This window comes from Caulobacter sp. ALps2 (assembly GCF_058681635.1).
The window spans coordinates 2,127,662-2,182,824 of the sequence record NZ_CM178743.1 but is presented as its reverse complement, the minus strand read 5'-3'; the positions used below and the strand labels follow the sequence as shown (position 1 = coordinate 2,182,824).

The 55,163-nt window shown below is 67.7% G+C and carries 53 protein-coding genes (2 of these 53 running past the window's edge); 21 read left to right on the top strand and 32 right to left on the bottom strand.

Features of this window, described 5'->3' with window-relative positions:
* From ACW173_RS10425 to ACW173_RS10400, 6 genes are all read right to left on the bottom strand, one after another.
* Nucleotides 1-576: the 5' portion of a CheR family methyltransferase gene (locus ACW173_RS10425; RefSeq protein ID WP_492085154.1), read on the bottom strand. Its footprint begins 303 nt before the window's first position; 576 of the gene's 879 nt are visible here — the first part of the coding sequence; it begins with the start codon at nt 574-576; its stop codon lies off the left edge, out of view.
* On the bottom strand, nt 576-1,043 hold the full coding sequence (locus ACW173_RS10420; protein ID WP_492085152.1) for a chemotaxis protein CheW: 468 nt from the start codon (nt 1,041-1,043) through the stop codon (nt 576-578). Before ACW173_RS10420 ends, ACW173_RS10425 begins: the two co-directional genes overlap by 1 nt.
* Before the next feature lie 3 nt (nt 1,044-1,046).
* Nucleotides 1,047-3,314, bottom strand: a complete 2,268-nt coding sequence (locus ACW173_RS10415; RefSeq protein WP_492085151.1) for a chemotaxis protein CheA — start codon at nt 3,312-3,314, stop codon at nt 1,047-1,049.
* Nucleotides 3,315-3,384: 70 nt separating this feature from the next.
* On the bottom strand, nt 3,385-3,750 hold the full coding sequence (locus ACW173_RS10410) for a response regulator (protein WP_099581620.1): 366 nt from the start codon (nt 3,748-3,750) through the stop codon (nt 3,385-3,387).
* A complete protein-coding gene (locus ACW173_RS10405) occupies nt 3,747-4,034 on the bottom strand; it encodes an STAS domain-containing protein (RefSeq protein WP_492085150.1) in 288 nt (95 codons plus the stop codon). Before ACW173_RS10405 ends, ACW173_RS10410 begins: the two co-directional genes overlap by 4 nt.
* Complete coding sequence (locus ACW173_RS10400; RefSeq protein ID WP_492085149.1) at nt 4,034-6,055, bottom strand: methyl-accepting chemotaxis protein; 2,022 nt, start codon at nt 6,053-6,055, stop codon at nt 4,034-4,036. Before ACW173_RS10400 ends, ACW173_RS10405 begins: the two co-directional genes overlap by 1 nt.
* A 297-nt stretch (nt 6,056-6,352) precedes the next feature.
* Here ACW173_RS10400 and ACW173_RS10395 point away from each other — a divergent pair, with 297 nt between their 5' ends.
* Nucleotides 6,353-6,664, top strand: coding sequence for a hypothetical protein (locus ACW173_RS10395; protein WP_066686217.1), 312 nt, complete (start codon nt 6,353-6,355; stop codon nt 6,662-6,664).
* 100 nt (nt 6,665-6,764) lie between these two features.
* Here the strand turns inward: ACW173_RS10395 and ACW173_RS10390 are convergent, their stop codons facing one another.
* From ACW173_RS10390 to ACW173_RS10370, 5 genes are all read right to left on the bottom strand, one after another.
* Nucleotides 6,765-8,378: a methyl-accepting chemotaxis protein gene (locus ACW173_RS10390; protein WP_492085148.1), complete on the bottom strand. Its 1,614-nt coding sequence runs from the start codon at nt 8,376-8,378 to the stop codon at nt 6,765-6,767.
* A 220-nt stretch (nt 8,379-8,598) separates the two neighbouring features.
* Complete coding sequence (locus tag ACW173_RS10385; protein WP_492085146.1) at nt 8,599-9,747, bottom strand: acyl-CoA dehydrogenase family protein; 1,149 nt, start codon at nt 9,745-9,747, stop codon at nt 8,599-8,601.
* A gap of 66 nt (nt 9,748-9,813) precedes the next feature.
* The gene (locus ACW173_RS10380) at nt 9,814-11,301 is read right to left on the bottom strand and encodes an amino acid permease (RefSeq protein WP_492085145.1); all 1,488 of its coding nucleotides are present in this window, start codon (nt 11,299-11,301) and stop codon (nt 9,814-9,816) included.
* Nucleotides 11,302-11,334: 33 nt separating this feature from the next.
* The gene (locus tag ACW173_RS10375; protein ID WP_492085143.1) at nt 11,335-12,336 is read right to left on the bottom strand and encodes a putative sulfate exporter family transporter; all 1,002 of its coding nucleotides are present in this window, start codon (nt 12,334-12,336) and stop codon (nt 11,335-11,337) included.
* Nucleotides 12,333-12,593, bottom strand: a complete 261-nt coding sequence (locus tag ACW173_RS10370; RefSeq protein ID WP_492085141.1) for a DUF6356 family protein — start codon at nt 12,591-12,593, stop codon at nt 12,333-12,335. The genes ACW173_RS10375 and ACW173_RS10370 overlap by 4 nt, the downstream gene beginning before the upstream one ends.
* A gap of 121 nt (nt 12,594-12,714) precedes the next feature.
* Here ACW173_RS10370 and ACW173_RS10365 point away from each other — a divergent pair, with 121 nt between their 5' ends.
* The 3 genes from ACW173_RS10365 to ACW173_RS10355 all read left to right on the top strand — a co-directional run bounded on the left by ACW173_RS10365 (nt 12,715) and on the right by ACW173_RS10355 (nt 15,412).
* Nucleotides 12,715-13,182: an Lrp/AsnC family transcriptional regulator gene (locus ACW173_RS10365; protein WP_492085140.1), complete on the top strand. Its 468-nt coding sequence runs from the start codon at nt 12,715-12,717 to the stop codon at nt 13,180-13,182.
* A 64-nt stretch (nt 13,183-13,246) separates the two neighbouring features.
* The gene (locus ACW173_RS10360) at nt 13,247-14,359 is read left to right on the top strand and encodes a pyridoxal phosphate-dependent aminotransferase (protein WP_492085138.1); all 1,113 of its coding nucleotides are present in this window, start codon (nt 13,247-13,249) and stop codon (nt 14,357-14,359) included.
* A 54-nt stretch (nt 14,360-14,413) separates the two neighbouring features.
* A complete protein-coding gene (locus ACW173_RS10355) occupies nt 14,414-15,412 on the top strand; it encodes a cupin-like domain-containing protein (RefSeq protein ID WP_492085137.1) in 999 nt (332 codons plus the stop codon).
* A gap of 5 nt (nt 15,413-15,417) precedes the next feature.
* Here the strand turns inward: ACW173_RS10355 and ACW173_RS10350 are convergent, their stop codons facing one another.
* Nucleotides 15,418-16,047, bottom strand: coding sequence for a TetR/AcrR family transcriptional regulator (locus tag ACW173_RS10350; RefSeq protein WP_492085135.1), 630 nt, complete (start codon nt 16,045-16,047; stop codon nt 15,418-15,420).
* A 274-nt stretch (nt 16,048-16,321) separates the two neighbouring features.
* Here ACW173_RS10350 and ACW173_RS10345 point away from each other — a divergent pair, with 274 nt between their 5' ends.
* The 3 genes from ACW173_RS10345 to ACW173_RS10335 all read left to right on the top strand — a co-directional run bounded on the left by ACW173_RS10345 (nt 16,322) and on the right by ACW173_RS10335 (nt 19,792).
* Complete coding sequence (locus tag ACW173_RS10345) at nt 16,322-17,158, top strand: UDP-2,3-diacylglucosamine diphosphatase (protein ID WP_492085133.1); 837 nt, start codon at nt 16,322-16,324, stop codon at nt 17,156-17,158.
* Nucleotides 17,158-18,249 (top strand): glycosyltransferase family 4 protein, encoded by a 1,092-nt coding sequence (locus ACW173_RS10340; RefSeq protein ID WP_492085131.1) that lies wholly within the window; start codon nt 17,158-17,160, stop codon nt 18,247-18,249. Before ACW173_RS10345 ends, ACW173_RS10340 begins: the two co-directional genes overlap by 1 nt.
* Before the next feature lie 946 nt (nt 18,250-19,195).
* The gene (locus ACW173_RS10335; RefSeq protein WP_492085130.1) at nt 19,196-19,792 is read left to right on the top strand and encodes a hypothetical protein; all 597 of its coding nucleotides are present in this window, start codon (nt 19,196-19,198) and stop codon (nt 19,790-19,792) included.
* 204 nt (nt 19,793-19,996) lie between these two features.
* Here the strand turns inward: ACW173_RS10335 and ACW173_RS10330 are convergent, their stop codons facing one another.
* The 4 genes from ACW173_RS10330 to phnC all read right to left on the bottom strand — a co-directional run bounded on the left by ACW173_RS10330 (nt 19,997) and on the right by phnC (nt 24,207).
* The gene (locus tag ACW173_RS10330; protein WP_492085128.1) at nt 19,997-21,310 is read right to left on the bottom strand and encodes a hemolysin family protein; all 1,314 of its coding nucleotides are present in this window, start codon (nt 21,308-21,310) and stop codon (nt 19,997-19,999) included.
* A gap of 223 nt (nt 21,311-21,533) precedes the next feature.
* Entirely contained in the window at nt 21,534-22,349 is an 816-nt protein-coding gene (phnE, locus tag ACW173_RS10325; RefSeq protein ID WP_492085127.1) for a phosphonate ABC transporter, permease protein PhnE, read from the bottom strand.
* A gap of 8 nt (nt 22,350-22,357) precedes the next feature.
* Entirely contained in the window at nt 22,358-23,416 is a 1,059-nt protein-coding gene (phnD, locus tag ACW173_RS10320) for a phosphate/phosphite/phosphonate ABC transporter substrate-binding protein (protein WP_492085125.1), read from the bottom strand.
* A complete protein-coding gene (gene phnC, locus ACW173_RS10315; RefSeq protein WP_492085123.1) occupies nt 23,413-24,207 on the bottom strand; it encodes a phosphonate ABC transporter ATP-binding protein in 795 nt (264 codons plus the stop codon). Before phnC ends, phnD begins: the two co-directional genes overlap by 4 nt.
* A gap of 235 nt (nt 24,208-24,442) precedes the next feature.
* On the opposite strand from phnC, the gene ACW173_RS10310 reads away from it, so the two are divergent.
* The 5 genes from ACW173_RS10310 (at nt 24,443) to ACW173_RS10290 (ending at nt 29,380) form a co-directional block, all read left to right on the top strand.
* Nucleotides 24,443-25,702 (top strand): type III PLP-dependent enzyme, encoded by a 1,260-nt coding sequence (locus ACW173_RS10310; protein WP_492085122.1) that lies wholly within the window; start codon nt 24,443-24,445, stop codon nt 25,700-25,702.
* Nucleotides 25,703-25,869: 167 nt separating this feature from the next.
* Nucleotides 25,870-26,919: a 1,9-bis(guanidino)-5-aza-nonane synthase gene (locus tag ACW173_RS10305; RefSeq protein ID WP_492085120.1), complete on the top strand. Its 1,050-nt coding sequence runs from the start codon at nt 25,870-25,872 to the stop codon at nt 26,917-26,919.
* Between the two features lie 77 nt (nt 26,920-26,996).
* Nucleotides 26,997-27,770 carry an acid phosphatase gene (locus ACW173_RS10300; RefSeq protein ID WP_492085119.1) on the top strand — a complete coding sequence of 258 codons (774 nt, stop codon included), beginning with the start codon at nt 26,997-26,999 and terminating at the stop codon, nt 27,768-27,770.
* Nucleotides 27,771-27,812: 42 nt separating this feature from the next.
* Nucleotides 27,813-28,301, top strand: a complete 489-nt coding sequence (locus tag ACW173_RS10295) for a transcriptional repressor (RefSeq protein WP_492085118.1) — start codon at nt 27,813-27,815, stop codon at nt 28,299-28,301.
* A gap of 131 nt (nt 28,302-28,432) precedes the next feature.
* Entirely contained in the window at nt 28,433-29,380 is a 948-nt protein-coding gene (locus tag ACW173_RS10290; protein ID WP_492085117.1) for a thioesterase family protein, read from the top strand.
* Here ACW173_RS10290 and ACW173_RS10285 read toward each other — a convergent pair.
* The gene (locus ACW173_RS10285; protein ID WP_492085116.1) at nt 29,377-30,267 is read right to left on the bottom strand and encodes an alpha/beta fold hydrolase; all 891 of its coding nucleotides are present in this window, start codon (nt 30,265-30,267) and stop codon (nt 29,377-29,379) included. The genes ACW173_RS10290 and ACW173_RS10285 overlap by 4 nt on opposite strands.
* 87 nt (nt 30,268-30,354) lie before the next feature.
* On the opposite strand from ACW173_RS10285, the gene ACW173_RS10280 reads away from it, so the two are divergent.
* Nucleotides 30,355-30,789: a DUF488 domain-containing protein gene (locus ACW173_RS10280; RefSeq protein WP_492085114.1), complete on the top strand. Its 435-nt coding sequence runs from the start codon at nt 30,355-30,357 to the stop codon at nt 30,787-30,789.
* Between the two features lie 4 nt (nt 30,790-30,793).
* Here ACW173_RS10280 and ACW173_RS10275 read toward each other — a convergent pair whose 3' ends face one another.
* Nucleotides 30,794-31,582: an SH3 domain-containing protein gene (locus ACW173_RS10275; RefSeq protein WP_492085112.1), complete on the bottom strand. Its 789-nt coding sequence runs from the start codon at nt 31,580-31,582 to the stop codon at nt 30,794-30,796.
* An 86-nt stretch (nt 31,583-31,668) separates the two neighbouring features.
* On the opposite strand from ACW173_RS10275, the gene ACW173_RS10270 reads away from it, so the two are divergent.
* Nucleotides 31,669-32,529 carry a crotonase/enoyl-CoA hydratase family protein gene (locus ACW173_RS10270; protein WP_492085111.1) on the top strand — a complete coding sequence of 287 codons (861 nt, stop codon included), beginning with the start codon at nt 31,669-31,671 and terminating at the stop codon, nt 32,527-32,529.
* A gap of 13 nt (nt 32,530-32,542) precedes the next feature.
* Here the strand turns inward: ACW173_RS10270 and ACW173_RS10265 are convergent, their stop codons facing one another.
* The 6 genes from ACW173_RS10265 to ACW173_RS10240 form a co-directional block, all read right to left on the bottom strand.
* Complete coding sequence (locus ACW173_RS10265) at nt 32,543-33,985, bottom strand: alpha/beta hydrolase (RefSeq protein WP_492085109.1); 1,443 nt, start codon at nt 33,983-33,985, stop codon at nt 32,543-32,545.
* 92 nt (nt 33,986-34,077) lie between these two features.
* Complete coding sequence (locus ACW173_RS10260; RefSeq protein WP_492085107.1) at nt 34,078-34,839, bottom strand: MipA/OmpV family protein; 762 nt, start codon at nt 34,837-34,839, stop codon at nt 34,078-34,080.
* Nucleotides 34,840-34,906: 67 nt separating this feature from the next.
* Nucleotides 34,907-36,145, bottom strand: coding sequence for a pentapeptide repeat-containing protein (locus ACW173_RS10255; protein WP_492085106.1), 1,239 nt, complete (start codon nt 36,143-36,145; stop codon nt 34,907-34,909).
* Nucleotides 36,146-36,271: 126 nt separating this feature from the next.
* A complete protein-coding gene (locus ACW173_RS10250) occupies nt 36,272-37,231 on the bottom strand; it encodes a magnesium transporter CorA family protein (protein WP_492085104.1) in 960 nt (319 codons plus the stop codon).
* Between the two features lie 62 nt (nt 37,232-37,293).
* On the bottom strand, nt 37,294-37,995 hold the full coding sequence (locus tag ACW173_RS10245; protein ID WP_492085103.1) for a CHAP domain-containing protein: 702 nt from the start codon (nt 37,993-37,995) through the stop codon (nt 37,294-37,296).
* A 67-nt stretch (nt 37,996-38,062) separates the two neighbouring features.
* Complete coding sequence (locus ACW173_RS10240; protein WP_492085101.1) at nt 38,063-39,160, bottom strand: acyltransferase family protein; 1,098 nt, start codon at nt 39,158-39,160, stop codon at nt 38,063-38,065.
* Between the two features lie 131 nt (nt 39,161-39,291).
* On the opposite strand from ACW173_RS10240, the gene ACW173_RS10235 reads away from it, so the two are divergent.
* Both ACW173_RS10235 and ACW173_RS10230 read left to right on the top strand, forming a co-directional pair.
* Complete coding sequence (locus ACW173_RS10235) at nt 39,292-40,080, top strand: TerC family protein (protein WP_492085099.1); 789 nt, start codon at nt 39,292-39,294, stop codon at nt 40,078-40,080.
* 69 nt (nt 40,081-40,149) lie between these two features.
* The gene (locus tag ACW173_RS10230) at nt 40,150-41,757 is read left to right on the top strand and encodes an MDR family MFS transporter (protein ID WP_492085097.1); all 1,608 of its coding nucleotides are present in this window, start codon (nt 40,150-40,152) and stop codon (nt 41,755-41,757) included.
* A gap of 122 nt (nt 41,758-41,879) precedes the next feature.
* On the opposite strand, the gene ACW173_RS10225 is transcribed toward ACW173_RS10230, so the two are convergent.
* Nucleotides 41,880-44,039 carry a primosomal protein N' gene (locus tag ACW173_RS10225; RefSeq protein WP_492085095.1) on the bottom strand — a complete coding sequence of 720 codons (2,160 nt, stop codon included), beginning with the start codon at nt 44,037-44,039 and terminating at the stop codon, nt 41,880-41,882.
* Between the two features lie 125 nt (nt 44,040-44,164).
* On the opposite strand from ACW173_RS10225, the gene ACW173_RS10220 reads away from it, so the two are divergent.
* From ACW173_RS10220 to ACW173_RS10205, 4 genes are all read left to right on the top strand, one after another.
* Complete coding sequence (locus tag ACW173_RS10220; RefSeq protein WP_492085093.1) at nt 44,165-44,842, top strand: DUF484 family protein; 678 nt, start codon at nt 44,165-44,167, stop codon at nt 44,840-44,842.
* On the top strand, nt 44,839-45,783 hold the full coding sequence (locus ACW173_RS10215) for a tyrosine recombinase XerC (RefSeq protein ID WP_492085090.1): 945 nt from the start codon (nt 44,839-44,841) through the stop codon (nt 45,781-45,783). Before ACW173_RS10220 ends, ACW173_RS10215 begins: the two co-directional genes overlap by 4 nt.
* Before the next feature lie 162 nt (nt 45,784-45,945).
* A complete protein-coding gene (locus ACW173_RS10210) occupies nt 45,946-47,940 on the top strand; it encodes a methyl-accepting chemotaxis protein (protein ID WP_492085089.1) in 1,995 nt (664 codons plus the stop codon).
* A 163-nt stretch (nt 47,941-48,103) separates the two neighbouring features.
* Nucleotides 48,104-49,213 (top strand): YihY/virulence factor BrkB family protein, encoded by a 1,110-nt coding sequence (locus tag ACW173_RS10205; protein ID WP_492085087.1) that lies wholly within the window; start codon nt 48,104-48,106, stop codon nt 49,211-49,213.
* Between the two features lie 6 nt (nt 49,214-49,219).
* On the opposite strand, the gene ACW173_RS10200 is transcribed toward ACW173_RS10205, so the two are convergent.
* From ACW173_RS10200 to lpdA, 3 genes are all read right to left on the bottom strand, one after another.
* The gene (locus tag ACW173_RS10200) at nt 49,220-49,597 is read right to left on the bottom strand and encodes a hypothetical protein (protein WP_492085085.1); all 378 of its coding nucleotides are present in this window, start codon (nt 49,595-49,597) and stop codon (nt 49,220-49,222) included.
* Between the two features lie 75 nt (nt 49,598-49,672).
* The gene (locus ACW173_RS10195; RefSeq protein ID WP_492085083.1) at nt 49,673-49,951 is read right to left on the bottom strand and encodes a hypothetical protein; all 279 of its coding nucleotides are present in this window, start codon (nt 49,949-49,951) and stop codon (nt 49,673-49,675) included.
* Nucleotides 49,952-50,055: 104 nt separating this feature from the next.
* Nucleotides 50,056-51,456: a dihydrolipoyl dehydrogenase gene (gene lpdA / locus ACW173_RS10190; protein ID WP_492085082.1), complete on the bottom strand. Its 1,401-nt coding sequence runs from the start codon at nt 51,454-51,456 to the stop codon at nt 50,056-50,058.
* 264 nt (nt 51,457-51,720) lie between these two features.
* On the opposite strand from lpdA, the gene ACW173_RS10185 reads away from it, so the two are divergent.
* The gene (locus ACW173_RS10185; RefSeq protein ID WP_492085080.1) at nt 51,721-52,422 is read left to right on the top strand and encodes an AcvB/VirJ family lysyl-phosphatidylglycerol hydrolase; all 702 of its coding nucleotides are present in this window, start codon (nt 51,721-51,723) and stop codon (nt 52,420-52,422) included.
* Nucleotide 52,423: 1 nt separating this feature from the next.
* Here ACW173_RS10185 and ACW173_RS10180 read toward each other — a convergent pair whose 3' ends face one another.
* The 4 genes from ACW173_RS10180 to ACW173_RS10165 form a co-directional block, all read right to left on the bottom strand.
* On the bottom strand, nt 52,424-52,882 hold the full coding sequence (locus tag ACW173_RS10180) for a putative signal transducing protein (RefSeq protein ID WP_492085079.1): 459 nt from the start codon (nt 52,880-52,882) through the stop codon (nt 52,424-52,426).
* 264 nt (nt 52,883-53,146) lie between these two features.
* On the bottom strand, nt 53,147-53,491 hold the full coding sequence (locus ACW173_RS10175) for a DUF3088 family protein (protein ID WP_492085077.1): 345 nt from the start codon (nt 53,489-53,491) through the stop codon (nt 53,147-53,149).
* 56 nt (nt 53,492-53,547) lie between these two features.
* Nucleotides 53,548-54,771, bottom strand: a complete 1,224-nt coding sequence (odhB, locus tag ACW173_RS10170; RefSeq protein ID WP_492085076.1) for a 2-oxoglutarate dehydrogenase complex dihydrolipoyllysine-residue succinyltransferase — start codon at nt 54,769-54,771, stop codon at nt 53,548-53,550.
* Nucleotides 54,772-54,830: 59 nt separating this feature from the next.
* A protein-coding gene (locus ACW173_RS10165; protein WP_492085074.1) for a 2-oxoglutarate dehydrogenase E1 component crosses the window boundary here: on the bottom strand, nt 54,831-55,163 show its 3' end. The gene runs 2,631 nt beyond the window's last position; 333 of the gene's 2,964 nt are visible here — the last part of the coding sequence; the start codon falls outside the window, past its right edge; its stop codon occupies nt 54,831-54,833.

The following is a 55,163-nucleotide window of genomic DNA, read 5'->3' as shown; positions in this document are numbered from 1 at the left end:
GAAGTACTGGTTGCGCGCGGCGGCCGGGATACCTTCCAGCAGGCTCTCGTCGTACGAGGCGGCGCGGCCGGTGGCGAGCACGTTGGTGTCGATGTCCGTGCCCAGGATGCGGATGTCCAGATCGGCCGCGTTCGGCCAAACCGACAGCACCGTGAAGGCCATCGAATAGGGTTCCTGGCCCGACGAGCTGGCGGCCGACCACAGGCGCAGGCGGCCCCCGGCGCGCACCTTGTCGGCGACCGGCTCCAGGACGTTGGCGCGCAGATCGTCGAAGTGATGCGGCTCGCGGAAGAAGCGCGTGACGTTGGTCGTCAGAGCCCGGAGCATCTCCTGGCTCTCGTCATGACCTTTGTCGCTCGAGACGAAGGCGCAGTATTCGGTGAACGAGCGCAGGCCCAGGGTGCGCAGGCGCTTGGCCAAGCGCGAATAGACCAGCGTCGCCTTGCTGTCGGGCAGGCTGATGCCCGCCAGGTCGTACAGCAGCGCGGCGATACGTTTGAAGTCGGCGGTCGTGAACGCGAACTCGCCATCGACGAGGGCTTCACGGCGTTCGGTTGAGGCTGGGGCGATCGTCATCAGGCTGCCATGGCCTCGCGTTCGGGAAGGATGCGGTCCAGCGAGATCTCGCTGATCATGCGGCCTTCGATCGAGACGATGCCGCGCACGAAGTTGCGGACGGTGTCGCAGGCCATGTCCGGCGTCGGTTGCACCATGTCGTCATTGATCGACAGGATGTCCGACACCGCGTCGACCAGCAGGCCGACGGTGCGGTCGCCCGCCTTGACCACGATGAAGACGCTACGGACGGTGGGCTCGATCACCGGCATGCCCAGGCGGCAGGCCAGATCCATGATCGGCAGGACCGCGCCGCGCAGATTGATGACGCCGCGCATGAAGCCGGGCGATTGCGGGAGCACCGTGGCCGGGCTCCAGCCGCGGATCTCGCGGACGGCCATGATGTCCACGCAGTATTCTTGGTCCCCTACGCGGAAGGAGATCAGTTCCCGGCGGTCTATCCCTGTGGCGGTGGCATGGTCTGTCATGACTTACTCCGCGGCGATGAGGGTGGGTTCGGTGGGGCGAGGCGCGCCACCTTCGCGGCGGCGCATGGCGATCGTGGCGTCCACGTCGAGGATCAGCGCGACGCGGCCGTCGCCCAGGATGGTCGCGGCGGCGACGCCCTCGACCTGCTGGTAGTTCTGTTCCAGGGACTTGATCACGACCTGGCGCTGACCGTGGATGGCGTCGGCCACCAGGGCGGCGCGCGAGCCGTCCTCGCCTTCGACCAGCAGCACGACGCCGTCGGTCGGGTGGGGCGAGTGAGCGCGATAACCCAGGGCCTGGCCGACGTCGATCAGCGGCACGAAACTGTCGCGGACGGCCAGCACCGAGCCGACCGGGCCCAGCGGACGAACTTCTTCCGGCTTCGGACGCAGGCTTTCGACGATGGCGGCCAGCGGCACGACCAGGGTCTCGCCGGCGACGTCGACCACCATGCCGTCCAGGACGGCCAGGGTCAGCGGCAGGCTGAGCGTGAAGGTCGAGCCCAGACCGGGCCGCGAGGTGATCGAGATGCGGCCGCCCAGGGCCTGGACCGAGCGCTTGACCACGTCCATGCCGACGCCGCGGCCCGACACGTCCGAGATCTTGTCGGCGGTCGAGAAGCCCGGGAGGAAGATCAGGTTGTCGATCTCTTCGTCGGTCAGCGTCAGGTCGGGCGCGATCAGGCCCTTCTTGACCGCGATCGAGAAGACCCGCTCGCGGTTGATGCCCTTGCCGTCGTCCGAGACCTCGATGACGATCCGGCCGCTGCGGTGCAGCGCGGCCAGGCGCACGACGCCTTCGGGATTCTTGCCGGCCGCCTTGCGCTCATCGGGGCTTTCCAGCCCGTGGTCGATGGCGTTGCGCAGCATGTGGGTGATCGGGTCGGACAGACGCTCGATGACCGTCTTGTCGACTTCGGTGTTCTCGCCGTCCATCACCAGGCGGGCCTGCTTGCCCGTCATGTTGGCGACTTCGCGGACCAGGCGCGGCATGCGCTGGAACACCGACTTCACCGGCTGGGCGCGGATGGCCATGACGCTGTCCTGGATCTCGCGGGTGAGCTGTTCCAGCTCATCCAGACCCATGGCCAGGTTCGAGGACGGGGCGATGCCATACTCGCCGACGCGCTGCGCCAGCATGGCCTGGTTGATGACCAGTTCGCCGACCAGGTCGATCAGGCGATCGATGCGCTCGGGATCGACGCGGATGACCGACTGGCCGGGACCCGGGACTTCGACCTGGGTGGCCTTCGGCGCGGCGGCGGCCGGAGCGGCGGCGGGCTTGGCGGCCTCGACGACCGGCGCGGGCGCGGGAGCGACCTCGGCGACCAGCGCTGGGGCGGGAATTTCGATCGGCTCGGGGGCCGGGGCGGACTCGACGGCGTCCACGGCCGGCGTTTCGGCGATGGTCAGCAGCGCGGCCATGGCGTCATCGACGCCGCCTTCGCCGCGGGTGATTTCCAGGTCGCAATCGCCGTCGACAAATTCGAAGACCTCGCGGATCGCGGCCTCGTCCTCGTCGGTTTCCAGGCGGACGCTCCAGGTGACGAAGGCGGCTTCCGGGTCCAGGTCTTCCAGGGCCGGCAGGGCGCGATCGTCCAGGGTCGCCTTGATCGGACCCAGGCGGTTCAGCTCACGCAGCAGCAGCGCCGTCTCGTTGGCCTTGCGATACAGGTCCGACTTCGGACGGATCGACACCGTCCAGACGTTGGACTGGATCACGTCGGCGTCGGCGGCCTGCGCCTCGACCGAAATGGTCTGGGGCACGAACACGAAGCCGAGGTCGTCGTCGTCCATCGCATCGTCAACGACGGCGGGGATGCTGACGGGGGCGGCGGCGACATCCTCGACGACCGGAGCGTGCGCGGCGGCGGCGGGGGCGGCGTTGGGGTCGGTCCAGGTTTCCAGCTCGGCGGCCATGGCGGCCGAGGCTCCCATGTCGACATCGCCCAGGCCGCGAGCGGCGCTGACGTGGTCGGCCAGGATGTCCGAGGCGCGCAGCAGGACGGCGGCCAGCTCGACCGTGTTGGGCACGGCGCCCGAGCGCACGGCGTCCAGCAGGGTCTCGAACACGTGGGCGAAACGCACCAGCGGTTCCAGACCAAAGGCGCCGGCGCCCCCCTTGATCGAGTGGACGGCGCGGAACACGGCGTTGACCGTTTCCAGGTCGCCGGCCCCTTCTTCCATAGCCAGGAGACCGCCCTCGAGGTCGGCGAGAAGCTCCTCGCATTCCTGGAAGAAGGTGACCTTGATGGCCTCTAGCTCGTCCATATCCCGTACGTCCTAATTCGCGTCTAGCAACGGGTACTCAAAAAACGGGGTACTGAAGTCTTGGCCTGGATCAGGCGGCGACGCGCCGGATGGCGTCGACCAGCTTTTCCGGGTTGAACGGCTTGACGATCCAGCCCGTCGCGCCGGCTTCGCGAGCCCGCTGCTTCTTGGCCGGGTCGCTTTCCGTGGTCAGCACCAGGATCGGGATGGCGCGATAGTCGTCGTCGACCCGCACCGCCTCGATGAAGCCGAAGCCGTCCAGCTTGGGCATGTTGATGTCGGTGATGATGATGTCGGGGCGATGGGCGGAGAGAACCTCCAGACCGTGTTCGCCGTCGACAGCCTCGACCACATTGAACCCGGCGCCGACCAAGGCCATGCGCAGCATGTCCCTCATGGTGCGGGAATCATCGACCGTGAGAACCGTACGCGTCACGATTCAGCTCCTTGGAATTCCGCCGAGAGGAGCGCCCCTTCGGCGCCGAAAAGACGGGTGGTTTCAACGAAGGCCTCGGAAGGCCCCTTGATTGAGAAGGACTGACCGTCCCGGTCCCAGGCCTTGCGGGCGGCCAGCAGAACCTGCAGGCACAGACCGCCGAGGCGACGGACCTGATCGGCTTCCACGGTGATCGCCGCGCCGCGACGCTCCAGGAGGGCGGCCTTCAGAGGGGCCGCGGCCTTGAGATCCAGGGTTTCAGGCAGCGCGATCGCAGCGGCCATCAGAATTCCTCCCAACCTTCCGTGACGGGGGCCTGGGCGACCGCCGCCGAACCACTGCTCCGGCCCGGGCGGGCGAAGGTGTTCAGGCGAGCCTGTTGCTCGGCCACCGGGTTGCGCGCCGGAGCGTGCTGCGTCGCGTCGGCCATGGCCGGGCGGGCGTAGTTCGAAGCGCCGTTACCCACTTGGAAGCGGGCCATCAGGCGGACCAGCTCGCCGGTCTCACCCTTCAGCGAGTGCGTCGCGGCGGTCGACTGCTCGACCATGGCGGCGTTCTGCTGCGTGACCTGATCCATCTGGTTCACGGCGGTGTTCACTTCGTTCAGACCGGTCGCCTGTTCCGCGGCCGAAGCCGCGATTTCGGTGACCAGGGCGTCGATCTCGCCGACCTTCGCCACGATCCGTTGCAGGGCCTCGCCCGTCTGGCCGACCAGGCTGACGCCTTGGCTGACCTGCTGGGTCGAGCTGGAGATCAGAGCCTTGATCTCCTTGGCCGCTTCGGCCGAACGCTGAGCCAGGGCGCGAACTTCCTGGGCGACGACCGCGAAGCCGCGGCCCGCTTCGCCCGCACGCGCGGCTTCGACGCCGGCGTTCAGGGCCAGGAGGTTGGTCTGGAAGGCGATTTCGTCGATCACGCCGATAATCTGGCTGATCTGCTTGGACGAGTTTTCGATCTCGCCCATGGCCGACACTGCCTGATGAACGACCTGGCCGCTATGCGTCGCTTCGCCACGCGTCGTCGAGACCACGTCCGAGGCTTGGCGAGCGCCCGAGGCCGTGCGGCGCACGGTGGCGGTCAGCTCGTCCAGGGCGGCGGCGGTTTCTTCCAGGCTGGCGGCCTGTTGTTCGGTGCGGCGCGACAGGTCGTCCGAAGCGTGGGCGATTTCGTCGGCGCCGGTGCGCAGGCCGTCGGTCGAGGCGGCGATGACCTTCATCGTCTCCTGCAGCGAGCCCATGGCGCCGTTGAAGTCGTCCTTCAGCTTGCGGTAGTCGCCGGGGAAGTCGGCGGTCACGCGGAAGGTCAGGTCGCCCGAGGCCAGCTTTTCCAGGCCCTCGGCCAGGTTGCTGACGACGGTCGAGGCTTCCTGGGCGGCGGCGGCGGCGGCGGCTTCCTTGGCGCGGCGTTCATCGGCCGTGAGGGCGGCCGACTTTTCCTGCTCGGCGCGCAGCGCGTCCAGGTGCAGCTGATTGTCGCGGAAGACCTTGAGGGCCGAGACGATGGCGCCCAGCTCGTCGCCGCGGGTCATCTTCTCGAGGTCGATGGTGTTGTCGCCCTTCGACAGCTTGTCGGTGGCGCCGGCGATGTCGTTGATCGACTTGCGGGTCGTCATGACCGTGAACCAGGCCAGACCGCCGACGGCGGCCAGGGTGATCAGCGACATGACGATCGTGATGCTCATCGCGGCCGTGGCTTCCGCCTGGCGCTTGGTCGTCTCGGTTTCGATGCGCTTGTTGGCGACGGCGACGACCTGGTCGAGCAGACCGGTCATCTTCGTGTACTGCTCCTCGAACGGCGCGATGAAGCCGACGGCCATGCCGAAGTCGACGCCGATCATGCCGCTGACCGTATCGATCGCGCTGCGGCATTCCTCGAGCGACTTGATCAGCTCGGCGATCTTGGGCTGTTCGGCGGCGGGGAGCTTGGCCTTGAGCGCGGCCAGGTCCTTCTTCACCGAGTCAGTCTCTTTCAGGATCGCCGCCATCCGGGCGTCGTTCCCGCCCAAATCGATGTTGCCCGCCTTGTGGGTCAGCACCGTGTAGAGCTCGCCGTTGATGTTCGAGATGCGCTTGGAGATCTTCTGGATCTCCATGTTCTGGCGCATGTCGCTTTCAACGACCTGTTTCAGAGCGGCCGACTGGCTCTTCTGAACAACGATGGCGCCACCCGCCATCAGGGCCAGCATCAGCAAAGCGAATGCTGGCGCAAAGCCGATCTTGATAATCAACGGTAAATCGACGAGACGAATCCGTTTCATCGCGAGGTCCCCTCCAACCGGCGCGCCGTGCCCACGGATCGCCAACATGAGAGGGGATAATCCCCATAGAGTCCTAACAGACTCTGACTTGGTTAAAGCCAATTCGACATAATAGTTCGAGGTGGTGTCGAACGGGGCGTTTCGTCGCAGGCCTCCGCGCGCGGAATCTATAGAGGCGAGAGCCCGTCGCGAGAGTCTCACCTGGATCGAGCGATGGTTACCCAGAAGTAAACCTTCAATATTCTTCGCCGACTCAGAATCTCTTAACTTGAAGCTGCGACAAGGCTCCTGCGTCCGGTTGGCGCATCGTCCATCGGACGTGACACTTTTACTAGGAGCAGCGGGATGAAATATCCGATCGCTATTGCCGCGGGAATCGCTGGCAGCTTTTTCGTCGCTCAGGCCGCTTCGGCCGCTGGCGGTTTCGAAGACCAGATGGGCCGTTGCCTGCAACAGTTCGCGAACACCCGCGACGCCGCGCAAGTGATGCTCGAGTGCAACGCCGCCGACGGCAAGCTGTCGGACTGCAAGGTCGTTGACAACAGCGCCGCCGGCAAGGGCTTCGACAAGGCCGCGATGTGCATCGCCGAAAAGCTCCCCATGGGCGCCAAGACCGGCACCGTGAAGGTTCCGTTCCGCTTCCCGGGCGGCGCGTAAGCGTCGCTTCCTTTCGGGGGAAACAAAACGCCCTCGCCGACTCTGTCGGCGAGGGCGTTCTGCTGTCTGGAGACCGCCGAACACCGTCGCGCCCTATACTTTAGAACTCTTCCCAATCGTTTTTGATGGCCACGGCGGTATTGCCGCGCGAGCCCGGGCTCGAGGCGCCGGGACGCACGGGCGAATGGGCGGCGGGGCGAGCGGCCGGCGCGGCGCGCGCGGGCTTGGTCACGATATCGTCCTGGCGCCCGGCCGAGACTTGGCCTGAGACCTGGAAAGTGGCCACTTGCTTGATCAGTTCGGCGGCCTGACCCTTGAGGGAATGGGTCGCGGCCGTCGTCTGCTCCACCATGGCGGCGTTCTGCTGCGTGACCTGGTCCATCTGGTTGACGGCCGTGTTCACTTCGTTGAGGCCCTGGGCCTGCTCCTGGGCCGAGGACGAGATCTGGACGATCAGCTCGTCGATCTCGGCCACCTTGGCGACGATGCCGCGCAGGGCGTCGCCGGTCTGACCCACGAGCCCCACGCCGCGATCGACCTGGGCGGTCGAGTTGGCGATCAGGGCCTTGATCTCCTTGGCCGCGTCGGCCGAGCGCTGGGCGAGCGCGCGGACCTCCTGGGCGACCACCGCGAAGCCGCGCCCCGCCTCGCCGGCCCGAGCCGCTTCGACGCCGGCGTTGAGGGCCAGCAGGTTGGTCTGGAAGGCGATCTCGTCGATCACCCCGATGATGTTGCCGATCTCGCGCGAGCTGGTCTCGATCTCGCCCATGGCCGAGACGGCTTGGTCGACCACGGCGCCCGAGCGCTCGGCCTCGGCCTTGGCGCCGGCGACAACGTCCTGGGCCTGCTTGGCGCCGGAAGCCGTGCGGCGGACGGTCGAGGTGATCTCGTCCAGAGCGGCTGCGGTCTCTTCCAGGCTGGCGGCCTGCTGCTCGGTGCGACGCGACAGGTCGTCGGCGGCGACGCCGATCTCGTCAGTCCCCGACCGGATTCCGTTGGTGGCCTCGGACACCCGGCTCATCGCCTGCTCCAGGATGCCGACGGCGTTGTTGAAGTCGTCCTTCAGCTTCTGGAATTCGGACGTCACATCGGCGTTGAGGCGACCGACCAGATCGCCCTGGGCCAAGCGATCCAGGGCGTCGCCCAGGGCCTGGACGACGGCCTTCTGGTTGGCCTCGCTGGCCAGGCGCGTGGCTTCCAGGCGCTGCCGTTCGGCCTCGATGGTCTCCAGATAGATCGAGATGGCGAAGTCCATGTCCAGCATGACCGCCTTGATCAGGGCGCTGACCGCGTCGCCGGCCTTGCCGGAGTCGCCCCTGGCCATGAACCCCTTGGGCCATTGCTCGGCGATCACGGCGCGGATCAGGTGCTCGCTGACCACCGCGTAGCCGCCGATGTACCAGCGCGGCTCCAGGCCGATGCGGGCGTGGGTCTGGCCGATGGTGCGCACGGCCTTGACGTAGGTCTCGTCGAACTCGGCGCGCGAGATCACGTCCCAGTGCGTCCGCTGGCGGCCCGCGGCGGCCTGCATGTGCTTTTCGTCGCCGAAGAACTTGCGGGTTTCCGGCGTCGAGCGGACCTTGGCGTAGAAGGCGTCCAGCGCCGGGCCGATGGTCTCGCGGATGACGGGCTGCAGATCACGCAAGGCGTCGCGCGCCTTGGCGTCCAGACCCATGAACGCCACTCGGTCGTTGATCGCGTGATCCTGGCTCATCGCCCGTCCCCGTTTCGAAATGCGGGAGCAGGCTCGCCTTGCATACTTAACGCCAACTTAAATATTCGCGCGCGGCGGGCGACACAGTGACGCACACACCAAAAGGGCGAGTTGACGAGGCCGAATATCGATTTTCTTGAAAACCTTTGCGTGGACTACGAAAATCGCCCCCCACGCGACATTTCAACACAGCTATCCTCGCGACATACCGCCGCGGCTTTTAACCGCCCCGTTTCAAGGTTTCCCGGGCGATGACCAGTTGCTGGATCTGGCTGGTGCCCTCGTAAATCCGGAAGATCCGAACGTCGCGATACAGACGCTCGATCCCATAGTCGGCGACATAGCCGGCGCCGCCGAACACCTGCACGGCGCGGTCCGCGACCCGGCCCACCATTTCCGAGGCGAACAGCTTGGACGCCGCCGCCTCCAGCGTGACGCCCACGCCGGCGTCGCGCTTGCGGGCGGTTTCCAGGACCAGCGCCCGGGCCGCCAGGGCCTCGGTCTTGCTGTCGGCGATCATCGCCTGGATCAGCTGGAAGCTGGCGATCGGCTGGCCGAACTGCTTGCGCTCACTGGCATAGGCCACGCAGTCGGCGATCAGCCGCTCGGCCACGCCCACGCAGACGGCGGCGATGTGCAGGCGGCCACGATCCAGCACCTGCATGGCGACCTTGAAGCCCTCGCCCTCTTCGCCCAGGCGGTTCTCGACCGGCACGCGGACATTGTCGAAGGTGACGTCGTGGATATGGGCGCCCTGCTGGCCCATCTTCTTCTCGGGCTTGCTGACCGAGAGGCCAGGAAGATCGCGCTCCACCAGGAAGGCCGAGACCCCGCCCCCGCCCTTCACGTCGGGATTGGTGCGGGCCATGACGGTGAAGAGCGAGGCCTTGCCGGCGTTGGTGATGAAACGCTTGCCGCCGTTCAGGACATAGTGGTCGCCATCCAGCGTGGCGCGGGTCTGCACCGCGGCGCTGTCGGAGCCGGCCTCCGGCTCGGTCAAGGCGAAGGAGGTGATGGTTTCGCCCGACGCGATGCCTTCCAGCCACTTGGCCTTCTGAGCATCATTGCCGAACATGACGAGGCCCTGGCTGCCGATGCCGACATTGGTGCCGAACACCGAGCGGAAGGCCGGCGAAGCGCGGCCCAGCTCGATGGCCACCAGCGCCTCCTCCTCCATGTCGAGGCCCAGACCACCATACTCTTCGGGGATGGAGAGGCCGAAGAGGCCGAGGGCCTTCATCTCCTCGATCACGTCGGCCGGGACGGCGTCGTCCTCGGCGACCTTGGCTTCGATGGGGCGCAGGCGCTCGGCCACGAAGCGCGCCACCGTCTCGAGCAGTTGCTCGCGGGTTTCCAGATCGAGGGCCATGCGCTTCTCCCGGTCAAACACTTGTTTTGACCGGGACTGTAGCGACGGCTTCGAAGAATGGAAGCCTTACCCTTGGGCCTTCTCGGCTTGGGCCAGCACGCTCTTGCGAACGCCATAGGCGAAGTAGACCGCCGCGCCGATGATGTGGGCGAGCAGGAAGTAGATCTGGGTCTTGGCCGGCAGGCTGTAGAACAGATACAGGCAGCCCAGGATGCCCGCCGGGGCCACGATCCGCCACATCGGGGTCGAGAACACCCGCGGACGATTCGGCTCGCGACGGCGCAGCACGATCACCGAGGCGCCGACCGCGATGAAGGCCGCCAGGGTGCCGGCATTGGCCAGCTCGGCGATGTCCTTCAGCGACAGGAAGCCCGACAGCACCGCCGACAGGGCGCCGGTCAGCAGGGTCATCAGCACCGGCGTGCCGGTCTTGGCGTTCACCCGCGACAGGGCGCGCGGCAGCAGGCCGTCGCGGGCCATGACGAAGAAGATCCGGCTCTGGCCATACATGAAGGCCAGGATCACGGTCGGCAGGGCGACGACGGCGGCCAGGGCCACCAGCTGGGCGGTCTTGGGATGGTTCAGGGCCTCCAGGATGAAGACCAGCGGCGCCTCGCTCTTGGAGAACACCTCGGCGCGCGAGGCCCCGATCGCGACGGCGGCGACGATCATGTAGATGGCCGTGCAGGCGGCCATCGAGCCGACGATGCCGATGGTCAGGTCGCGCTTGGGGTTCTTGGTCTCTTCGGCGGCGGTCGACACGGCGTCGAAGCCGTAGAAGGCGAAGAAGATCAGGCTGGCGGCGGCCATCACCCCGACCTTGGCGGCGTCGGGCCCGGCGCCCTCGGGGATATGGGCCGAGAAGCCGTTGGGCATGAACGGCGTGAAATGGCCGGCGTCGAAGGCCGGCAGACACAGGGCCACGAAGATCGCCAGGGCGATGATCTTCACGAACACCAGGATCATGTTGACCGTGGCGCTCTCGCGGGTGCCCAGGGCCAGCAGGCCCGCTACCGCCATCGAGATGATCACCGCCGGCAGGTTGACCAGGCCGCGCCCGCCGCCCGCCAGTTCCACATGCGGCCCGGCCAGCAGAAACTCCGGAAACCCCGCGGCCTTGAACAGGTCATGAGCGTGGGCCGACCAGCCGACGGCCACGGCCGCGCAGACCAGCGTGTATTCCAGGATCAGGCTCCAGCCGACGAACCAGGCGACCGGCTCGCCCATGGCCGCGTAGCTGTAGGTGTAGGCGCTGCCCGCGGCCGGCATCATGGTCGACAGCTCGGCGTAGCAAAGGGCGGCGCAGGCGCAGACCGCGCCGGCTATCAGAAAGGACAGGATCACGCCCGGCCCGGCCAGGCCCGCGCCCACGCCGGTCAGGGTGTAGATGCCGGTGCCGACGATGGCACCGACGCCCAGGGCCACCAGATGCGGCCAGCTCAGGGTCTTTTTCAGTTGGTGGCTGTCCGCGTGTCCCGCGGTGATGGTGTCGATGGCCTTTCGGCGCGTCCAGAAGCTCAAGACAGGGTCCCTCCCACTCTTTGAGCGGAACATGGAGTGGGTTTCGCCCCCCGCCAAGCTTGTTTGTTAGAAGAAAATTCTCGTCAGGGCGTAGGCCAGGACGGCGACGGCGGCAGTGACCGTTCCCAGCATCACCGCCAGCTTCGGCTTGACCTCCAGCAGGGCCTTGGGACCGAGCTTCGCCGAGATCGCGCCCACGCCGGCCAGCAGCAGGAAGCTCGAGCAAGTCATCAGGGTCGAGACCATCGCCGCCGGGACCAGATTCAGCGCCCGGGCGCCGGCGAGGGCGAAGAAACCCAGTACGAACAGCGGCGGGGCTTTGACACCCGCAACGACGCCACCGTCCTTGGAGCGGGTCAGAAGGAAGCCGATCAGCACCACCGCCGGGCCCAGCCAGACGATGCGGGCCAGCTTGGCCAGCGCCGCCGTGCCCGCGACCTCCGGCGACACCGAAGCGCCGGCGCCGGCCACCTGGGCGACGTCGTGGATCGAGAGACCGAAAAACACCCCAGCCTGGTGGGCGGTCAGGCCCAGCGCGTGGGCCAGCGGCGGATAGGCCAGCATGGCCACGGTCGACAGCAGGTTGACCCCGACGATGACCAGGGCCGTCGTGCGCTGGTTGGCGGGACTGGCCGGCGCGGCCTGCGCGGCGGCCAGGGCGGCGGAGGCTCCGCAGATCGAGCAGGCGGCCGCCGCGATCAGGGCCTCGGCGAACGGCAGGCCCAGCGCCACGCCGGCGGCCGCGCCGATGGCCAGGCCGCCCAGCACCACGACGCCGCTGGCCAGGATGGCCGGACCGCCCAGGGCGGCGAACTCGGCCCAGCTGATCTGAGCGCCCATCATGGCGACCCCGAGCCGAAGCCCGGGCTTGGCGAAGACGTCGAGACCCGCGCCCAACTGCGCCTGCAGACCCAGCGCGCCCAGCATCATGCCCAGCGCCACCGCGATCAGCGGCGCGGGCGCGTGCAGGCTCTGGGACAGCAGCTTGGCCAGCACCGCCAGCAGCACCCCGGCGACCAGGCCGGGGCCGAGACGGCCGGCGCTCAGCTTGAGCGCGGCGGCGGTCATCCCCGGACGGTCTCCCCAGAAATCGAGGTAGGGGCCGCAAAGTGCTTGTCGGCGCGCTCGCAGCGGCTCGACAGGCGCTCGTTCAGGCGGCGAACGGTCTGGCTGCCGGTGCGCTCGAAGGCGAACGGCAGGATGCCGTGGACGATGCAGGCCAAGCCCGCGCCCAGCAGGGTGAAGCCGAAGCTCCAGGCCACGCCCATGTGTTCGCCATAGCTTTCGCCGACCGACTTCGGGTGACGGGTGAACGACAGGTCCATGGACGCCTCGCGGGTTACCGAGGCTCTCTAGGATGGCGAGGATTCGGAGAAAGGCATTACTGGATCGCGCGCCGATCCAAGCGTAGAGAGAATTTCATTCTTCGATCGAGGGCTTCCGGAGATGATTGATCTCGACCAGACGGACCGACGCATCCTGGCTATTCTCCAGGAGGACGCCACGGTCGCGATCGCCGACATGGCCGAGCGGGTCGGCCTGACCCAGACGCCATGCTGGAAGCGGGTCAAGCGCCTGCAGGACGCCGGCGTCATCACCGCCCGCGTCGCCCTGCTGGACCGCGAGGCCCTGGATCTGGGCCTGACCGTCTTCGTGGCCGTGAAGACTGGCCGCCACGACGAGGCTTGGCTGGAGACCTTCGCCGCCGGCGCCAAGGCCCTGCCGGAGGTGATCGAGTTCTACCGCATGAGCGGCGATGTCGATTACCTGCTCAAGGTCGTTGTCCGCGACATCGCCGCCTATGACCGCTTCTACAAGCGCCTGATCGCCACCGCCCCGCTCACCGACGTGTCGTCCAGCTTCGCGATGGAGCAGATCAAGTTCACGACGGCCCTGCCGATCTGCCCCACTTGAAGGCCGTCGCGCGGATGTCATCGTCGCGGTTCAACTAGGGCCAGTTTCGAGTGGAGAACGGCTTATGGACGCGACGCGGCGTGGACTCCTGATCGGCGGCGCGGCGCTTGCCCCCGCCTTGGCGCCCTCTCTGGCGATAGCGGCCGAGACCTCGGTCGACCCTACCGCTCCGCCAGCCATCCGCGCCCATCTCGGCGTCACCGAAAATCCATTCGGCCCGGCCCCGTCGGCCCGCAAGGCCGCCGCCGACGCCCTGCTGGAGACGCCCTATTACGCCTGGGCGCTGGAGCCGCCGCTGGTCAGGCTGATCGCCCAGCGCGATAGCCTGAAACCCGAACAGGTCGGCCTGTGCAACGGCTCGCTGGAGGCCCTGTCGCTGCTGTCGACCGCCTTCGGCAAGACCGGACCAGTCGTCTCGGCCCAGCCCAGCTACGCCACGCCGCTGCTTTATGCCGAGCGCCAGGGCGCCAAGCTGGAATGGGTTCCGCTGGCCGCCGACCAGCAGATCGACCTGCCGGCCCTGATCGAGCGCGCAAAGGCGACCAACGCCGGCGCGGTCTATGTCTGCAATCCCAACAATCCGACCGGCCTGCTGCTGGACGCCGACGCCTTGCGGGCCTTCTGCATCGAGGTCGCCAAGACCCGGCCGGTGATCGTCGACGAGGCCTATATCGAGATCAGCCCCGACCCGGCGCGCAACTCGATGATGGACCTGGTCCGCGCCGGCCACGACGTGATCGTCGCCCGCACCTTCTCCAAGGTCTACGGCATGGCCGGCCTGCGGGTCGGCTTCATCGCCGCCCGCCCCGACCGGGTGAAGACCCTGAAGAGCATGATCCCGACCCACAAGGGTCGTCCTGGCCTCGCCGCCGCGACGGCCTGCTATGGCGACCAGGCCTATCTGGCCGGGGCCAAGGCCTATCTCGAAGGCTGTCGGAGGAAGATCTACGCGATCTGTGAGGCCAACGGCCTGAAGTACCTGCCCTCGCACGGCACCTATGTCTTCGTCGACAGCGGCAAGCCGAACCTGGCCTTCCAGAAGACCCTGGCCGGCATGGGCGTCGAGGTGCGGGTGTTCGACAGCCCGGCCCACCCGACCTGGATCCGCGTCGGCACCGCCAGCCCGGCCGAGCTGGACTATTTCGCGTCGGTTCTGCCCAAGGCTTTGCGGGCCTAGGCTTGGCGGCGGGAACGACCTATTGGTCAGACCTCGTCTGATCAGTGATCCACCATGCCTATTGTCGAGATGACCGCGGTCGACGCCGACCACTTCCACGGCGAGATCGTGCCCGCCGCTCAGCCGGTCGTGTTTCGTGGCCTGGTCGCGCACTGGCCAGCCGTGGCCGCCGCGCGCCAGGGCGACGAAGCCCTGTTCGAATACCTCGCGCGCTTCGACCGCCAGGAGTCGGTGGGCACGCTGATCGCTCAGCCGGAGGCCGGCGGGCGGTTCTTCTACAATGACGACCTGAGCGGCTTTAATTTCCAGGGCGGCCGGGCGCGCCTCTCCAAGAGCTTCGAGTTCCTGCTGGCCAACCGTGAGGTCGAGCGGCCGGCGACCTTGGCGGCCCAGTCGATCTCGACCCGCGCCCACCTGCCCGGCTTCGCCGCCGAGAACGTCTCACCGCTGCTGGGGCCCGACGTCGAGCCGCTGCTGTGGCTGGGCAACCGGGTGATCGTCGCCGCCCACCAGGATCCGTACGAGAACCTGGCCTGCGTGGTGGCTGGCCGCCGCCGCTTCACCCTGTTCCCACCAGACGCCGTCGCCGACCTCTATATCGGCCCGTTCGAGAAGACCCCCGGCGGCCCGCCGATCAGCATGGTCTCGTTCGATGAGCCGGACTTCGAGGCCCATCCCCGCTTCGCCCAGGCCCTGGAGACCGCGCAAGTCGTCGAACTCGCGCCGGGAGACGCGCTCTACATCCCGTATCTGTGGTGGCACCACGTGCGCTCGCTGGAACCCGTGAACCTGCTGACCAACTATTGGTGGGCCAACGCGCCCGCTGGACGCGGCCAGGCCATGGACGCCTTCCTGCACGCGGTGCTGGCCCTGCGCGCCCTGCCCGCTCACCAGCGCGCGGCGTGGAAGAGCACCTTCGACCACTATGTGTTCGGCGACCCGAACGCCGCCACCGCGCACCTGCCCGACAACGTCCACGGCATGCTGGGCGAGCTCTCCGAAGAGGACGCCCGCCGCATCCGCCAGGTCTTGGGGCGGAAGCTCTCGTCCTAGGCCCCCTATTCCGGCCAGAGGTCCTGGATGTCGCCCTTGCGGTTCAGCATGTGGGTGGCGCGCTTGATGACCTGCAGCAGGCGCTCCTTCCGGCCGTCCTTGTCGTAGGTCAGGGTCGAGCGGGCCAGGCCTTCCAGCATGAAACGGGCGAGGTCGCGGCTGGCCTGGAAACGCGGGCCGGCGCCGGCGTGCAGGATCTTCACCAGGGCGTCGCCGGCCTGGGCGCGATCGAACTCGGCCTGGGCCGGGGCCAGCAGGGCGTGGATGGCCGGGTCGGTGCGGCCGGCGGCCTCCAGCTCGGCGAAGGCCATGAACGGGATCGAGTGCAGCAGCTCCCAGTAGCTGTCGATCGCGTGCTCGGTGACGTCCGCGCCGCTAGGCACGCTGCCGGCGGCGGCGCGGAACAGGGTCGAGCGCTCGGCCTGGATATGGGCCACGGCGGCCTCGACCAGGGCCTCGCGGGTCGGGAAGTGATACAGCATCGCCCCGCGCGTCAGGCCGGCCGCGTCGGCGATCGCCGGGTTGGTGGCGGCGTGATAGCCGATCTCGGCGATCAGGCGCATCGCCTGGTCCAGAATCCGCGCGCGGGTCTTCTGCGACTTGGGGGTGTCCTTGGCGAGGCGGGCGGCGTCCATCGGGGTGACTTAGTGCGATGGATGTTGCACCGCAACACCTAGCCCAACCCCAAGCGGCGAAAGGGATTGCTATTGCGTCCAGTTTTTTGACGACTGCGCTGAAATTGAGCAGTTCACGGGCTGACGCAACGGAAGCTGGACCGCGACAACGGCAAATCGGCCGCGGCATCATTTCATTAAAGCGACACGCAATCAGCTTAATCGCCAGCCGTTGGCCGCCATCTTCCGATCCGGGGACGGAACGATATCGCGGCATCACAACGGGGGTTCGACCATGAGCGCCGACGTCGCCGTTCGCCGCTACCGCTCTGTCTTCATCAGCGACCTGCACCTGGGCACGCGCGGCTGCCAGGCCGAGCTGCTGCTGGACTTCATCCGGCATATCGAGTGCGAGAAGCTCTATCTGGTCGGTGACATCATCGACGGCTGGAAGCTGCGCAGCGGCTGGTTCTGGCCCCAGGCCCACAACGACGTGGTGCAGAAGATCCTGCGCATGGCCCGCAAAGGCACCGAGGTCATCTATGTGCCCGGCAATCACGACGACCGCATCCGCGACTTCTGCGGCGTCCACTTCGGCGGCGTCATCGTGGCCCGCGACGTGATCCACGAGACCGCCGACGGCAAGCGCTACCTGGTTGTCCACGGCGACGAGTTCGATGGCATCGTCCAGCACGCCAAGTGGCTCGCCTTCCTCGGGGATTGGTCCTATAGAACCATCCTCATGCTGAACACTCTGGTGAATCGCCTTCGGCGTCGCCTGGGGTTCGGTTATTGGAGTCTGTCGGCGTTTCTGAAGGTCAAGGTGAAGAACGCTTTGCAGTTCATCGAGAACTTCGAGGCCGCCGTGGCTGACGAAGCTCGGCGTCGGGGGGTGGACGGCGTGATCTGTGGTCACATCCACAAGGCCGAGATGCGTGACATCGACGGCATCCGCTACATCAACGACGGCGACTGGGTGGAAAGCTGCACGGCGCTGGCCGAGCACGCCGACGGTCATCTCGAGATCCTGGAGTGGGCCAAGCTGCGCTCGTGGTCGGTCATCGACCGCGCCCGCTCGCTGACCGCTCCAGAAACGATCGAAGAGCCGTTGCCGGAGCCCGCCGCCGCCTGATGCGAATTCTGCTTGCTACCGACGCCTGGGAACCTCAAGTCAACGGGGTGGTGCGCACCCTGAGCCGGGTGACCGAGGAACTGCGCGCCATGGGCCACGAGGTCGATGTCGTCAGCCCCGAACAGTTTCCGACCTTCCCGCTGCCGACCTACCCCGAGATCAAGCTGGCCATCGGCGCCTATGAGCCGGTGCAGGAGCGCTTCAAGTCGTTCGAGCCCGAGGCGATCCACATCGCCACCGAGGGACCGATCGGCCTGGCCGCCCGCCGCATCTGCCTGGAATGGAAGCTGCCGTTCACGACCAGCTACCACACCAAGTTCCCCGAATACGTCTCGGCCCGCCTGCCGCTGCCGCTGGCGGCCGGCTACACCTACATGCGCTGGTTCCACAAGCCGTCGGGCCGCCTGATGGTGGCCACGCCGACCATGCGCGACGAGCTGGCCAAGCACGGCTTCCGCAACCTCTCGCCGTGGTCGCGCGGCGTCGACACCGACATCTTCAAGCCGCGCGTGGCGGGTGATCCCGACATCTTCGAGGGCCTGGCCCGTCCGATCTTCCTCAATGTCGGCCGCGTGGCCGTCGAGAAGAACATCGAGGCCTTCGCCAGCCTGGACCTGCCGGGCACCAAGGTCGTGATCGGCGACGGTCCCCAGCGCGAGGAGCTGGCCGAGAAATATCCCGAGGTGAAGTTCCTGGGCGCCAAGTTCGGCGACGAGCTGGGCCGCTACTTCGCCGGCGCGGACGTCTTCTGCTTCCCGTCCCTGACCGACACCTTCGGCCTGGTGATCCTCGAAGCCATGGCCGCCGGCGTGCCCGTGGCCGCCTTCTCGGCCCCTGGTCCGGTGGACATCATCCCCGGCTCCAACGCCGGCGTCCTGGCCCCCGGCCAGACCGACGGGCTGAAGGAAGCCTGCCTGGCGTGCCTGGACCTCGACCGCGCGGTGGTCCGCAAGTTCGCCGAGAAGTTCTCCTGGCGTTCGTGCGCCGAAGAGTTCTACCGCAATCTGCAGCCCTATCCCGAGCCGGAGAAGACGCGGTTCTGGCGGCGTCTGCGCCGCCTGGCCCGCCTGCGGAAGAAGACGGCGGCCTAAGGGCGATTCACGGTTTCAAGGTCGACACGACGGCGCCGCTTCACGCGGCCAGCCGCTGAAGATGTGTGGGGAGGCGACGGAGCGGCCGGGCGAACCCGGAGACCGTGAGGTTTTGTTTTGCGTTTCGGCTCGTCGACCGCTCCGCCAGGCTGTTTTTTCCGTGAGGACGGGAGGCGTGAGCGTATTTCAGCTCGGGTCCCCAAGAGCCCCCGGACGGGCGTGGACCAACTGGATCGGCTCAATCCGTCTCCAGCTCGGCGATCCACGATAGGCGGCTTGTACGATCACCGCCCTGTCGATCCGCTGCTCGGCCTTGATCCCGGACGATCCGTCACCCGCACGCGCTCCTAAAGAGTAAGCCGTACGACCTGACGAGCCAGCCGGGGACCGCGCAGCGACCCCGCTCAACCTACCCCCGCCGCCGTATTGGGCCGGATCCAAACGCCCTCCCCCGCGACGGGGATGGCTATGAGTATGGGGGCGGTTCTGAACGCGGATCATTCAGGGCCGCGTAAAATCGACAAGCGCTTGATTTCGCTGCGTTCGATCTCGCGAACGCCGAGGATAGAGGCCGCTCAATCCCCGTGAATCCCTCTCTCCGGGAGAGAGGGAGGGGCCCACGCCTTCGGCGTGGGAGGGTGAGAGGCTACACCCTCACCGGACAAGGTACTGACGAAACGCGCGGCGGAACGGCCCAGGGTTCACCGGCCAACGGTGAAACCTCTCACCCTCCCACCGCTACGCGGCGGGCCCCTCCCTCTCTCTATGAGAGAGGGTTTCAAGTGCGCGACCCCGCTCCCGTCACCCGCCTCTTCCGCCCCGGAAGAGCGCCCGCCTTACATCTCACGGCGAGACGATCGCGGGGCTGACCAGGTCACTCAAGGATCGCACCGCCCCTGGTCGGCTTTCGAGATCCGTTGCTGACGCTCCCGTCCGAGTTTAATCTGTGAAGATGGATATCCTCCGCGAGGGTGAAGAAGCTCTTGTCGCAGGCGAAGCCGCTCGCCGCGAGAAACGAGCAGCCGACGCGGTTCAAGCCTTCGCGCAAGCCATCGCATGTTTTCGACAGGCCCGCGACGAGCCACGCCTCGCCCACGCCCTGAGCCGCCAGGCGCAGGTGGCGCGCGATGCGGAGGATCTTCGAACCGCGCTGAAGCTGCAGAACGAAGCGGTCAGTCTGGCGCGCCGCTCCGCGCCATCGTCACTGGCGCGTCTTGTCCGCCACCTTGCCGATATCCTGCAGCAAGGCGGCGATCCCGCTGCCGCCGCTCCTCTTTATGCCGAAATGATGGAACTCTATGGGGCGGCGCCGGAGACACCGCCGCTCGAACTGGCCAACGCGATACGCGGTCTGGCGTGCAATTCGGAAGCGCTCGGCGATCGGATGGCGGCCCGGCGGTTGTGGCTCGATGTCCGTCGACGCTACCTGGCGCTCGACGAACTGTTTCACGACACGTATGGGCTCGCCGAAAATCCGGGCGTTATCGAAGCCGACGGGCGGCTGGCGAACTTGGCGTCCGCCGAAGGTCCCTTCCCACCCTAAGCGGTCCTTGCTTCGACGCCGCGATCAACAGTCTTTATTCCCGGGGCCAAAGGCGAGCGACTGGCGCGAGCGGCACGGCGATTGGGGCGAGCGCGATAGCGCTCCAGCCGGTGATCACCACCGGTGAAGTCCTCCGCATAGAGCCCGCGATACCCGAATGACCACTGTCCGCCCCCCAACCGCGGACACCCAAAACCTCCGCCCCTACCCCTCCGCCTCGCCCTTCTTGCGCTTGCACGGCTTGACGATGACCTTGTCGATCCGCGAGCCGTCCATGTCGACGATCTCGAGGTCGAAGGCGCCGATGGTGACGTGTTCGCCTTCGGAGGGGATGCGGCCCAGGCGGTCCAGGATCAGACCGGCCACGGTGTGATAGCCGCCGTCGGCCTCGAAGTTCTCGCCCAGGTGATCGTTCAGTTCCTGGATGTCGAGGCGGGCGTCGATCAGCCAGCTGCCATCGTCGCGGCGGATGATGCGTTTTTCGTCGTCGTCGTGATCCTCGGGGAAGTCGCCGGCGATCATTTCCAGGAGATCCAGGGGCGTGATCGCGCCCTGCAGCGAGCCGAACTCATCGACGACCAGGGCCATGTGCAGGCTGGTCAGCTTGAAGACCGCCAGGGCTTTCAGCAGCGACATGGTCTCGGGGATGGCGACAGGCTGCTGGACGTGGGCCTTGAGATCAAACGGCTCGGCCGACAGACAGGCGTCCAGCAGGTCCTTCTTCAGGACGACGCCGATGTCGCCGTCCAGGTCGTCCTCGGTGGCCACCAGGATGCGCGAGTGGGCGCTGGCGCGGATCTCGCTGAGGACGGTCTCGGGGCTGTCGGCCAGCGACACCCAGAAGAGGTCGCGGCGCGGGGTCATGGCCACGCGCACGGGCCGGTCGCCCAGGCGCAGCACCTCGTTGATCATCGCCCGCTCCTCGGGTTCGATCAGGCCGGCGTCGGCGCCTTCGGCCAGGACGGCCTCCATCTCCTCGGTGGTGACGCCGTTGTTGCGCTCGTCGCGCACGCCCATCAGCTTGAGGACGGCGGCGGTCGAGACGGTCAGCAGCGTCACGAACGGGCGCAGCACCATGGCGACGATGGCCAGGAACGGCGACATCTTGCGGGCGATGACGTCCGGGAACATCAGGGCCAGGCGCTTGGGCACCAGCTCGCCCAGGATCACCGAGACATAGGTCAGGCCGATGACCACGATGGTCGTGGCGATGCCTTCCGAATATTTGGCCAGGGGCGGAACGCTGGTCTCCAGCCAGATGTCCAGCGCGCTGGCGATGGTGGCCTGGCCGTAGGCGCCGGCGAAGATGCCGATCAGGGTGATGCCGACCTGGACCGCCGACAGGAACCGCGTGGGATGCTCGGCCATGTCGAGGGCCAGCTTGGCCCCTCTGTCGCCCCGCTCGGCGAAGCCTTGCAGGCGGGCCTTGCGGGCCGAGACGACGGCCAGTTCGGACATGGAAAAGACCCCGTTCAGGAGAACGAGGAGGAAGACGACGGCGAGCGCGACGAGGATCATGGCCCTGCAGGGTCAAGGACGCGGGCCCGGACGGCGACCGCGGCGCGGGCGTGGGGAGACCCGGCGGGGTTCACTATACAAAGAAAAACGCCGCGGCCCATAGAGGCCGGCATGTTCTCTTCGAGGCGCGCCCCGTCAAAGACCCCAACGCCCCCGGGGGTTTTGGTCGGCGTCGGTGGCGATGTCCTCGAAGCCCTCGCCGGCGCCCGAGTACGTCGGAAGTCTACAGCAGGCGCGTGCGGATGATCTGCGACAGCAGGTCGATCAGCGACACGGCCACCACGATGACCAGCACGATGCAGCCGGTCTGGTCGTACTGGAACGCGTTGACACTATCGAGCAGCACCTGGCCGACGCCGCCGGCCCCGATCAGGCCCAGCACGGTGGCCGCCCGGCTCGACGATTCGAAGCGGTAGAGGGCGTAGCTGGTCCACAGCGGGGCCACCTGCGGGATCACGCCCCAGACGATCTCCTGCAGCTTCACCGCGCCCGTGGCGCGCACGCCCTCGACGGGGCCCTTGTCGATCGACTCGACGGCCTCGGCGAACAGCTTGGCCAGCACCCCGCCGGTGTTGAACATCAGGGCCATGACGCCGGCGAACGGTCCCAGGCCCACGGCGGTGATGAAGATCAGCGCCACGACCAGGTCGGGGATCGAGCGGATCAGGTCCAGCACGCGGCGCACCGGCTGCTGGATCCACACCGGCGTGATGTTGCCCGCGCCCAGCAGGCCCAGCGGGATGGCGACGATGATGGCCAGGAAGGTGCCCCACAGCGCCATCTGGATCGTCTGCCACATCTTGCCGACATACAGGCCCCAGTCGGCGGCCATGAACGCCTTGGGATCGGTGAACGGCGAGAAGAAGCCTTCCGCGAACTCCCGCATCCGCCCCGCTTCGGTGAACAGCTGCGGGAACTTGTCGATCTCGGCCGGCTTGAAGCTGACGATCAGCAGCATGGCCACGCCGCCCCAGATCAGGACGTCAAAGGCCATGGCCGTCGTCGAGCGCTTCGGCGGGGCCGGAATGGTCTCGCTCATGAAGGGCCTCAGTTGGCGGGCTGAGCGGCCGGGAGGGCCGCCGGCACGGCGCCGGCCTTGCCCTCGGCGGCGACGCGCTCGGCCTTGACGCCGTCCAGGTTCTTCTGGGCCGCGGCGATCTTGGCCTGGTCGCCGCTTTCCTTGGCGATGCCGAGACCTTCCAGCGCTTCCATCTCGCGGACGACCAGCAGGTGGCTGTTGTCGGCCGGCTTGAAGCCGCCCATCGACAGCTTGGCCAGGTTGGCGCGCTGCTGGGCGGCCTCGGGCGTGTCGCCCTGACCGTAGGTCAGGAAGAACTGGCGCAGCTTTTCCTTCACGACCGGATCCAGGTCCTTGCGCCAGACGATCGGGTCTTCCGGCAGGGTCGGCGATTCCCAGATCACCTTGACCTTGGCGGTCTTGTTGTCCGAGCGCCCGGCGTTCAGGCGAAGGGCGGTCGAATTGTTGGTCGAGGCGTCCAGCTTGTGGTTGGCCACCGCCGCCAGATTGGCGTCATGGCTGGCGCTGAGCACGGTCTTGAAGCAGGTCTCGGGCTTCACGCCGGCCGGGATGAAGACATAGGTCATCGGGGCCAGGGTGCCCGAGGTCGACTTCTTGTCGCCGATGCCGAAATCCAGCGTCTTGTCGCACTTCAGCAGGCCTTCCAGGGTCAGCTTGCTGTCGGCCGGGACGATGATCACCGACTTGTAGCCGTCGGTGCCCGACGGATCGAAGGTGCGGGCGAAGACCTCGCCGCCCGAGCGGCGCACGGCTTCCAGGCCCGACTGGTTGGAGAACCAGCCCAGGTCGGTCTGCTTGGCGCCCATGGCGACGATCAGCGACGAGTAGTTGGACGAGAAGAACGGCTTCACCTTGAGGCCGGTCTGCTTTTCCATGTCGGCCAGGATGGGCTTCCAGTAGCCCTCCATGTTCTGCGCCGACTCGGTCGACAGGATCGAGAAGGTGACCGTGTCCTTGGCGGCCGAGGTCGTGTCGGACTTCTGGCCGCAGGCGGTCAGGGCCAGGGCCGAGAGGCCGACAACCGAAAAGCGGGCGGCGATGGCGAAAGCCGAACGGCGGCTGATCATTGCGGAGCTCCTTCCCAGAACACGTCCTCGAATTCCGGGCCGTAGATATCGATGAGTTTTTCACGCTTCAGGGCCGAGGCCGGGCCGTCATAGACCTTCTGGCCGGCCTTCAGGGCCACGACACGGTCGCAGTAGCGCAGGGCGTAGTCCACCTGGTGCAGGGTAACGACGACGGTCAGGCCGTCGCTTTGATTCAGGTCACGCAGGATCTCCATGACCTTGCGCGCCGACACCGGGTCCAGCGAGGCCACCGGCTCGTCGGCCAGGATGATCTTGGCCTTCTGGACCAGGGCCCGGGCGATGGCGCCGCGCTGCTGCTGGCCGCCCGACAGGGTGTTGGCGCGCTGGGCGGCGTAGTCGGCCACGCCGACGCGGGCCAGGGCCGCCATGGCCGCCTCGCGGGTTTCCTTCGGCCAGCGGCCGAGCAGCCCATACAAGAAAGGGATCCGGCCCAAGGAGCCCAGGGCCACGTTGGAAAACAGCGACAGGCGGCCGACCAGGTTGAACTGCTGGGCGATGAAGCCGATGCGGATGCGCGCCTTGCGCACGTCGCTGGACACCTTGCCCTTGGCCTGCACCGGTCCGCCGAACGCGGTGATCACGCCTACTCCCTCATCAATGGTCTGCAGACCGTCGATCGAGCGCAGAAGCGTGGATTTCCCGGAGCCCGAAGGGCCGATGAGCGCGATCATCTCGCCCCGACCGACGTCGAGGGAGACTTGGTCCAGCGCGCGTCGCGACCCGAAGGTCTTGGACGCGGCGCGGATCGAGAGAACTGGGTCCGACGTCATGGTCGGGGCGAATCCTTAACGTGGTTTCGGTGCTTGGGAAATGCGATCTCCGGTTTGGGGAAGGTTCGCAATGGATTTGTGACGAGCCATGGATCAATTCGCCCCGAACCGGGGCCACGAAAGGGTCTTTACATCCCGGAACAATGCCCCTATTTCGCACGGCTCCGGCGGACCCGAAGTCCTAAACGCTGCTAACGCCGGCCTGGGTTTAACTTCCAACAGGGGGTTACGTGAATTGCGCACGTACCAATCTCCCCTGGACCTGGTCCGTGAGCGGTCACCGGAACGTCCCGTCGCACTCGTGCGGCCCGACGCGGTTTCCGTAGCTGCGCGCTGGTTCCAGTCCGAATTCAAGGGCGACGTCTTCTATGCGGTGAAGGCCAATCCTTCGCCGTGGGTGATCCGTGAGCTGGCGCGGGCCGGCGTCCGGTCCTTCGACGTCGCTTCGCTGAACGAGATCGAACTCGTGGCCACCGAGGCCCCGGGCTCGCGCATGGCCTTCATGCACCCGGTCAAGAGCCGCGCCGCCATCTCGGCCGCCTATTTCGACCACGGCGTGAAGACCTTCTCGTTCGACACCCACGAGGAGCTGGCCAAGATCCTCGACTCAACGGGCCAGGCCAAGGACCTCAACCTGATCGTCCGCATGGGCGTGCAGGCCGAGGGCGCGGCCTATAGCCTGTCGGGCAAGTTCGGCGTCGAGCCGCACAACGCTCCGGGCCTGCTGCTGGCCGCGCGTCGCGCCACCCAGGACCTGATGGGTCTCAGCTTCCACGTCGGCAGCCAGTGCATGCGCCCGACCGCCTACCAGGCCGCGATGGCCCAGGCCTCGCGCGCGCTGGTCCGCGCCGGCGTGCTGGCCGATGTCGTCGACGTCGGCGGCGGCTTCCCCTCGATCTACCCGGGCATGGCCCCGCCGGAACTCTCCGAGTACCTGGCGGCCATCGACCGCGGCTTCTCGGAGATGATGGTCCACGAGAGCACGCGGCTGTGGGCCGAGCCGGGCCGCGCCCTGGTGGCCGAGGCCTCGTCGCTGCTGGTCAAGGTCGAGCTGAAGAAGGGCGACGCGCTGTATCTGAACGACGGGTCGTACGGCTCGCTGTTCGACGCCGCGCACATGAAGTGGCCCTTCCCGGTCAAGCTGTACCGCAAGAACGGTGAAGTGGTGGAAGAGGGCCTCAAGCCCTTCCGCTTCTACGGCCCGACCTGCGACAGCGTCGACCACATGCCCGGCCCGTTCTACCTGCCGGAAAGCGTGGACGAGGGCGACTACATCGAGATCGGCATGCTCGGCGCCTATGGCGTGGCCATGTCGACCCGCTTCAACGGCTTCGGCGAGACCGACACCGCGGAAGTTCAGGACGCTCCGATGGCGTCGATGTACGGCCTGGCCAAGCGTTCGATCCCGGCGGTCCGCCAGGAAAACGAAGAGCGCAAGATCGTCCGCTTCTCGCGTCCGAAAGGCGCGGCCGGCAAGCGCAAGCGCCGTCGCTAAATCGACGTGGTTCGTCAGTAGACAGTTTCTGAGTTAAACCGCGCGCCGCGCCCGACGTTATGAGACGTCGGGTGCGGTTCGTATTTCCAAGCCCCCGTCGGTCGCTCCGTCCCGGCGAAGGTTCTTTGTTCCAACGACGGGCGTCCAAAGTCAGGGAAACCGAAGCAATGAACGCTCCCGTTCCGAACACCAAGGCCGAACTCCTCCAGACCGTCGTCGAGCACGTCGACATCGCGTCGTTCGACGCCCGTCCGATCATCGACTCGATGCGCAAGATGTCGTTCAGCTCGCGCGACACCGCCCGCGCCGCCGACATCTTCAACATGGCCCTGGCCGACAAGGGCTGCTCGACCTGGCTGATCCTGGCCGGTTCGACCTCGGCCGGCGGCTGCATGCACGTGTACCGCGACATGGTGAAGAACGGCATGATCGACGCCGTGGTCGCCACCGGCGCCTCGATCGTCGACATGGATTTCTTCGAGGCCCTGGGCTTCAAGCATTATCAGGCCGCCGGCCCGGTGGACGACAACGTCCTGCGCGACAACTACATCGACCGCATCTACGACACCTATATCGACGAAGAAGAACTGCAGGCCTGCGACCACACGATCCTCGAGATCTGCAACCGCCTGGAGCCGCGCGGCTATTCCTCGCGCGAGTTCATCTGGGAGATGGGCAAGTGGCTGTCGGAAGGCAACGCCAAGAAGGAAGGCAGCCTGATCCAGACGGCCTACGAAGAAGGCGTGCCGATCTTCTGCCCGGCCTTCGTCGACAGCTCGGCCGGTTTCGGCCTGGTCAAGCACCAGAAGGAAAAGATCGCCGAGAAGAAGCCCTACCTGATGATCGACGCGGTCGCCGACTTCCGTGAACTGACGGACGTCAAGATCGCGGCCGGCACCACGGGCCTGTTCATGGTCGGCGGCGGCGTGCCCAAGAACTTCGCCCAGGACACCGTCGTCTGCGCCGAGATCCTCGGCGTCGAGGCCGACATGCACAAGTACGCCATCCAGATCACGGTCGCCGACGTGCGCGACGGCGCCTGCTCGTCGTCGACGCTGAAGGAAGCCGCCTCGTGGGGCAAGGTCTCGACCACCTACGAGCAGATGGTCTTCGCCGAAGCCACCACGGTGGTCCCGCTGATCGCCTCGGACGCCTACTGGCGCAAGGCCTGGGAAGGCCGTGAAAAGCCGCGCTGGAACAAGCTGTTCGGCAAGTAAGCTTGAACGCCTCCCCTTCTTGATTGTAGGGGCGTGAAAATGCAGGGTCCCCGGAGTTGCTTCGGGGACCCTTTTTCATGCGCGCTCTGGCCGTCATCGCCGTTCTCGCCCTGACGGGCTGCGCCACGCTGAGCGGAGACGCCGCGACGCCGAAACGCTACCTGGCCAAGGGCGCCTATGACGCGCGCGATCAGCTGGGTCCGCCGCCGGCCAAGGATTCGCCCGAGGCCGAGAAGGACCGCCAGATCTTCCGCGCCACCCGCGCCCTTGAAGGCGGCCCGCGCTGGTCCCTGGCCCAGGCCGACAATGTCGAGGAGAACGTTCTGGACGGCTTCTCCTGCGCCCTGGGCTTCACCCCGACGAAGGCGAGCAATCCCAAGCTGGCCGCCATGCTGCTGCGGGTCAGCGGCGACGTGCGCTCGGCGGTGGCGGGTCCCAAGCTGAAATACCGCCGGCCGCGCCCGTTCCGGTCCGAGAACGGCCCGCTCTGCATCAAGCCGGGCTTGGGCTTCTCGCTATCGCCCGACTATCCGTCCGGCCACTCGACCTGGGGCTGGACCGTCGGCCTGATCCTGGCCGAGGCCGCCCCCGACCGCGCCGAGGCCATCCTGACCCGCGCCCGAGGCTTCGGTGAAAGCCGCGTCATCTGCGGCGTCCACAACGCCAGCTCCGTCGAGGCCGGCAAGCGTAACGCCGAGAACCTGGTCGCGGCCCTGTGGGCCTCCGACGCCTTCAAGGCCGACCTGGCCGGCATCCGCGCCGAACTGGACGCCGCCCGCGCCAAGGCTACGCCGCCCGATCCCGCCCGCTGCACCGCCGAGGCCAACCTGATCAGCGCGCCGCTGCTCTAGGCCACGGTTGCGAAGGGGCGCGCCGGCCTCTACCTCTAGGCCATGGCCCATACTGGTTCCGCCTGCGGACACGATCATCACAACCACGGCGTCGCGGGCGCCGCGCTCGCCGCCGAACTCCACGCGGCCGAGGCTCGCTGCTCGGCCGCCGACCAGCGCCTGACCGCCCCGCGCCGCCGCGTGCTGGAGCTGCTGCTGCAGGCCGGCCAGCCGGTGAAGGCCTATGACCTGATCTCGACCTTCGGGGGCGACGGCCCGCCGGCCAAGCCGCCGACCGTCTATCGCGCCCTCGATTTCCTGGAAAAGCAGGGCTTCGCCCACCGGATCGAGAGCCTCAACGCCTATGTCGCCTGCCGCAAGGAGGCCGACGGCCACGCCGCCGCCTTCCTGATCTGCGACTGCTGCGGCGCGACCCGCGAGATCGAGCCCAAGGCCAGCGCCGAGATCATCGCCGCCGGCGCCGCGGCCGGCTACGCCCTGACCGCCGTGACCATCGAGGCCCACGGCCTCTGCGCCGATTGCCGAAGCTGAACAAAGCCCGCCCTAGTGGGCAGGCTCGGCGTCCAATTTTTGGAGCGTGGCAAGCGCCGAAACCGCTCACACTTTCGGCTGCCACGCTCTAGACTCGAACGACTGTTACACACCACCGTTCGAGAGACGCCATGACGACCGCTGAGCCGCTCCCTGGCGTCGAGATCTGGCGGGGAGGCGTTAACACCTGGGACTGCGACGAGATGGGGCACATGAACGTGCGCCACTACGTCGTGCGGGCCATGGAAGGCCTGATTGGCATGGCGGCCGAGCTGGGCCTGCCGCAAGCCTTCTCGCCCCACGCCAACGCCACCTTGCTGGTCAAGGAGCACCACATCCGCTTCCTGCGCGAGGCTCACGCCGGCGCGCCGCTCACCATGCTGGGCGGGGTGATCGAAATGGGCGAGACGGATGCGAAGATCCTGCAGCTCTTGATCCATCCGGCCTCGGGCGAGCTGGCGGCGACCTTCCAGACCACCGTCGTTCACGCCACCCCGCGTGAGGGCCAGCCCTTCCCCTGGCCCCGGATCGCCCGCGAGCGCGCGCAGGCCCTGAAGGTCGAAGTTCCCGAGAAGGCCCGCGCCCGCGGCATCGATCTCTCGCCCTTCGAGCCGACCGCCAGCCTGGCTCGCGCCGAACAACTGAGCCTGTCACGTATCGGCCTGGGCGGCTTCCTGCCGTCCGATTGCGACGTGTTCGGACGGATGCGCGCCGAGCAGTTCATCGGCCGCGTCTCGGACGGCATCGGCGCCTTCATCCACCCGTTCCGCGACGTGGTGGTCGGGCATGCCGAGAACAAGCCAATCCGCATGGGCGGCGCGGTGCTGGAGTACCGCATCGCCTACCTGGCCTGGCCTCGCCCCGGCGACCGGGTCGACATCCGATCGGGCCTGATGGGCACGGACGCGCGGACGATGCGGGTGGCCCACTGGATGCTCGACCCGGCGACCGGCCAGCCGTGGGGCACGTCGGAAGCCGTGGCGATCACGTTTGATCTCGATGCGCGCAAGGTGGTGCCGGTGACGGACGCGGCGCGGGCGGCGCTGGCGGCGAGCGAAGTGAAGGGCCTGGCGCTCTAGGCCGTCGCCATGTCGAACAGCGCGTCGCGCACCACGTCGGGGCGCTCCATCGGCAGAAAGTGGCTGGTCCCGGCGACCGTCTCGATCCGCACCGCCTTGCCCCGCCGCGCGAAGCCGTCCCCAGCCATGCAGGTGGAATGCTTCTCGGCCTTGAGGATCCGCGCCGGAGCCTTCACCTGGCGCACGGCGCGCCACGGGTCGTGGGCCTGGGCGGCGTAGTTCGAGGCTTCCCAGGCCGGCGCGCAGGCCAGTTCGACCTGTCCGTCCTGGCGCTCGACGAAGCCGCCGGCGACATAGTCGGCCAGCATGGTCTCGGGCCAGGTCTTGAAGGCTCCCCGCCCCTTGTAGCCGGCGAACACCGCCTCGCGGCTGTCGAACACCGCCCGGCGGCGCAGCGCCGACTGGACCAGCGGCATGTGCTTCCACAGGCGGCCCGAGGTCCACGGCGCCTTGGCGTACAGGGTCGCCAGCCACGGCATGATCACCGGATCCAGCAACACGAGGCCCTTCACGCGATCGGGCCGCTCGGCGGCCGCCAGCAGGCTGACCGTGCCGCCCATCGAATGGCCGGCCAGAACCAGCGGCGGGCCGTCCAGGGCGTCGAGCAGGCCGACCAGGTCGCCTTGCAGGTCGCGCCACGAGCGGCGGCCGTCGGGATCGGCCGGCAAGGTGGTGCCGCCGTGACCGCGCTGGTCGATGGCCAGGATTCGCAGGCCCGCCGCCAGCGGCGACAGCAGCACGCGGTAGGTCTGGGCGTTGAAGCCGTTGGCGTGGACGAAGACCACGTCGATCGGCCGATCCGTGGGCCCGAACTCCAGGGCCGCGATCTCGCCGCCGGGAACAGCCACGGAGCGCTTGCGAGGTTCGCGAAAGACGGCCGCGTCCATGGGCGTGGCTCCTTGAGACTGATGGGCGTTAAGTTAGGCGCGAAGACCCCCTCCGTCCATGGAGCCCCAAAAAATGAAAGCGATGGCATGAACAAGCTCGCCACGATCGGCTACGAAACCGACACGCAAGGCGGCATGATCGATCGGTTGAAGGCCGCCGATGTCGAGCTGGTGGTCGATGTCCGCGCCGTGGCCAGCTCGCGCAAGGCCGGCTTCTCCAAGACGTTGCTGGGCAATAGCCTCAAGGACCAGGGCATCGACTACTTGCATCTGCGCCCGCTGGGCACGCCCAAGCCTGGCCGCGAGGCCGCCCGGGCCGGGCGCGTCGACGAGATGCGCGCGATCTTCAACGCCCACCTGGAAGAGCCCGAGGCGGTGCTGGCCCTGGCCCAGGCGACGGAGCTGGCCAAAACAAAAAGGGTCGCCCTCCTTTGCTACGAGGACGACCCCAATTGTTGCCATCGCAAGATCGTGGCGGATCGCATCCGCCAGACCCTGAAGTGCGAGGTGGTGGACCTCTAGGGCCTTAGGCCTGGGTGACCTGCCACTCGCCCCGCGCGTCCTTGCAGGCGCTGTAGCGCTGGTTCGACGTCCCCTGGCCGCCACCGGCGACCGAGGCGTCGATCACGCGGCAGCTGGCGACCTGCTGGCCGGTCGAACGCACCAGCGAGGCGGCGGCGTAGCCGACCGCGTAGCCGCCACGGCCCACCAGCACCCAGCCGCCCGTCGGGACCACGCCCAGGGCGTCGAAGCTCTCGCCGGCCGCGACCTTGCCGACCACCTTGGTCTTGGTCGAGGGACCACCGCGCAGGTTGGCGGTCGAGCTGGCGACATAGGCGCCGCCGGCGGCTTCATAGCTGGGCAGGCTCTGCACGCCCGAGGCGTAGCGGATCGAGCGGCCGTCGACCGGCGGGCCGTAGCTGGACGAGATCACGCTGATGCGGCCCGAATTGCCGGTGCGGCTGTTGGACCAGGTCTGGGCGACGCCGGTTTCCAGGGCCTTCTTGGTGGCCTGCTCGGCCATGGCGGCATCGGTTGACTGCATGCGGCAGCCGATATAGCCGCCCGCCGCCGCGCCCGCCGCCGCGCCGACCAGCGTGCCGAGGGTCTTGTTCTTCTTGGAGACCTTGTTGCCCAGCAGGGCGCCGGCGGCCGCGCCGATCAGGGCGCCGCCTTCCTGCTTGCCGCCCGAGCCTTCGCAGGCGAACAGGCCGCCCAGGCCGCGCGACTGGGCCAGGGCCGGAACGGGGGCCGCGACCAGGCTGGAGGCCGTGGCGGCGATCGCCAGAGCGGTGAACATCTTACGGGTGGTCATGGCGGATTTCCTTTTCCGTCAGGTCAATGTTGTCGCCGCCTCCCGCCCGGTTGATAGTGTGATCAACGATAAGGGAGACTTAGGGCATGAGTGGCCACGATCAGGACGACTATAGCTGTTTCAAGGTCGAGATCGAGGCTGGCGTCGCGCACATCCAGTTGAAGCGACCCGAAGCCATGAACACCATGACACGGCCGTTCTGGAACGAGCTTCCCGCAATTGTAAAACATATTGACGACAACGCGCTCGCTCGCTGCATCGTGATCTCCTCGACCGGCAAGCACTTCAGCGCCGGCATGGATCTTTCGGTGTTCACCGACGGTGAGGGCGTCACCGCCACCCAGGATGGCGACCGCTGGGTGGCGGCCGAGAGCTTCCGCCGCTTCGTGCACGTGCTGCAGGACAGCTTCAGCTGCCTGGACAAGGCCCGAATGCCGGTGATCATCGCCATCCAGGGCGGCTGCATCGGCGGGGCCGTCGACTTCGTCAGCGCCTGCGACATCCGCTACGCCAGCGCCGACGCCTTTTTCCAGATCCAGGAGATCAACATCGGCATGACCGCCGATGTCGGCACCTTCCCGCGTCTGTGCAAGCTGATCCCCGAGGGCTGGGTGCGCGAGCTGGCCTATACGGGTCGCCGCCTGCCGGCCCAGCGCGCCAAGGAGATCGGCCTGGTCAACGAGGTGCTCGATACTCACGAGGAGGTCGTCGCCCACGCCCTGGCCGCCGCTCGCGAGATCGCCGGGAAGTCCCCCCTGGCCGTGGCCGGCAGCAAGGTGATGATCAACTACGCCCGCGACCACACCATCGCCGACGCCCTGGACTACATCGCCACCTGGCAGACCGGGATGTTCTCCGGTCCGCACATGGCCGAGGCCTTCACCGCCAAGGCGCAAAAGCGGGACGCGGTGTATCCGGATTTGTTGCCGCTGAAGAAGAAGATGTAGGCGGGGCCGCCCTCTACTCGTACGTAAACGTCATCGCCTCATCCGCCGCCGGCAGGCAGCTGCGGTCCACCGGCTTGGTCGGGTCCTGGAAGAAGGCCCGGATCGCCTTGCGGGCGCAGGGGCTGCCGCGCGACACGCCGTGGGTGGCGTTGGTGACGATGACGACCTGCGAGCCCTGGTAGCCCTTGGCGGCGGCCTTGGTCAGTTCGGGCGGGCAGCCGGGGTCGATCTCGGCGGCCAGGAACAGGGTCGGGATGGCGGTCTTCACCGGGGCCTGCTCGACCTTGGAGATCGCGCCGACATCGATGGCCTTGCAGACGTCGTGGATACGCTGCATCGACACCACCATCAGGCGGGCGACCGGGTCGTTCTCGGTACCCTTGGCGACGTCCGCGCGGGCCTCGAACGGGATCTCTTCCTTGCACAGGTGGGTCATGAACTGGCCCTCGCTGTAGTAGTCGCGGCTGCCCACGAAGTCGGCGACCGGCGAGACGTCGCCCTGGATGATCTTCCACAGATCGCGCGGCAGCACGCTGGCGGTGAAGTAGCTGGCGTCCATCAGATAGCCGCCCAGGTCGTCGGCATTGTAGGTCTTGCCGTCGATGGTCCGCGGCCCGGCCAGCCAGCGCTCGGCGACCACGGCCAGCTTGGCCTTCAGGTCGGGATAACGCTTGGCGCACTCGGCCACGACCGCGCACTTGGCCATGACGATGTCGATCGAGCTGGAGACCATGGCCGGGCCGCCGACCGTCCAGTCGGCCTCGGGCGGCCAGGGCGAATCCTGGACCACCGCTCGCACGCCCCGCGGCGCATGGGTCTGGATCGCCGCCTCGATGCGGGTGCCGTACGAGCCGCCATAGAGGTCGATCAGCGGCAGCTTCAGCACCTGGCGCAGGTCCTGGACGTCCTTTGCGACCTCGACGGCGTTGTAGCGCGACAGGTTCACGCCCTTGGCCTGGAAGGCCTTGAGGCAGGCGACGATGCCGTCGGCGTCCTTGTCCGAAGGCGGGCCGGCGTCGGTCAGGTTCGTGCCGGGGCAGTCCAGGTTCGGGTCCGACAGGCCGCCGCCGCGCTGGTCGATGAAGATCCAGTCCTGGTCGGCGGCGACGAACTCGCGCGAGGCCTTGCTCTTGAGCATGCGCGGCAGACCCTTCAGGGCCGAGCCGCCCGGGCCGCCGTGCAGATAGACCACCGGCGGCAGGCCGGCCTTGGGCCGAGCCGCCTTGACGATCGCCACGGCCACCTTGATGCGGCGGCTCTTGGGGTCGCCGCGCGTCTCGTCGACGACCAGGGCGCCGCACTGGACCCTGAGATCGACGTCCTTGTAGTCACCGACGCAGGCCGTCTTCTCGAAGCGCGGGGCGGCGGCGTGAGCCGCGCCAGCCAGGAAGGTGGGAGCCAAGGCGGTGAGGGTCAGCGCGCCGGTGGCGGCGGCGATCCAGGACAGGCGCGACATCGAAGACTCCAACGGTTTCGCGTGCATCAACACCAAGGTTAACGCCGACCGCAAGGCTTCAGTGTGCTGACCGTCCGCTAGAACCCGCCAGCCTAGAACCTGTAGGAGACCGACAGGACCGCCGAGGGCTGGGTCGGGTCGAAGACGATCGGGCTCTTCCTGGCGTCGCCGGTCAGCTTGGTCATCGCGCCGGTCGCGCCCAGGCTGACGCGATCGGTCAGGCGATAGCTGGCGGTCAGCGCGGCCGAGACGTCCTTGATCCCGCCGCCGGGCCGATAGGCCGGCAGGCCCGAGGCGGTCGCCTGGGCGGGGCTGACCCCGAAATAGCCGCGGGTGTAGGCGCCGTCCGCCCAGGTGGTCGAAACGCTGGGAATGATGGTCAGCCGATCGGTCGGGCGTAACGGCATGGCCAGGCTCGCATCGACCAGCGCGCCGTCGAGGTCGCCGGACAGCACCTTGGTCGCGCCCAGGCTGGCCATGACCATGCCGACCTTCACGTCCGCCGAGATCCGCGCGCCGGCACCGCCGGACACCCGGCCGATCCCGGCGGGCGCGTCGCGGCGGCGATAGCCCGGCACGTAGGTCACCCCAGCCCCGACATCCACCGTGTCGCCGTCGACGAGGTTGGCGCCAATCCCCCGGCGCGAACCGACGAAGAAGCGGCCGTATTTAAGGTCGATCACCGGGAACGGCAGGACGCGGTAGTCCTCGGCGCCCTGGTAGGCCGGCGCGTAGATCACGGCGCCGCCGACAACGGCGCGGTCCTGGTCGCGATCTTGGGCGCGGGCCTTGTTGGCCAGGCTCACGGCGGTGAGCACGCAGAGCAGCGCGATGGGCGTCAGAGCGTGGGTCATACGGCTTCCCTATCGAAATATCGTGTCGGATCATCGACAGCTACGACCGCAACGCGGAGGCGGATGTCTAGGCGCCGCCGGCGCGAGGCGGCATCTCCGCCCCGGTCAGGTCGGCGCCGTCCAGCTTGGCGCTGGAGAGGTCGGCCTCGATGAAGCGGGCGCGCTGGGCGCTGGCGCCCCGCAGATTGGCGCCGCGCAGCACGGCGCGGGTCAGGTCGGTGCGGATCACCCGGTCCTCGGCGATCTTCAGTGGCCCCAGCTTGGCGTTGGTGAGATCGGCGCGGGCCATCTGGGCGTCCATCAGGCGGGCGCCGCGCAGGTCGGCCCCCTTCAGCTTGACCCCGCGCAGGTCGGCGCCGGCAAGATTGGCGCCTTGCAGCTGCGCGTTTTCCAGGTCCATGCCGAAGAACACGGCCTTGGGCGCGTAGAGGCCGCTGAGCCGGCGATCCTTCAGGCGCTTGAGCGGGCGGAAGTCGACATCGGACAGCACCCCGACCTTGCCGTCGCGGCCGTCGGTCTTGCAGAACAGTTCGTGGGCCTCCAGCACCTCGTGCAAGGGCTGGTCGTCGACATAGATGATCGGCGGCGGGGCGCGCAGCACCTCGGTCAGGTCGGCGTCGCGCAGATCCGCGCCGCTGACGTCGACGCCCACCATCACCGCGCGGCGCAGCGACACCTGGGACATCTCGGCATTGTGCAGGTTGGCGCCCGACAGGTTGACCCCGTCCATGCAGGCCTTGGTCAGCTTGGCGCCTTGCAGGGTGACGTTCGAGAGGTCGGCGTCGGTGAAGTCGGCCTGGCGCGCGAACGCGCCCGACATCTGGGCGCCGTTCAGGTTGGCCCCCTGCAGCATGGCGTAGTCCAGCTCGCCCGGCCGCTTGGAGTGCTCGAGGATCCGCAGGCCCTTCTCGTCGTCCTGCACGGCGGTGACGCCCTCGCGCAGGTCGCAATTGGCCAGGTTGGCCCCGCCCAGGTTGGCCCCACGCAGGCAGGCCCCCCGCATGTCGCAGCGGGAAAGGTCGGCGTCGCGCAGGTCGCTGTCGCGCAGGTCGGTCCCGTACAGGGTCGCGCGCGTCAGCTTGGCGCCGCGCAGCGAGGCGCCGCCCAGCAGGGCGCCGGTCAGGTCGGCTTCGGAGAGGTCGACCCCGTCCAGTTCGTAATTGTTCAGATTGACGTATTGCAGCACCGCGCGGCGCCCCTTGGGCAGCCCCTTGATGTAACGCCCATGCGCTTCCAGCACCTCACGCACCACGGAGGCGTGAAGATTGCGGATCAAGCTGGGTCGTGAGGATGCGGCGGGCGGCATCGTGCGGTCTGGGATCGCTCGGAACGAAGCTGATGGGATACGCGGAAACGGCGTTCACCGTGTCACATCGTCTTTAAGCAAACGTTCAGGCCGCGACGGAAAGTCGCGGTTTCTTCGCGCGACCGCCTACAGCCAACCCTTGCGCTTGAACCACAACAGCGGCGCGCCGGCGGCCATGATCATCAGGCCGATGGCCATCGGATAGCCTTCCAGCCATCGCAGTTCGGGCATGTGGACGAAGTTCATGCCGTAGATGCCGGCGATCAGGGTCGGCGGCAGGAAGATCACCGAGAAGACCGAGAACACCTTGAAGATCGAGTTCTGCTCGATGTTGATCAACCCCAGCGCCGCGTCGAGCAGGAAGGTGATGTTGCCGGCCAGATAGCTGGAGTGGTCGGTGATCGACTGGACGTCGCGTTGCAGCGATTTGAGGTGATCGCGCAGGTCCTTGGAGCCGTCGAACTGTTCGGCCAGGGCCGCGAAGCTGAGCAGGCGGGCCAGGCTGACCAGGCTGTCGCGGGCCTTGGAATTGACGTTCTGGGACCGGCCCAGGCGATTGAGGATCTGCTCGAAGGCCGCGCCGCGCGGGCGGCCGAAGATGGCGCGCGACTGCACCTCGACCTCGGCGGCGGTGCGCTCGAGGATGTCAGCGGTGCGGTCGACGATGGCGTCCAGCAGACCGAGGAAGGTCTGGAGACCGTTCGGGCACAGGCTGGGCTGGCGCTCGGCCTGGGCGGCGAACACCGAAAAGGCGCGCGGCTCGACATAACGGATGGTGACCAGGCGGTTGCCGGCCAGGACGAAGGTCACGGGGGCGGCGGTCGGCAGGTCGCCGTCGGCGTTGACCAACACCGTGGCGGTCATGAACGTGCCGCCGTCCTCCTGGTAGAGGCGCGAGGACGCCTCGATCTCGGCCATCTCTTCACGGGTGGGCAGCAGCAGGCCGATCGACTGCTCGACGGCCACTTCCTCGGCGCGGGTGGGGTCGACCAGCTCGATCCAGACGGCGTCGGCGGGCACGCGCCAGTCGGGCGACAGACCGCCGGCTTCGAAGCCCGGAGCGCCGTGACGGAGGATTCTCAGCATGGTCGCGTCCTAGCTACGGGCCGGGTTTGCCCCGGCCCAAGCTTCAGGTCAACGCGCTCAAACTAGCGAGGGGCGTTCTGCTTGTTGCCGCTGTCGTTCGACGAACCGCCATTGGCGGCGGCGTCGAGCAGGGCGGCGATACGATCGGTCGAGTCGGCGGCCTGGCCGATGATGTCCAGCGGCGACGAACGGACCGAGTTGGCCACCTGGTTGGCGGCTTGCTTGGCGGCCGAGACCACGGCGTTCTGGGCCATGGCGATCTTGCTGGTCGCGACGGCGATCGTGCTCGCCTGGGCGTCCTGATAGATGAAACCGTTGGTCGGATAGACGCTGGTGCCGAGGTCGCGGATCGGATCGTACCAGACCTTGACCTGCGTCCAGTCGCCGGCTGGCGAGACGTCGACGACGGTGACGTCCTTTTCGATCTGGCCGCGATCGCCTTCGATGATCGACCAGTTGGCGTGGGTCACCTGGATGACCCGGTCGGTGAGCACTTGGCTGACGAAGGCCACGTGGCCGAGATTCATGCGAGCGGTCGGCTTGAACGAGAGAACCGAGCCGATTTTCGGAACCGAGCCGGTGTCGTACTTGCCGGCGGCTTGCGACCACCACGTACGGGCGTCGCCAAAGATCTGGATACCCGACATCAGACGGGCGAACGGCACGCACTGCCAATAGCCGTCAGCACTGGCCGTCACCGGCGCAAAGCTGATCATGGCGGCAGCGGCCAGGGAACCCAGAAGGGCCCTCGTCCGTTTCGTCATGCTGTGGGTACTCCCCCGCGTCACTGGGCTAAGGGATAACCTTCTCAGGAAGACGTGAAAAGAGTGTTTATGCCGCACCCGCGAGGGTCAAGCGGCGCTGTTTCCAGCTCGAAGCCCAAGTTTTCATCCGCTCGCGGCACGGATTTTCTATGACATGATAGGAGATCGCGGACAGCGGAACCAGAGCGGCCACAATCGCGATCCAGACCAGCAGTGGCAACTTGTCGCTATCGATATTGAACACCTTGGCCGCGGCATTGATAGCCAGGATCTTCCACGGGATGCAGATCATGTAGGTCGAGTAGCTGATCTCGCCGAGATAGACGAAGACTGACTGTCCAGCAAACTCGAAACCGGCCTGGGCGAGGCTCGCGATCATGAAAATCAGCCCCCCCAAAAGCATCACGATGACCAGATCAGGGGCGCCAAATTGCACCGCGCCAAGCGTGGCCATGCCCAATAAAGCGGCGCCGTAGCCGCTGAGTCGGCTGGGGAATCGCCCCGAACGCCACAGGGCGTGCAGGGCGCAGCCGAACGCGAAGCACGGCACGATGCGCAGGGCGCCCCACTGGATGGTCGCCTCGGTCAGCGAGAAACCGGCCAGGGCCTGGAAGGCCGGATACAGCGCGGCGATGAAGGCCAGCGCCCCCAGCACGGCCGCCACCGGCCGCTCGCGCAGCTTCCAGGCGGCGAACGCGAAGGCCGGGAAGGTCAGATAGGCGAACCACTCGGCCGAGATCGACCAGGAAGCGTGGTTCCAGCCCGCCACCGGCGCGAAGCCCCAGGCGTGGACCAGCAGCAGATTGGCCGGCAGGGCCTTCCACGACAGGATGTTGGGATCGACATTCAAGCCCGCGATCGCGCCGGCGACCGCCATGGCGCCGACGCCGACCAGGGTGGCTAGGTGCAGCGGATAGACCCGCGCCAGCCGATTCCACAGGAAGTCGCCGTAGCGGAACCGCCCCTCCCCGAACCCGCTCAGATAGACATGACACAGGATGAAGCCCGACAGCACGAAGAAGGCCTCGACGCCCAGATAGCCCTTGGCGGCGATCGCCGGCGTGAAACCGACGTCCAGCTTGGGCCAATAGTGGAACATCACCACCCAGAAGGCGGCGAAGAACCGGAGCGCGGTCAGGGGCTTGATGTGCGCGCCGTCTTGCATTGACGTCGTCCCTTAAGGGCCTGCCCTTCCATCCTCCACGGTGGAAAGATCGGTGTTACCCGCCTATTTCGCTGTGTTACATGTACGCGTACGCGAAACGACGGCTCGTCCAACAACCTTAGAGAGGACCGATGAACGAACTCCTTAGCCTGGTCGCCGACCCGGCCGCCTGGGCCGCCTTGGTGACCCTTGTGGTGATGGAAGTGGTTCTGGGGATCGACAATCTGGTCTTCATCTCGATCCTGTCCAACAAGCTGCCGCCCGAACACCGCACGCGGGTTCGCCGCATCGGCATCTCGCTGGCGCTGATCATGCGCCTGGTGCTGCTGTCGACCATCGCCTTCATCGTCGGCCTGACCGCGCCGGTCTTCGACCTGGGGCTCACCGGCCCCGTCGGGTCGCATGGCGAGCCGGGCTTCGAGACCGCCTTCTCGTGGCGCGACCTGATCCTGATCGCCGGCGGCGTCTTCCTGATCTGGAAGGCGACCAAGGAGATCCACCACACGGTCGACCCGGCCAAGAGCGACGACGTGCTGGAGAAGGACAAGGCCACCGTCGTGATCTCCAACGTCGGCGCGGCGATCTTCCAGATCATCCTGCTGGACCTGGTGTTCTCGATCGACTCGATCCTGACCGCCGTCGGCATGACCGACCACCTGCCGATCATGGTCGTCGCGGTGATCATCGCCGTCACGGTGATGCTGCTGGCCGCCGACCCGCTGGCCAACTTCATCAACAACAACCCGACGGTGGTGATGCTGGCCCTGGGCTTCCTGCTGATGATCGGCACCGTGCTGATCGCCGAGGGCTTCGGCGCCCACGTGCCCAAGGGCTACATCTATACGGCCATGGCCTTCTCGGCCGGCGTCGAGGGCCTGAACATGATGGCCCGCAAGCGCGGACCCAAGAAGGACCACTAAGGCGCTAGCCCCTACTTCCGGCGTTTGGAGCGTGATAGTCGATCCCGGCTATCACGCTTCAGGGCCCTGATGACCTCCCAAACCTCCACTGGCCAAACCTCCACTGGCCAGACCTCCACTGGCCAGACCTTCTCCGACGCCGAGCGCCGCCTGACCCTGACGGCGCTGATGATCGTGTTCCTGCTCAGCGCCCTGGACCAGACGATCGTATCCACGGCCATGCCGCGGATCATCTCCGAGCTGAACGGCCTCAATCTGTATTCGTGGGTGACCACGGCCTACCTGCTGACCTCGACGGTGATGGTGCCGATCTGGGGCAAGCTGGGCGACATCTTCGGGCGCAAGCCCGTGCTGATCACCGGCATCTCGATCTTTCTCGCGGGCTCCTGGCTGTCGGGCCTGGCCGGCGAGTTCGGCGCCCTGCTGGGCATGCCGGGCATGGTGCAGCTGATCGTGTTCCGCGCCTTGCAAGGGATCGGCGGCGGGGCGCTGTTCACCACCGCCTTCGCCATCATCGCCGACCTCTATCCGCCGCGCGAGCGGGGCAAGTTCGCCGGGATCTTCGGCTCGGTGTTCGGCCTGGCCAGCGTGCTGGGCCCCATCATCGGCGGCTATTTCACCGACCACGGCACGGTGCGGATCGGGACCCACGTGGTCGCCGGCTGGCGCTGGGTGTTCTACGTCAACCTGCCGCTCAGCCTGCTGTCGCTGTTCATGGTCATCGTGAAGATGCCGCCGCTGGAGCATCGCCGCTCGGGCAAGATCGACTTCCTGGGCGCGGCCCTGCTGATCGCCGCCTTCGTGCCGCTGCTGCTGGCCCTCAGCCTGGGCGGCCACGACTTCGCCTGGGGCTCGCCCCAGAGCCTCTCCCTGTTCGCCCTGGCCGCCGTGTCGCTGGCCGCCTTCGTCTATGTCGAGACCAAGGTTTCGAACCCGATCGTGCCGATGCACCTGTTCCGCAACCGGGTGTTCGTCACCGCCAATATGGCCGGCTTCTTGATCTCCATGGCCTTCATGGGCGTGGTGATGTTCCTGCCGCTCTATCTGCAGCTGGGCCGCGGCGTCTCGGCCACGCTGAGCGGCATGGCCATGCTGCCGTTGATGGCCGGCCTGATCGCCGGCAGCACCGTCGCCGGCCAGCTGGTGACCAAGACCGGCAAGTACAAGCCCTACATGATCACCGGGGCCTGCGTGCTGTTGATCGCGGTGTTCCTGCTGCACGACCTGTCGAAGATCGGCCACCTGGGTCATCTGGCCTTGCTGCTGGCGTTCGTCGGACTTGGATTGGGGCCGGGTCAGAGCCTGTTCAACATCGCCACCCAGAACGCCGTCGACCCGCGCGACATCGGGGTGGCGACCAGTTCCAACCAGTTCTTCCGCCAGATCGGCTCGACCGTCGGCGCCGCCATGGCCGGGGCCCTGCTGACCGCGCGCCTGGCCGGCTTGCCGGGCGGGCTGAACCTTGGGGCGCTGGAGGGGATGGCGGTCCAGGCGGCGGCGAACGGCGGCTCGGCGCACGAGGATCCCGTGCTGCAGGCGGCGCTGATCCACGCGGTCAGCGGCGTGATGGTCGCGGCGGTGTTCGTCGTCGCCGCGGGCCTCGTGACGATCCTGATGATCCCGGTCCTGCCGCTGAAGTCGCGGCAGCCGGCGGAAAAGTCCGAGCCCACACACTAACCGTCATCCCGCGCTTTATGCGCGGGACCCATGGGTCAGCTTCTACGTGAGAGCTAGTCTGGCGCTTCACCTGCGGCGGATAAATGGGTCCCGCGAACAAGTCGCGGGATGACGGGATAAGCTCAAAGGAAGCTGTAAGGATCCACGTCGATCACCACCCGCACCGAGTTCGGGACCTTGGCCCGCGCCCGCCAGGCGGCCATGAAGCCTTGCAGGTCGACATTGCGCTCGGCCCGGACCAGGAACCGCTTGCGGCGGCGGCCGCGCACCAGGGCCAGCGGCGCGTCGGCGGGGCCGAACACCTCGACGCCCTCGGCATTGGGGATCACCGCGGCCAAGGCCTCGACATAGGCGTCCAGGGCCGCGCCGTCGGGGCCCGAGGCGATCACCGCCGCCAGGCGACCGAACGGCGGCAGGCCGGCGTCCTGGCGCATGCCCATCTCGGCCTCGATGAAGGCGTCGCGGTCCTGGGCCTTCAGCGCCTGCATCACCGCGTGGTCGGGGGAGTAGGTCTGCAGCAGCGCCCGCCCCGGCTTCTCGTGACGCCCCGCGCGACCGGCGGCCTGGGCCAGCAGTTGGAAGGTTCGCTCGCCGGCCCGCAGGTCGCCGCCGCGCAGGGAGAGATCCGCGTCGACCACGCCCACCAGGGTCAGGTTCGGGAAGTTGTGGCCCTTGGCCGCCGCCTGGGTGGCGACCAGGATATCGATCTCGCCGGCCGCCATGGTCGCCACCAGGGCCTTGGCGGCTTCGGCGTCCATCACCGTGTCGGACGAGAACACCGCCACCCGCGCGTCGGGGAAGATGTGCCGCGCCTCCTCCTCGACCCGCTCGACGCCGGGGCCGATCGAAACGAGTGAATCCTTGGCCCCGCAGTGCGGGCAGGCGTCGGGCTTCTTCATCGAGAAGCCGGTCAGGTGGCAGACCAGACGCCCGGTATAGCGGTGCTCGACCAGCCAGCTGTCGGTGTCGGGCGACTTCATCTTCTCGCCGCAGGCCTTGCACAGCACCAGCGGCGCATAACCCCGGCGGTTCAGGAACAGCATGGCCTGCTCGCCGCGTTGCAGGGTCACGGCCATGGCCTTGATCAGCGGCGGCGACAGCCAGCGACCCGGCTCCGGCGGCGTCTGGCGCATGTCGACCAGATCGATGTCGGGCAACCGCGCCGCCCCGTGGCGGGCCGACAGGCGCAGCCAGCGATAACGGCCGATCTGGGCGTTGTAGAGGCTCTCCAGGGACGGGGTGGCCGAGGCCAACAGCACCGTCGCCCCCTCGATCTTGGCGCGGGCCACGGCCAGGTCGCGGGCCTGGTAGATGAAGCCCTCTTCCTGCTTGAACGAGCTGTCGTGCTCCTCGTCGACCACGATCAGCCGCAGCTTCTTGAACGGCAGGAACAGCGCCGAGCGGGCCCCGACCACGATCCGCGCATCGCCGCTGGCCACGGCCTCCCAGGCGTGGCGGCGGCGTGGCGGCGAAACGCCCGAATGCCACTCGACCGGGATCGCGCCGAACCGCTGTTCGAAGCGGGCCAGCACCGCCTGGGTCAGGGCGATCTCGGGCAGCAGCACCAGCACCTGGGCCTCGGGATCGCGCAAGGCCGCCGCGACGCTCTCGAGATAGACCTCGGTCTTGCCCGAGCCGGTCACCCCGTCCAGCAGCGCCGCCTGGAAACCGCCAGCGTCCAGCATCTCGGTCAACACGTCGACGCAGGCCGCCTGGCCGGGGTTCAGTTCACGAGGCGGCAAGGAGAGGTCCGGCTGCGGCAGGCCACGCTCGGGCTCCACGAAGTCGATGGCCAGCACGCCCTCGTCGACGAGCCCCTTCACCACGCCGGCCGAGACACCGGCGGCCGAGGCCAGGGCCGCGCCCGACAGCTTCACGCCCTCGGCGGCGGCCAGCACCTTCAGGCGCGCGGGAGTCATGCGGGCGGGCTGGGCTCCGGTCAGGACCAGCACCTTGTCAGGCTTGGGCGGCGGATGGCGCAGGCCGCGCAGGGCCATGGCCAGCGGCCAGCCGGGCAGGTCCACCGAATAACGCGCCGCCCACTCGACAAAGGCCAGCACGCCCGGCGGCAGCGGCGGATCGTCGACCTTCTCCAGGATGGCCTTGAGCGGCCGGTTGCCGCCGGTCCCGTCGCGCAGGGCGGTGACCACCCCGCGAATCACGCGCGGCCCCAGGGGCACGGTCACGTGGTCGCCCAGACTCAAATCGAGGCCTTCCGGCTCGGCGTAGTCGAAGGCCTCCGGCAACGGCATCGGCAGAAGAACGGAAGCGATACGGGGCATGACGGGATGCTTTTGCCGTCAAACCGTCCCCAGGTCGAGAGCGACGGGCCAGGTCGTCATCAAGCGGACATTAACCGTCTTGCCCGCTTCATCCAGGCGTAGAGTGTTTTACCGTGGGGACGACGATGAGCGACGCGACGAACGCCAGCAGGAAACCGGTCGACGCCGAGAGCGTGCGCGACTTCCTGCGCGTCCAACCCGAATTCCTGCGTCAGGACGAGAACCTGCTGGGCGAGCTGGGCCTGCGGGTCGACGCCGCCAATGTCGTCGACTTCGGCCCGCGCGCCCTGGCCCGCGCCGCCGCCGCCCACAAGCGCGAGGCCAGCGTCCGCCAGGCCATCGAGGCCAACGCCCGCGCCAACTATTCCGCCCAGGCCCAGACCCACGCCGCGGTCATCGACCTGCTGGACGCCCGCAACCACTCCGACCTGGCCCGCCGCGTCGACGAGATGGCCCGGGGCCGCTTCGGCCTGACCGCCGGCGTCGTCGCCCTGGAAGGCCCCGACCGCGTCCCGGCCGGCTGGTACGCTCTGGCCGAGGGTCAGGTCGACATGATCCTTGGCGAGGCGCCGATCGCTCGCATGGGCTTCTTCGCCCCGGCCCTGCCGCTGTTCGGCGAACAGGCCGAGACGATCCGCAGCATGGCCCTGGTGCGCATGGCCATCTGGGAGCCGCGCCGCGAGGCCCTGATCGCCTTCGGCTCCAAGGACCCGGAAGGCTTCACGCCCGACATGGGCACCGAGCTCGTCAACTTCCTGGCCCGCGTGGTCGAGCGCACGGCCGAACGCTGGCCGGTGTTGTGACCAAAGGCGTTGGGAGCGCCCGCCAGGCCTATGCCGCCTGGCTGGACTACCTGACGCTGGAACGCCGGGCCTCGCCGCGCACGGTGCGGGCCTATGGCGACAACGTCATCGCCTATCTGAACTTTCTGGAACGCCACCTTGGAGGCGAAGGCGGCGGCGAGTCCGTCAGCCTGTCGGCGATGGGCGAGATCTCCGCCGCCGACCTGCGCGGCTATCTGGCTTTCCGTCGGCAAGGCGAGGACGCCCTGGCGCCGCGCTCGATCAGCCAGGCCCTGTCGTCGATCCGCGCCTTTCATCGGTATCTGGACCAGCGTCACGGCGTGGCCAACGCCGCCGTCGAACTGGTGCGCGGTCCGCGCCTGAAGATCGGCCTGCCGCGTCCCGTCTCCGAGGACCAGGCCCGCGACTTGATCACCGAGGCCGCCGACGACACCGAGCGCGATCCCTGGGAGACCGCTCGCGACGAGGCGGTGCTGACCCTGCTCTGGGGCTGCGGCCTGCGGATCTCCGAAGCCCTGTCCCTGACCTGGTCCGACGCGCCGCTGGGCGTCTCGATGCGCATCACCGGCAAGGGCGGCAAGACCCGGATCGTGCCGGTGCTGGACGCCGTGCGCGACGCGGTCGCCGTCTATGTCGACGAACTGCCCTTCGTGCTGGGTCCCGATGAGCCGCTGTTCCGCGCCAAGCGCGGCGGGCCGTTGTCGCCGCGCCACGTCCAGGCCTTGGTGCAGACCCTGCGCGGTCGGCTGGGCCTGTCGGACCGCGTGACGCCGCACGCCTTCCGCCATGCCTTCGCCACGCACCTGCTGGGCGCCGGGGCCGACCTGCGGGCCATCCAGGATCTGCTTGGCCACGCCTCGCTGTCGACGACCCAGCGCTACACCCAGGTCGACGCCGCCGGCCTGTTGGCCGCCTACCAGGCCGCCCACCCGAAGGCCTGAGCCCTTTTCCGCCACGTCAGCGAAAACGATGCGACGGAACGTCGCGAGCTTTCACGCACGCCTGAGCATTAACCGCGATTTTACGGCCATCGCGGACTCTAGCCGTGAAAATGCACGCTTTCCGCCGAGCGCTCCCCCCGGCCGCTCGCGAATGAGGCTCCGATGAAGTTCGACGACCTGAAGATTTCCACCAAGGTGGCGCTGCCCGCCGTCATCCTGACCCTGGTCGCCCTGGTTATCGTGGGCTTGGGCGCCTGGCAGGCTCGCAAGGTCGAGGCCAACACCAAGGTGCTGGTCGAGCAGCGCGCCCCGGCCGAGCTGGACGCCGCGCGCTTCAACCGCCGCATCGCCTCGATCGGCTACGGCGCCTATCGCGCGCTGGCCTATGACGGCACGTCGAGCGAAGGCAAGGACGCCAGCGCCGACCTGGACGAGGCTTACAAGGACGCCAAGACGCTGCTGGCCAGCATCAAGAAGTCCGACCCCGCCACCGCGAAGACCGTGGACGGCTTCGCGACGCGCCTGGACCAGATCTACGCCTCGGCCCGCAATGGCGCCGACATGGGCCTGCAGAACCTGAACGACGCCGGCAAGATGATGATGGTCCAGATCGATCCGGACATCGCCAAGCTCACCGATGACGTCACCACCTTCACCAACGGCCACGCCGCCGAAACCAAGAAGATGGTCGAGAAGGCTTCGAAGGAAGCCGCCGCCGGCACCGTGTTCTCGATCCTGTTCGGCCTGATCGCCGCCGGCGGCGCCCTGGTCCTGGCCCTGTGGATCGGCGCCCGCAAGATCGCCGCCCCGCTGGCCATCACCGCCAAGACCATGGAGGTCCTGGCCCAGGGCAGCGTCGACGTCGAGGTCAAGGGCGCCGAGCGCAAGGACGAGGTCGGCGCCATGGCCCGCTCGGTCCAGGTGTTCAAGGACAACGCCGTGGCCCTGCGCACCGCTGAAGCCGCCCAGCAGCGCGCCAGCGCCGAGACGGAAGCCGAGCGCCGCCGCAATCAGGAAATCTCCGAGGCCTCGGCCAAGGAACAGGCCTTCGTCATGGAAGCCATCGCCGGCGGCCTGGCCCGCCTGTCGGACGGCGACCTGACCTACCGCCTCGATCAGCAATTCCCCGACGCCTACAAGCGCCTGCAGAACGACTTCAACGGCGCCATCGCCCAGTTGGAAGAGGCCATGGGCACGATCGTGCAAGCCGCCAGCGGCATCGGCGCCGGCAGTGACGAGATCGCCTCGGCCGCCGACGACCTGTCGCGCCGCAGCGAGCAACAAGCCGCCAGCCTGGAAGAAACCGCCGCCGCGCTGGACGAGATCACCGCCACGGTGCGCCGCTCGTCGTCGGGCGCTCAGGAAGCCTCGCGCGTGGTCGGCTCGACCCGCACCGACGCCGAACGCTCCAGCGTCGTGGTCCGCAACGCCGTCGAGGCGATGAACCAGATCGAGAAGTCGTCGCAGTCGATCAGCCAGATCATCGGCGTCATCGACGAGATCGCTTTCCAGACCAACCTTCTGGCCCTGAACGCCGGTGTCGAAGCGGCTCGCGCCGGTGAAGCCGGCCGTGGCTTCGCGGTCGTGGCGCAAGAAGTGCGGGCCCTGGCCCAGCGCTCGGCCGACGCCGCCAAGGAAATCAAGACCCTGATCTCGACCTCGTCGCAGCAGGTCAATCAGGGCGTCAGCATGGTCGGCCAGACCGGCGAGGCCCTACAGGCCATCGTCGGCAAGGTCGGCGAGATCGACGCCCTGGTCAGCGAGATCGCGGCCTCGGGCCAGGAGCAGGCCACCGGCCTCAACCAGGTCAACGCCGCCGTCAACCAGATGGATCAGACCGTCCAGCAGAACGCCGCCATGGTCGAGCAGTCGACCGCCGCCTCGCACGCCCTGAAGGGCGAGGCCGGCAACCTGATGCAGATGATCTCGAAGTTCCGCGTCGGCGCCTCTGGCGGGTCGGCCAGCGTCTCGACGAGCCGTCGCGCCGCGCCGCGCCCCTCCGCGCCCGCCCCGTCGCGTCCGGCCGCGCCGCCGCCCAGCAAGGCGCCGTCGCTGGCCAGTTCGGCCCACCGTCCGGGCGCCAACCCGGTCGCCGCCGTCCAAGCCAAGCTGGCCAAGGCCGTCGGCGCATCCAGCGACGACTGGGAAGAATTCTAAGCTCCCGTTTTAGTACGCGTACCGCCCGCGTTTAGGGCGCTCCTCCCCTCGAAAGCGTCTGGCCCCGCCTCCCTCTAGGCGGGGCCTTTTTCGTGGGCGCTGTTGGGAACCGGCAACGCTTGGCGGGCGCTGCATCCCGTGCAGCTCACTGACGGATCCAGCCGTGCCTCGCCTCGCCAAAGCCCTCGCCGTTCCGTCGCGTTCGGCGCTCTCGTTCGGCTCCAACATCATCGACTGGCTGACCCTGGGCGTGCTGGGCGCGGCCACCGTCGCCCTGGCGGTCACCTCGCGGCGCGCCAAGCCCGACGACATCGAGCGCCCGGAACCGCGAAGCCTGGCCAGCCGGTCGGCCGATCCCGATGAAGCCGTCCGCGAGCCGGGTCGTGGCCGTCACGCCGAAACGCCGCGAGAGATTCCCCTGCGCGGCTGGACGGACATTCTCCAACGCACCGCCAAGGCGTTCCGCGACGACAGTGTCGCCCTGGTCGCCGCCGGCATGACCTTCTACGCCGTGCTCGCTTTCTTCCCCGGCTTGACCGCCTTCGTCGCCCTCTACGGCCTGTTCGCCAACGTGACGGAGGCGCGCCAGCAACTGGACTTCCTGGCCGGCGTGCTGCCGCCCGACACCGTGCGGTTCATCGGCGACGAGATGATCCGTGTCGCCGGCGCCCATTCCCGCGGCCTGACCTGGACCGCCGTGGTCAGCCTGCTGGTGGCCCTGTGGAGCGCCAACGGCGCGGCCAAGGCCTGTTTCCTGGGCCTCAACATCGCCTATGAAGAGACCGAGAAGCGCGGCTTCCTACGGCTGACCGCCACGACCCTGGCCTTCACCCTGGGCCTGCTGGCCGTGGTGGTGCTGAGCCTGGCGGTGAACCTGGCGCCGGAGCTGGGCTGGATGCGCTGGCCGGCGCTGGTGGCCTCTGTCGCCGTCGGCGTCGCCCTGCTCTATCGCTACGGCCCCAGCCGCGATCCGGCCAAGTGGCGCTGGGTCAGCTGGGGCGCGGGGCTGACGACGATCGTGTGGATCCTGGGCTCGATCGGCTTTTCGCTCTATCTGTCCCACTTCGCCCATTACGACCGCGCCTATGGGCCCCTGGGCGCGGTGATCGGCTTCATGATGTGGACCTATGTGTCGTCGCTGATCCTGCTGGCCGGGGCCGAGCTGAACGCCGAGCTGGAGCATCAGACCTGCCGCGACACCACCACGGGCGCGGACCTGCCGCTGGGCGCGCGCGGCGCCCAGATGGCCGACACGGTCGGCGCGGCGCAGTAGACACGGTTAATGCAGCGGGTCGTTCCGGGCGATCAGCACGGAGACAGGACAGCCGTCGACCGAGCGAGCCACGGCCCGTTCGCCGTGCGCCTTGGGCAGCTTCGACAGGGGCTGAGCCATGAGCGGTTCGGGATGGCTGGCGCGCGACGGCCCGTTGCTATCGCAGCTCACACGCGGCGCCTTCGCCTTGAACGCTTTCACCGGGCGGGCGACCTGCGGAGACCGCATGGTCAGTTGGTCCACCCGCTGAGCCGGATCGAACGGCTTTCGCTGGAGCAGGTGTCCCTTCTGGCCGACGACTGGCGCGACCTCCGGGATGACAACTGACGCGGCCGCCGGGGCGGCTTGCAGCATGGCGGCGAGGGTCAGGGCGGACAGCAACATGGTGGGTCTCCGTTGCCGCCACTCTACGTGCGATTGTCTGACGCGATCATCAACTATCGTAAGGGTCTGTTACGCCTAGCGCGCCGGACCGCTTTGGCGGACTTGGGTGCTGACGGGGCAGCCGTCGACCATGCGGATCACCGTGTGATGCAGCAGGCCGGGCGGCATGCGGTTGAGCGGCTGACCCTTGGCGATCGCGTCGTCACGCGCCTTCATCGCCCGCTGTCGGCATTCTGGCGAGGCGTGGGCGACGGCGACATTGAAAGAACGTTTGGCCTGGGGCGGCGCCGACGGCGCGGGCGCGGCCGGGGCGGCTTGCAGCGCGGCGGCGAACACGAAGGCGGACAGAAACATGGCGGGGCTCCGTTTCCGAAACCCCGCCACGCTACGTCCGATTGCGCGGACGCGATCATTAACGATTGGACAGAAATGCCGGCCCGTTTAGGCCTGCCCCTGTCTTACGCTTGCATCGTCCAGCCTTCGACGCCCATCGACGCCTGACGGAAGGCTTCCGAGCGCGTGGGGTGCGGGTGGCAGGTGCGGGCGACGTCTTCCGACGAACCGCCGAACTCCATGGCCACGCAGATCTCGGCGATCATGTCGCCGACGTTCGGGCCCACGGCGTGAGCGCCCAGGATGCGGTCGGTCTTGGCGTCGGCCAGCACCTTCACGAAGCCGTCGGTCTCGTGGTTGATCTTGGCGCGGCTGTTGGCCAGGAACGGGAACTTGCCGACCTTGTAGGCGACGCCCGCGGCCTTCAGCTCGTCCTCGGTCTTACCGACCGTGGCGACTTCCGGGCTGGTGTAGATGACGCCCGGGATGATGTCGTAGTTCACGTGGCCGGCCTTGCCCGCGATCAGCTCGATGCAGGCCACGGCCTCGTCCTCGGCCTTGTGGGCCAGCATCGGGCCCGTCGTCACGTCGCCGACCACCCAGATCCCGTCGACGCCGGTCTTGTAATGGTCGTTGGCGATGACGCCACGCTTGTCCGGCGTGATGCCGACCGTTTCCAGGCCCAGGCCCTGGGTGAACGGACGACGGCCGATGGCGACCAGAACGTAGTCGGCTTCGATCGTCTGGGCTTCACCGCCGGCGACCGGCTCGTGAGTCAGCTTCACGCCCTTGGCCGAGGCCACGGCGCCGGTGACCTTGGCGCCCAGCTGGAACTTGAAGCCCTGCTTGGTCAGGATCTTCTGGAAGGCGTTGGCGACCTCGGTGTCGGTGCCGGGGATGATGCGGTCGAGATACTCGACGACGGTGACTTCCGCGCCCAGGCGCTTCCACACCGAGCCCAGTTCCAGGCCGATGACGCCGGCGCCGACGACGATCAGCGACTTGGGAACTTCCGGCAGCGACAGGGCGCCGGTCGAGTCGACGATGCGGTTGTTGTCGATCGTCACGCCCGGCAGCGGGGTCGGCTCCGAGCCAGTGGCGATGACGATGTTCTTGGTCTCGAGCACCGTTTCGGCGCCGTCCTCGGCCTTGACCACGACCTTGCCGGGTCCGTCGATGCGGCCCCAGCCCTTCACGTAGTCGACCTTATTCTTCTTCATCAGGAACTCGACGCCCTTGGTCAGGGCTTCGACGCTCTCGGCCTTCTGGGCCATCATCTGGACGAGGTTCAGCTTCGGCTTGACCTCGATGCCCAGCTTGGCGAACTCGCCGCCGCTGGCCGCTTCGTACATTTCCGAGGCGTGCAGCAGGGCCTTCGACGGCATGCAGCCGACGTTCAGGCAGGTGCCGCCCAGCTTGCCGCGGCCTTCGACGATCGCGGTCTTCAGACCCAGCTGACCGGCGCGGATCGCCGCGTTGTAGCCACCGGGACCACCACCGATGATGACGACGTCGTACAGAGCCATGGGTCTTTCGCCTTCAGGACGCGCCGATAGCGGCGCCGGACAAAATATAAGGCCTCGCCGGCCATATTGTCAGACCTCTGGAGGCGCGTGTTCCTTAGAGGGAAGTGGCCCGGAACGGAACCCGCTTTCGACGGGCGCGGCCTTGAAAATCAAGGGAAATGGCCGATCGGCGGCCGGGGGCCGCGACCTCCCGCCGCACTGATCGCCACAAGCTTGACATCACGCCGCCTGGATAGCGCCCCGCGAGCGTGACGTCATATCGGCATGACCTCGCGCGTCCGCCTCCTCGCCGCCTTCGCCGCCCTGGCGCTGACCGCCGGCACGCCTTTGCCCGCCGCCCCGGTCAGGAGCCACGAGATCCCGATCGCCAGCAGCAGGGCCGGCGACACCCTGGCCGTGCTCTATTCGGGCGACGGCGGCTGGGGCGCGCTGGACCAGAAGGTGGCCCGCCACCTGGCCGACAACGGCGTGCCGACGATCGGCGTCAACTCGCTGACCTATTTCAGCACCAAGCGCACCCCCGTCGGCGCGGCCCAGGACCTGGCCGACGCCCTGCGCGCCTATGAGGGTCAATGGGGCCGCAAGAAGGTGGTGCTGATCGGCTATTCGTTCGGCGCCGACGCGCTGCCGGCCATCCTGCCCCAGCTGCCCGCCGAACCGCGCGCCCAGGCCAGCCACGTCGTGCTGATCGGCACGGGCCCAACCGGCGACCTGCGGTTCCATCCCGTCAGCTGGCTGAACCTGGCCGCCCCCGACGCCTTCCCCGTCCGCCCGGCCATCGCCGCACTTAAGGACGTCGAGATGAAGGACGTGAGGATCACCTGCGTCTACGGCGACAAGGAACGGGCGGACATCTGCCCCACCCTGCCCGACACCGAAGTCGCCAAGATCCGCCTGCCCGGCGGCCACCACTTCAACGGCGACTACGCGGCGCTGGGCGAGGCGGTGCTGCGGGCCAGCCGCTAGGCTAGAGCGCCCAGAACCCGGTCGTGGCCCAAAGGCCGAATGCAAGACCGGCGAGGGCAATCGTAACAGCCGTCGCCCGCAGCACCGGGCGGCGCGCCAGCCGGCGGGCCGGGATGAGAAGAAGCGCCCAGGCCCAGCCCATGAGCACGCCGAGCAAGAGAGCCAAGGCCGCTCGCAAACCACCCCTGACCGGATGGGGCTCGACCTCCTGTACTGCCTCGTCGCTCAGCTCGAACTTGGGGGGCGCCGTGCGTAGGGCCTCGATCAAAGCCTTGGCGTCGTCGGCCTCGCTCTCCGGCACCCAGACGCGAAAGCCGCCCATGGCGATGGCCATGGTGAAGTCCGCTCCGCCCCAATGCTCGTTCTGCACCAGCACCGGATAGCCGCCGGCGCGCAATCGCCCGGCCGCGATCTGCGCTTCTTGCAGACCCGCGAAACGGGCGACTTCCACGAGGCTCATGACGGATCCTCATCCGAAGCCCTTTCGGCGATGGGCCTGAGGATCACTCGGTGGCCGTCCCGCGAGATCTCAACTTCCTTGATGTCTTCGGGAAGAAAACCCTCGGGCAAGACGACGAACTGACCGCCGTCTCGCTCAAGCAGCTGAACGAGAACAGGACCCTTGTCGCAAGGCGTCATGGGTAACCTCCGTAGTCTCTACAGAGACTAGGTGGCGTTTCGGATCAGCCAAAGGGAAACTGAGATTTTCGCTCGAAGCCAATGCCTACAGCGGCGCGGGCAGCCCGTACCGGTCCGCCAGCCAGCGCGTGATCGGACGGGCGTCGCTCAGGAACGACAGACCGTTCGCCGACTGGATCTCGCCGTGCGGGCCGGCGTCGGGCGCGGTGTCGCCGAGGATCAGGGCCGGGGCGTTCTGGTGGTCTTCGCCCAGGCGCTCGACCAGGGCCGGGCGTGGGCGGGCGTAGTCGACGCGGACGATGTCGAGGACGTCGCGCAGTCGCGGGAAGGCGGACAGATAGCCTTCCATCATCGCGCAGTCGGGGCAGAAGCGCTGCTGGCCCTCTTTGTCGAAGCCCATCGCCAGCAGGTAGAGGGTGTGCTTGGCCATCATGGACCCCTGAAAGCGAAGAAGCCCGCCGGTGAGGGCGGGCTTCTTGTTGGTTCTTAGAGGTCCAGCAGCAGGCGCTGCGGGTCTTCCAGGGCTTCCTTGACCTTGACCAGGAAGGTCACGGCGCCGGCGCCGTCGACGACGCGGTGGTCGTAGGACAGGGCCAGGTACATCATCGGGCGGATCTCGATCTTGCCGTTGACGACCATGGCGCGTTCCTTGATCGCGTGCATGCCGAGGATGCCCGACTGCGGCGCGTTCAGGATCGGCGTCGACATCAGCGAGCCGTAGATGCCGCCATTGGTGATCGTGAAGGTGCCGCCCTGCATGTCCTCGATGGACAGCTGGCCGTCGCGGGCCTTCTTGCCCAGGACGCCGATGGCCTTTTCGATCTCGGCCAGGTTCAGCGTGTCGGCGTCACGGACGACCGGAACCACCAGACCCTTGTCGGTGCCGACGGCGACGCCGATGTCGTAGTGGTTCTTGTAGACCACGTCCGTACCGTCGATCTCGGCGTTGACGTCCGGGATCGCCTTCAGCGCGGCCACGACGGCCTTGGTGAAGAAGGACATGAAGCCCAGCTTCACGCCGTGGCGCTTTTCGAAGACGTCCTTGTACTGGCCACGCAGAGCCATCACGGCGCTCATGTCGACCTCGTTGAAGGTCGTCAGCATGGCGGCGGTGTTCTGGGCTTCCTTCAGGCGACGGGCGATCGTCTGACGCAGGCGCGTCATCTTCACGCGTTCTTCGCGCTCGTGCAGGGCGCGCGGCGCGGCCGGAGCGGCGACCGGAGCCGGAGCGGCGGCGCGGGCCTCCAGGGCGGCGAGGGCGTCGCCCTTGGTCACGCGACCGTCCTTGCCGGTGCCCGCGACCTTCGACAGGTCGAGGTTGTTCTCGGCGGCGATGCGGGCCGGAGCCGGGCTGACCGGCGCGGCGGTCGGCGCGGCGGCGGCCGGGGCCGGGGCGGCGGCGGGAGCCGGCGCGGGGGCCGGAGCCGGAGCGGCGGCCTTGGGCGCGGCGGCGGCCGGAGCGGCCGACGCGGTCGCGCCTTCGGTCACGATGCCCAGGACCGTGCCCGGAACCACGGTCGCGCCTTCTTCGGCGCCGATGGCCGACAGCACGCCGTCGGCGGGCGAGGCCACTTCCAGCGAAACCTTGTCGGTTTCCAGCTCGACGAGGATCTCGTCCTTCTTCACGGCCTCCCCGGCCTTCTTGGTCCAGCGGGCGACCGTCGCTTCCGTGACGGATTCGCCGAGGGCGGGGGTCATGATGTCGGCCATGGGGCTTTCCGAGTCTTTCTTGCTTGGTCCGGCGGGTTTTTAGCGGAGGATCTTCGCGCTTACGCGAAGGCCTCGTTGAGGAACGTCTCGAGTTCTTTCAGGTGGCGGCTCATCAGGCCAGCGGCTGTCGAGGCCGAGGCCGGGCGGCCCACATAGCGGGCGCGCTTGGCCTTGATGTCCAGCTTGTCGAGCGTCAGTTCGAGCCACGGATCGACGAAGGTCCAGCCGCCCATGTTCTTGGGTTCTTCCTGGCACCAGACCAGGTCGGCGTTCTTGAAGCGGCTCAGCACCTGCATCAGCGACTTCATCGGCCACGGATAGAACTGCTCCAGACGCAGCAGATAGATGTCGTCGCGGCCGGTCTTGGCGCGCTGATCGACCAGGTCGAAGTA

Excerpts from the sequence above, each read along its gene's own strand:
- ACW173_RS10255 (WP_492085106.1), bottom strand. The coding sequence starts at position 36,145 with ATGCCGCCCGCCGCATCCTCACGACCCAGCTTGATCCGCAATCTTCAC.
- ACW173_RS10240 (WP_492085101.1), bottom strand. The coding sequence starts at position 39,160 with ATGCAAGACGGCGCGCACATCAAGCCCCTGACCGCGCTCCGGTTCTTC.
- ACW173_RS10290 (WP_492085117.1), top strand. The coding sequence starts at position 28,433 with ATGACGACCGCTGAGCCGCTCCCTGGCGTCGAGATCTGGCGGGGAGGC.
- ACW173_RS10415 (WP_492085151.1), bottom strand. The coding sequence starts at position 3,314 with ATGGACGAGCTAGAGGCCATCAAGGTCACCTTCTTCCAGGAATGCGAG.
- ACW173_RS10405 (WP_492085150.1), bottom strand. The coding sequence starts at position 4,034 with ATGGCCGCTGCGATCGCGCTGCCTGAAACCCTGGATCTCAAGGCCGCG.
- ACW173_RS10390 (WP_492085148.1), bottom strand. The coding sequence starts at position 8,378 with ATGAGCCAGGATCACGCGATCAACGACCGAGTGGCGTTCATGGGTCTG.
- ACW173_RS10270 (WP_492085111.1), top strand. The coding sequence starts at position 31,669 with ATGAGTGGCCACGATCAGGACGACTATAGCTGTTTCAAGGTCGAGATC.
- ACW173_RS10400 (WP_492085149.1), bottom strand. The coding sequence starts at position 6,055 with ATGTTGGCGATCCGTGGGCACGGCGCGCCGGTTGGAGGGGACCTCGCG.
- ACW173_RS10295 (WP_492085118.1), top strand. The coding sequence starts at position 27,813 with ATGGCCCATACTGGTTCCGCCTGCGGACACGATCATCACAACCACGGC.
- ACW173_RS10175 (WP_492085077.1), bottom strand. The coding sequence starts at position 53,491 with ATGGCCAAGCACACCCTCTACCTGCTGGCGATGGGCTTCGACAAAGAG.
- ACW173_RS10260 (WP_492085107.1), bottom strand. The coding sequence starts at position 34,839 with ATGACCCACGCTCTGACGCCCATCGCGCTGCTCTGCGTGCTCACCGCC.
- phnD (WP_492085125.1), bottom strand. The coding sequence starts at position 23,416 with ATGATCAGCCGCCGTTCGGCTTTCGCCATCGCCGCCCGCTTTTCGGTT.
- ACW173_RS10340 (WP_492085131.1), top strand. The coding sequence starts at position 17,158 with ATGCGAATTCTGCTTGCTACCGACGCCTGGGAACCTCAAGTCAACGGG.
- ACW173_RS10265 (WP_492085109.1), bottom strand. The coding sequence starts at position 33,985 with ATGTCGCGCCTGTCCTGGATCGCCGCCGCCACCGGCGCGCTGACCCTC.
- ACW173_RS10375 (WP_492085143.1), bottom strand. The coding sequence starts at position 12,336 with ATGACCGCCGCCGCGCTCAAGCTGAGCGCCGGCCGTCTCGGCCCCGGC.
- ACW173_RS10250 (WP_492085104.1), bottom strand. The coding sequence starts at position 37,231 with ATGCTGAGAATCCTCCGTCACGGCGCTCCGGGCTTCGAAGCCGGCGGT.
- ACW173_RS10245 (WP_492085103.1), bottom strand. The coding sequence starts at position 37,995 with ATGACGAAACGGACGAGGGCCCTTCTGGGTTCCCTGGCCGCTGCCGCC.
- odhB (WP_492085076.1), bottom strand. The coding sequence starts at position 54,771 with ATGGCCGACATCATGACCCCCGCCCTCGGCGAATCCGTCACGGAAGCG.
- ACW173_RS10365 (WP_492085140.1), top strand. The coding sequence starts at position 12,715 with ATGATTGATCTCGACCAGACGGACCGACGCATCCTGGCTATTCTCCAG.
- ACW173_RS10305 (WP_492085120.1), top strand. The coding sequence starts at position 25,870 with ATGAACGCTCCCGTTCCGAACACCAAGGCCGAACTCCTCCAGACCGTC.
- ACW173_RS10300 (WP_492085119.1), top strand. The coding sequence starts at position 26,997 with ATGCGCGCTCTGGCCGTCATCGCCGTTCTCGCCCTGACGGGCTGCGCC.
- ACW173_RS10195 (WP_492085083.1), bottom strand. The coding sequence starts at position 49,951 with ATGTTTCTGTCCGCCTTCGTGTTCGCCGCCGCGCTGCAAGCCGCCCCG.
- ACW173_RS10180 (WP_492085079.1), bottom strand. The coding sequence starts at position 52,882 with ATGAGCCTCGTGGAAGTCGCCCGTTTCGCGGGTCTGCAAGAAGCGCAG.
- ACW173_RS10385 (WP_492085146.1), bottom strand. The coding sequence starts at position 9,747 with ATGGCCCTCGATCTGGAAACCCGCGAGCAACTGCTCGAGACGGTGGCG.
- phnE (WP_492085127.1), bottom strand. The coding sequence starts at position 22,349 with ATGAGCGAGACCATTCCGGCCCCGCCGAAGCGCTCGACGACGGCCATG.
- ACW173_RS10355 (WP_492085137.1), top strand. The coding sequence starts at position 14,414 with ATGCCTATTGTCGAGATGACCGCGGTCGACGCCGACCACTTCCACGGC.
- lpdA (WP_492085082.1), bottom strand. The coding sequence starts at position 51,456 with ATGGCTCTGTACGACGTCGTCATCATCGGTGGTGGTCCCGGTGGCTAC.
- ACW173_RS10420 (WP_492085152.1), bottom strand. The coding sequence starts at position 1,043 with ATGACAGACCATGCCACCGCCACAGGGATAGACCGCCGGGAACTGATC.
- ACW173_RS10220 (WP_492085093.1), top strand. The coding sequence starts at position 44,165 with ATGAGCGACGCGACGAACGCCAGCAGGAAACCGGTCGACGCCGAGAGC.
- ACW173_RS10185 (WP_492085080.1), top strand. The coding sequence starts at position 51,721 with ATGACCTCGCGCGTCCGCCTCCTCGCCGCCTTCGCCGCCCTGGCGCTG.
- ACW173_RS10380 (WP_492085145.1), bottom strand. The coding sequence starts at position 11,301 with ATGTTCCGCTCAAAGAGTGGGAGGGACCCTGTCTTGAGCTTCTGGACG.
- ACW173_RS10345 (WP_492085133.1), top strand. The coding sequence starts at position 16,322 with ATGAGCGCCGACGTCGCCGTTCGCCGCTACCGCTCTGTCTTCATCAGC.
- ACW173_RS10350 (WP_492085135.1), bottom strand. The coding sequence starts at position 16,047 with ATGGACGCCGCCCGCCTCGCCAAGGACACCCCCAAGTCGCAGAAGACC.
- phnC (WP_492085123.1), bottom strand. The coding sequence starts at position 24,207 with ATGACGTCGGACCCAGTTCTCTCGATCCGCGCCGCGTCCAAGACCTTC.
- ACW173_RS10210 (WP_492085089.1), top strand. The coding sequence starts at position 45,946 with ATGAAGTTCGACGACCTGAAGATTTCCACCAAGGTGGCGCTGCCCGCC.
- ACW173_RS10200 (WP_492085085.1), bottom strand. The coding sequence starts at position 49,597 with ATGTTGCTGTCCGCCCTGACCCTCGCCGCCATGCTGCAAGCCGCCCCG.
- ACW173_RS10330 (WP_492085128.1), bottom strand. The coding sequence starts at position 21,310 with ATGATCCTCGTCGCGCTCGCCGTCGTCTTCCTCCTCGTTCTCCTGAAC.
- ACW173_RS10370 (WP_492085141.1), bottom strand. The coding sequence starts at position 12,593 with ATGGACCTGTCGTTCACCCGTCACCCGAAGTCGGTCGGCGAAAGCTAT.
- ACW173_RS10280 (WP_492085114.1), top strand. The coding sequence starts at position 30,355 with ATGAACAAGCTCGCCACGATCGGCTACGAAACCGACACGCAAGGCGGC.
- ACW173_RS10230 (WP_492085097.1), top strand. The coding sequence starts at position 40,150 with ATGACCTCCCAAACCTCCACTGGCCAAACCTCCACTGGCCAGACCTCC.
- ACW173_RS10285 (WP_492085116.1), bottom strand. The coding sequence starts at position 30,267 with ATGGACGCGGCCGTCTTTCGCGAACCTCGCAAGCGCTCCGTGGCTGTT.
- ACW173_RS10235 (WP_492085099.1), top strand. The coding sequence starts at position 39,292 with ATGAACGAACTCCTTAGCCTGGTCGCCGACCCGGCCGCCTGGGCCGCC.
- ACW173_RS10360 (WP_492085138.1), top strand. The coding sequence starts at position 13,247 with ATGGACGCGACGCGGCGTGGACTCCTGATCGGCGGCGCGGCGCTTGCC.
- ACW173_RS10225 (WP_492085095.1), bottom strand. The coding sequence starts at position 44,039 with ATGCCCCGTATCGCTTCCGTTCTTCTGCCGATGCCGTTGCCGGAGGCC.
- ACW173_RS10275 (WP_492085112.1), bottom strand. The coding sequence starts at position 31,582 with ATGACCACCCGTAAGATGTTCACCGCTCTGGCGATCGCCGCCACGGCC.
- ACW173_RS10395 (WP_066686217.1), top strand. The coding sequence starts at position 6,353 with ATGAAATATCCGATCGCTATTGCCGCGGGAATCGCTGGCAGCTTTTTC.